This window comes from Brevibacillus antibioticus (assembly GCF_005217615.1).
Lineage (GTDB): Bacteria > Bacillota > Bacilli > Brevibacillales > Brevibacillaceae > Brevibacillus > Brevibacillus antibioticus.
Map to the genome: position 1 here is coordinate 3,909,191 of NZ_SZNK01000001.1, position 53,310 is coordinate 3,962,500.

Annotated in this window: 50 protein-coding genes and 1 riboswitch (2 of these 51 only partly in view); of the genes, 12 read left to right on the forward strand and 38 right to left on the reverse strand. The window is 47.5% G+C overall.

Annotated features, from left to right (window positions below; genetic code table 11):
• Both E8L90_RS18640 and E8L90_RS18645 read left to right on the forward strand, forming a co-directional pair.
• A protein-coding gene (locus tag E8L90_RS18640) for a site-2 protease family protein (protein ID WP_137030743.1) crosses the window boundary here: on the forward strand, positions 1-828 show its 3' portion. It extends 285 nt beyond the left edge of the window; the window shows 828 of its 1,113 coding nt (coding positions 286-1,113); its start codon lies beyond the left edge, outside the window; its stop codon occupies positions 826-828.
• A gap of 216 nt (positions 829-1,044) precedes the next feature.
• Positions 1,045-2,382, forward strand: coding sequence for a hemolysin family protein (locus E8L90_RS18645; protein ID WP_137033500.1), 1,338 nt, complete (start codon positions 1,045-1,047; stop codon positions 2,380-2,382).
• Positions 2,383-2,479: 97 nt separating this feature from the next.
• Here E8L90_RS18645 and E8L90_RS18650 read toward each other — a convergent pair whose 3' ends face one another.
• From E8L90_RS18650 to atoS, 6 genes are all read right to left on the reverse strand, one after another.
• Entirely contained in the window at positions 2,480-3,457 is a 978-nt protein-coding gene (locus E8L90_RS18650; RefSeq protein WP_137030744.1) for a cation diffusion facilitator family transporter, read from the reverse strand.
• A gap of 146 nt (positions 3,458-3,603) precedes the next feature.
• Positions 3,604-3,918 carry a DMT family transporter gene (locus tag E8L90_RS18655; protein ID WP_016738882.1) on the reverse strand — a complete coding sequence of 105 codons (315 nt, stop codon included), beginning with the start codon at positions 3,916-3,918 and terminating at the stop codon, positions 3,604-3,606.
• Positions 3,915-4,268, reverse strand: coding sequence for a DMT family transporter (locus tag E8L90_RS18660; RefSeq protein WP_137030745.1), 354 nt, complete (start codon positions 4,266-4,268; stop codon positions 3,915-3,917). The genes E8L90_RS18655 and E8L90_RS18660 overlap by 4 nt, the downstream gene beginning before the upstream one ends.
• A gap of 141 nt (positions 4,269-4,409) precedes the next feature.
• Positions 4,410-4,513, reverse strand: a riboswitch (guanidine-I (ykkC/yxkD leader).
• A gap of 78 nt (positions 4,514-4,591) precedes the next feature.
• Positions 4,592-5,917 (reverse strand): short-chain fatty acid transporter, encoded by a 1,326-nt coding sequence (locus E8L90_RS18665; protein WP_137030746.1) that lies wholly within the window; start codon positions 5,915-5,917, stop codon positions 4,592-4,594.
• A gap of 165 nt (positions 5,918-6,082) precedes the next feature.
• Positions 6,083-7,486, reverse strand: a complete 1,404-nt coding sequence (locus tag E8L90_RS18670) for a sigma-54-dependent transcriptional regulator (protein WP_137030747.1) — start codon at positions 7,484-7,486, stop codon at positions 6,083-6,085.
• Positions 7,486-9,309, reverse strand: a complete 1,824-nt coding sequence (atoS, locus tag E8L90_RS18675) for a two-component system sensor histidine kinase AtoS (RefSeq protein ID WP_137030748.1) — start codon at positions 9,307-9,309, stop codon at positions 7,486-7,488. Before atoS ends, E8L90_RS18670 begins: the two co-directional genes overlap by 1 nt.
• A 68-nt stretch (positions 9,310-9,377) precedes the next feature.
• On the opposite strand from atoS, the gene E8L90_RS18680 reads away from it, so the two are divergent.
• Positions 9,378-9,848 (forward strand): low molecular weight protein-tyrosine-phosphatase, encoded by a 471-nt coding sequence (locus tag E8L90_RS18680; RefSeq protein ID WP_137033502.1) that lies wholly within the window; start codon positions 9,378-9,380, stop codon positions 9,846-9,848.
• A gap of 26 nt (positions 9,849-9,874) precedes the next feature.
• On the opposite strand, the gene E8L90_RS18685 is transcribed toward E8L90_RS18680, so the two are convergent.
• On the reverse strand, positions 9,875-10,693 hold the full coding sequence (locus E8L90_RS18685) for an alpha/beta hydrolase family protein (RefSeq protein ID WP_137030749.1): 819 nt from the start codon (positions 10,691-10,693) through the stop codon (positions 9,875-9,877).
• 203 nt (positions 10,694-10,896) lie between these two features.
• Between E8L90_RS18685 and E8L90_RS18690 the strand changes: the two genes are divergently transcribed.
• Positions 10,897-11,286, forward strand: a complete 390-nt coding sequence (locus E8L90_RS18690) for a winged helix-turn-helix transcriptional regulator (RefSeq protein ID WP_137030750.1) — start codon at positions 10,897-10,899, stop codon at positions 11,284-11,286.
• 576 nt (positions 11,287-11,862) lie between these two features.
• Here E8L90_RS18690 and motB read toward each other — a convergent pair.
• The 7 genes from motB to E8L90_RS18730 form a co-directional block, all read right to left on the reverse strand.
• Positions 11,863-12,672, reverse strand: coding sequence for a flagellar motor protein MotB (gene motB / locus E8L90_RS18700; RefSeq protein ID WP_137030751.1), 810 nt, complete (start codon positions 12,670-12,672; stop codon positions 11,863-11,865).
• Complete coding sequence (gene motA, locus E8L90_RS18705) at positions 12,665-13,480, reverse strand: flagellar motor stator protein MotA (protein WP_137033504.1); 816 nt, start codon at positions 13,478-13,480, stop codon at positions 12,665-12,667. Before motA ends, motB begins: the two co-directional genes overlap by 8 nt.
• Before the next feature lie 91 nt (positions 13,481-13,571).
• Positions 13,572-14,303, reverse strand: coding sequence for a ZIP family metal transporter (locus tag E8L90_RS18710; protein WP_137030752.1), 732 nt, complete (start codon positions 14,301-14,303; stop codon positions 13,572-13,574).
• Positions 14,304-14,392: 89 nt separating this feature from the next.
• Positions 14,393-14,929 carry a peptide deformylase gene (gene def, locus E8L90_RS18715; protein ID WP_137030753.1) on the reverse strand — a complete coding sequence of 179 codons (537 nt, stop codon included), beginning with the start codon at positions 14,927-14,929 and terminating at the stop codon, positions 14,393-14,395.
• Positions 14,930-14,949: 20 nt separating this feature from the next.
• Positions 14,950-15,177 (reverse strand): helix-turn-helix domain-containing protein, encoded by a 228-nt coding sequence (locus E8L90_RS18720; protein ID WP_137030754.1) that lies wholly within the window; start codon positions 15,175-15,177, stop codon positions 14,950-14,952.
• 111 nt (positions 15,178-15,288) lie between these two features.
• Positions 15,289-15,891 carry a flavin reductase family protein gene (locus E8L90_RS18725; RefSeq protein ID WP_137030755.1) on the reverse strand — a complete coding sequence of 201 codons (603 nt, stop codon included), beginning with the start codon at positions 15,889-15,891 and terminating at the stop codon, positions 15,289-15,291.
• A 141-nt stretch (positions 15,892-16,032) separates the two neighbouring features.
• On the reverse strand, positions 16,033-17,760 hold the full coding sequence (locus E8L90_RS18730) for a methyl-accepting chemotaxis protein (protein WP_137030756.1): 1,728 nt from the start codon (positions 17,758-17,760) through the stop codon (positions 16,033-16,035).
• Positions 17,761-17,936: 176 nt separating this feature from the next.
• Between E8L90_RS18730 and solA the strand changes: the two genes are divergently transcribed.
• On the forward strand, positions 17,937-19,079 hold the full coding sequence (gene solA, locus E8L90_RS18735) for an N-methyl-L-tryptophan oxidase (protein WP_137030757.1): 1,143 nt from the start codon (positions 17,937-17,939) through the stop codon (positions 19,077-19,079).
• 51 nt (positions 19,080-19,130) lie between these two features.
• Here the strand turns inward: solA and E8L90_RS18740 are convergent, their stop codons facing one another.
• The 9 genes from E8L90_RS18740 to E8L90_RS18785 form a co-directional block, all read right to left on the reverse strand.
• Positions 19,131-19,961 carry a protein-glutamine gamma-glutamyltransferase gene (locus E8L90_RS18740; RefSeq protein ID WP_137030758.1) on the reverse strand — a complete coding sequence of 277 codons (831 nt, stop codon included), beginning with the start codon at positions 19,959-19,961 and terminating at the stop codon, positions 19,131-19,133.
• A 390-nt stretch (positions 19,962-20,351) separates the two neighbouring features.
• Entirely contained in the window at positions 20,352-21,263 is a 912-nt protein-coding gene (locus E8L90_RS18750; protein WP_167497611.1) for a DMT family transporter, read from the reverse strand.
• 128 nt (positions 21,264-21,391) lie between these two features.
• The gene (locus E8L90_RS18755; protein ID WP_137030760.1) at positions 21,392-22,090 is read right to left on the reverse strand and encodes an LrgB family protein; all 699 of its coding nucleotides are present in this window, start codon (positions 22,088-22,090) and stop codon (positions 21,392-21,394) included.
• On the reverse strand, positions 22,068-22,457 hold the full coding sequence (locus E8L90_RS18760) for a CidA/LrgA family protein (RefSeq protein ID WP_137030761.1): 390 nt from the start codon (positions 22,455-22,457) through the stop codon (positions 22,068-22,070). The genes E8L90_RS18755 and E8L90_RS18760 overlap by 23 nt, the downstream gene beginning before the upstream one ends.
• A 114-nt stretch (positions 22,458-22,571) precedes the next feature.
• Entirely contained in the window at positions 22,572-23,468 is an 897-nt protein-coding gene (locus E8L90_RS18765; protein ID WP_137030762.1) for a LysR family transcriptional regulator, read from the reverse strand.
• A 111-nt stretch (positions 23,469-23,579) separates the two neighbouring features.
• Positions 23,580-24,692: an Ig-like domain-containing protein gene (locus tag E8L90_RS18770; RefSeq protein ID WP_137030763.1), complete on the reverse strand. Its 1,113-nt coding sequence runs from the start codon at positions 24,690-24,692 to the stop codon at positions 23,580-23,582.
• Positions 24,693-24,862: 170 nt separating this feature from the next.
• Entirely contained in the window at positions 24,863-25,780 is a 918-nt protein-coding gene (metA, locus tag E8L90_RS18775) for a homoserine O-acetyltransferase MetA (RefSeq protein ID WP_137030764.1), read from the reverse strand.
• A gap of 163 nt (positions 25,781-25,943) precedes the next feature.
• Positions 25,944-27,203: a Glu/Leu/Phe/Val family dehydrogenase gene (locus E8L90_RS18780; RefSeq protein WP_137030765.1), complete on the reverse strand. Its 1,260-nt coding sequence runs from the start codon at positions 27,201-27,203 to the stop codon at positions 25,944-25,946.
• A gap of 198 nt (positions 27,204-27,401) precedes the next feature.
• The gene (locus E8L90_RS18785; protein WP_137030766.1) at positions 27,402-28,850 is read right to left on the reverse strand and encodes a nicotinate phosphoribosyltransferase; all 1,449 of its coding nucleotides are present in this window, start codon (positions 28,848-28,850) and stop codon (positions 27,402-27,404) included.
• A gap of 427 nt (positions 28,851-29,277) precedes the next feature.
• Between E8L90_RS18785 and E8L90_RS18790 the strand changes: the two genes are divergently transcribed.
• The 3 genes from E8L90_RS18790 to E8L90_RS18800 all read left to right on the forward strand — a co-directional run bounded on the left by E8L90_RS18790 (position 29,278) and on the right by E8L90_RS18800 (position 31,113).
• On the forward strand, positions 29,278-29,928 hold the full coding sequence (locus tag E8L90_RS18790) for an MOSC domain-containing protein (RefSeq protein ID WP_244297284.1): 651 nt from the start codon (positions 29,278-29,280) through the stop codon (positions 29,926-29,928).
• An 18-nt stretch (positions 29,929-29,946) separates the two neighbouring features.
• Entirely contained in the window at positions 29,947-30,633 is a 687-nt protein-coding gene (gene rluF / locus E8L90_RS18795; RefSeq protein ID WP_137030768.1) for a 23S rRNA pseudouridine(2604) synthase RluF, read from the forward strand.
• 279 nt (positions 30,634-30,912) lie between these two features.
• Positions 30,913-31,113 (forward strand): cold-shock protein, encoded by a 201-nt coding sequence (locus E8L90_RS18800; protein ID WP_137030769.1) that lies wholly within the window; start codon positions 30,913-30,915, stop codon positions 31,111-31,113.
• Positions 31,114-31,380: 267 nt separating this feature from the next.
• Here E8L90_RS18800 and E8L90_RS18805 read toward each other — a convergent pair whose 3' ends face one another.
• The 3 genes from E8L90_RS18805 to E8L90_RS18815 form a co-directional block, all read right to left on the reverse strand.
• Positions 31,381-32,490 carry an RNA-guided endonuclease TnpB family protein gene (locus E8L90_RS18805; RefSeq protein WP_137030770.1) on the reverse strand — a complete coding sequence of 370 codons (1,110 nt, stop codon included), beginning with the start codon at positions 32,488-32,490 and terminating at the stop codon, positions 31,381-31,383.
• 11 nt (positions 32,491-32,501) lie between these two features.
• A complete protein-coding gene (gene tnpA / locus E8L90_RS18810; RefSeq protein ID WP_137030771.1) occupies positions 32,502-32,900 on the reverse strand; it encodes an IS200/IS605 family transposase in 399 nt (132 codons plus the stop codon).
• Between the two features lie 168 nt (positions 32,901-33,068).
• Positions 33,069-34,505, reverse strand: coding sequence for an aminotransferase-like domain-containing protein (locus E8L90_RS18815; protein WP_137030772.1), 1,437 nt, complete (start codon positions 34,503-34,505; stop codon positions 33,069-33,071).
• A 110-nt stretch (positions 34,506-34,615) separates the two neighbouring features.
• Here E8L90_RS18815 and E8L90_RS18820 point away from each other — a divergent pair, with 110 nt between their 5' ends.
• Positions 34,616-35,539: a DMT family transporter gene (locus E8L90_RS18820; RefSeq protein WP_137030773.1), complete on the forward strand. Its 924-nt coding sequence runs from the start codon at positions 34,616-34,618 to the stop codon at positions 35,537-35,539.
• A 63-nt stretch (positions 35,540-35,602) separates the two neighbouring features.
• Here E8L90_RS18820 and E8L90_RS18825 read toward each other — a convergent pair whose 3' ends face one another.
• The 5 genes from E8L90_RS18825 to E8L90_RS18845 all read right to left on the reverse strand — a co-directional run bounded on the left by E8L90_RS18825 (position 35,603) and on the right by E8L90_RS18845 (position 41,585).
• On the reverse strand, positions 35,603-36,595 hold the full coding sequence (locus E8L90_RS18825; RefSeq protein ID WP_137030774.1) for a hypothetical protein: 993 nt from the start codon (positions 36,593-36,595) through the stop codon (positions 35,603-35,605).
• Entirely contained in the window at positions 36,576-37,148 is a 573-nt protein-coding gene (locus E8L90_RS18830; RefSeq protein WP_137030775.1) for an RNA polymerase sigma factor, read from the reverse strand. The genes E8L90_RS18825 and E8L90_RS18830 overlap by 20 nt, the downstream gene beginning before the upstream one ends.
• A 223-nt stretch (positions 37,149-37,371) precedes the next feature.
• Positions 37,372-37,698 (reverse strand): DUF1904 family protein, encoded by a 327-nt coding sequence (locus tag E8L90_RS18835; protein WP_137030776.1) that lies wholly within the window; start codon positions 37,696-37,698, stop codon positions 37,372-37,374.
• Between the two features lie 73 nt (positions 37,699-37,771).
• A complete protein-coding gene (locus tag E8L90_RS18840; protein WP_137030777.1) occupies positions 37,772-39,829 on the reverse strand; it encodes an ABC transporter ATP-binding protein in 2,058 nt (685 codons plus the stop codon).
• A 4-nt stretch (positions 39,830-39,833) separates the two neighbouring features.
• Entirely contained in the window at positions 39,834-41,585 is a 1,752-nt protein-coding gene (locus tag E8L90_RS18845; RefSeq protein WP_137030778.1) for an ABC transporter ATP-binding protein, read from the reverse strand.
• Positions 41,586-42,043: 458 nt separating this feature from the next.
• Here E8L90_RS18845 and E8L90_RS18850 point away from each other — a divergent pair, with 458 nt between their 5' ends.
• Positions 42,044-43,402 carry a TrkH family potassium uptake protein gene (locus tag E8L90_RS18850; RefSeq protein WP_137030779.1) on the forward strand — a complete coding sequence of 453 codons (1,359 nt, stop codon included), beginning with the start codon at positions 42,044-42,046 and terminating at the stop codon, positions 43,400-43,402.
• A 21-nt stretch (positions 43,403-43,423) separates the two neighbouring features.
• Here E8L90_RS18850 and E8L90_RS18855 read toward each other — a convergent pair whose 3' ends face one another.
• From E8L90_RS18855 to E8L90_RS18865, 3 genes are all read right to left on the reverse strand, one after another.
• On the reverse strand, positions 43,424-43,840 hold the full coding sequence (locus E8L90_RS18855) for a hypothetical protein (protein WP_244297287.1): 417 nt from the start codon (positions 43,838-43,840) through the stop codon (positions 43,424-43,426).
• 129 nt (positions 43,841-43,969) lie between these two features.
• Positions 43,970-45,382, reverse strand: coding sequence for a YfcC family protein (locus E8L90_RS18860; RefSeq protein WP_137030780.1), 1,413 nt, complete (start codon positions 45,380-45,382; stop codon positions 43,970-43,972).
• Positions 45,383-45,412: 30 nt separating this feature from the next.
• Complete coding sequence (locus tag E8L90_RS18865; protein ID WP_137030781.1) at positions 45,413-46,546, reverse strand: M20 peptidase aminoacylase family protein; 1,134 nt, start codon at positions 46,544-46,546, stop codon at positions 45,413-45,415.
• Positions 46,547-46,763: 217 nt separating this feature from the next.
• On the opposite strand from E8L90_RS18865, the gene E8L90_RS18870 reads away from it, so the two are divergent.
• Positions 46,764-48,860, forward strand: a complete 2,097-nt coding sequence (locus E8L90_RS18870; RefSeq protein ID WP_137030782.1) for a sigma-54 interaction domain-containing protein — start codon at positions 46,764-46,766, stop codon at positions 48,858-48,860.
• Positions 48,861-48,992: 132 nt separating this feature from the next.
• Here E8L90_RS18870 and E8L90_RS18875 read toward each other — a convergent pair whose 3' ends face one another.
• The 4 genes from E8L90_RS18875 to E8L90_RS18890 form a co-directional block, all read right to left on the reverse strand.
• A complete protein-coding gene (locus tag E8L90_RS18875; protein ID WP_137033507.1) occupies positions 48,993-50,081 on the reverse strand; it encodes an elongation factor G in 1,089 nt (362 codons plus the stop codon).
• 148 nt (positions 50,082-50,229) lie between these two features.
• Positions 50,230-50,739, reverse strand: a complete 510-nt coding sequence (locus E8L90_RS18880; RefSeq protein WP_244297290.1) for a GNAT family N-acetyltransferase — start codon at positions 50,737-50,739, stop codon at positions 50,230-50,232.
• Between the two features lie 117 nt (positions 50,740-50,856).
• Positions 50,857-51,726, reverse strand: coding sequence for an AraC family transcriptional regulator (locus E8L90_RS18885; RefSeq protein WP_137030784.1), 870 nt, complete (start codon positions 51,724-51,726; stop codon positions 50,857-50,859).
• 83 nt (positions 51,727-51,809) lie between these two features.
• Positions 51,810-52,793 carry a LacI family DNA-binding transcriptional regulator gene (locus E8L90_RS18890; protein ID WP_137030785.1) on the reverse strand — a complete coding sequence of 328 codons (984 nt, stop codon included), beginning with the start codon at positions 52,791-52,793 and terminating at the stop codon, positions 51,810-51,812.
• 121 nt (positions 52,794-52,914) lie between these two features.
• Here E8L90_RS18890 and E8L90_RS18895 point away from each other — a divergent pair, with 121 nt between their 5' ends.
• Positions 52,915-53,310: the 5' portion of a YczE/YyaS/YitT family protein gene (locus E8L90_RS18895; RefSeq protein ID WP_137030786.1), read on the forward strand. It continues 237 nt past the right edge of the window; only the first 396 of its 633 coding nucleotides appear in the window; its start codon is at positions 52,915-52,917; its stop codon lies beyond the right edge, outside the window.

Genomic DNA, 53,310 nt, shown 5'->3' on the forward strand with positions numbered 1-53,310 from the left:
GACTTACCGCGTGATGCAAAAACGGAGGCGTACCTAGCCTACGGCGGACCCTTGGCGGGGATGATTGCTTTCTTGCCTGCCCTTCCGTTGTATTGGTATACGCAGGACCCTTTCTGGGGGTTGGTTATCTATTTGGGAGCTATGCTCAATTTATTTAATCTACTGCCCATCTCTCCGCTGGATGGTGGCCGCATCGTTTCGGTATTGTCGACGAAAATTTGGTTTATCGGGTTAGCCGGGCTGGGTGTTATGCTGTTCGCCAACCCAGGGCCGATTACTGTGATCATTTTCATCATCGGCTTGATTACGTGGTACAACCGCCTACGTGGCAGCTATCAACAAAAGCTCCTGCAATACGAACGCGAAAGGATTGCAGACTTCCAGCAAAGTATAGCTAAATGGCCCGCGCTGGAATCGACATGGGATATTCGCATGCAAATGAATGCCGAGGTAAATGCGATCAACCAGGAAGATTTGAAGAAATTTTACGTTCCATTTGTGCAGGACAAACAACGCCTACAGCGTGACTTCAAGCGACTCGATAAAGTGTATGTGAATAGAAAATGGGAACTGTTCAGACAGTGGGAACGAGAGCCTGTTTTGTATTACGATTCGGACCCGAACCGACCAATCCCATCCGATGCGCTTCGTGATGGAGAACGTGTGGCGCAAGAGAGGTTAGCCGAACTGGATGAGCAAATGCACCAGCTCACTACGTACTACGATGCACCGAGCTCTACGAAGTGGAAAGTGTTAGTTGCCTATCTCGGTCTCGCTGCTGTACTGTCAGCGTTTTTCGTCTACGCCCAACAAATACTGCACCGGTAACCGCTTGCACTCTGCGTTGCTTGACAAAAATGGATACCTATCTGCGGCCTTCTCCGAGCGCAAAAACGTGCGCTACGGTTATCTGAGGGTCGCTCTTGCCGACCAAAAGGGCAGAAACGCCCTCTATGGTGGTATATCGCTTTTGTACGTTCCACCCAATCAGAGTAAAATAGAAAATAGTACTTTCATAAAATTCCAGAGAGGATGACTTTTTACTTGGACACCGTCCCGATAGTGCTCAACCTACTGCTTGTTATATTTCTTGTTTTTCTCAACGGCTTTTTCGTAGCCGCAGAGTTCTCGCTCGTGAAGGTGCGACAAACGCGCCTGACACAGATGGTGAATGAAGGTAACAGACGTGCAGTCTATGCCCAAAAAGTAACGCATAAGCTAGACGCTTACCTATCTGCCTGCCAGGTCGGGATTACTCTCGCCTCGCTGGGACTGGGTTGGGTCGGGGAACCGGCCATTGCCCATATGATTGTGGAGCCTTTGCTTGGATCTTCAGGATTGCCTACTTATGCGATCTCCGCGATTTCTTTTGGTGTAGCCTTTGCGATTATTACGTTCCTCCACATTGTCTTGGGTGAGTTGGCTCCGAAATCTTTGGCCATTCAAAAAGCAGAAATGACCTCGTTGTGGGTTGCCGCGCCATTGATGTTTTTCTATAAATTGCTTTACCCGGCTATCTGGTTCTTGAACGGAACCGCCAACGCTCTCATGAGACGACTCGGACTCGAAGCCATCTCGGAACATGAAGCGGCACATACCGAAGAAGAAATTCGCCTGCTGGTCAACCAAAGTCACCAAAGTGGCCATATCGACCAAACCGAATTGGCTCTTGTGGAACAAGTTTTTGATTTCTCCGAAACCGTTGCTCGGGAAACGATGATCCCGCGCATTGATATGGTTTGCTTATATACGACAAATACCTTTGAAGAAAACCTGGAGATTATCCGCTCGCAGCGCCACACGCGTTTTCCGGTTGCAGCTGAGGATAAGGACAACATCATTGGTTTTGTCCATGCGACAGACTTCTACCTTTCTGCCTTGCAAGACGGAAGCGTAGAGCTGGATTCAGTGGTCCGCCCTGTCCTGACTGTACCGGAAACCATGGAAATCAGCACAGTATTGCGCCTGATGCAGAAAAACCGTTCGCAGCTCGCGATTGTCATCGACGAATACGGCGGAACAGCCGGTCTCGTGACGATGGAGGATATTCTGGAAGAAATCGTTGGGGATATCCAAGACGAGTTTGACGAGGAAAGACCAGAGATCGAGAAGCAAGACGATGGCCTCTCCGTATCCGGTATGCTCGTGTTGGCTGACCTGAATGACCATATTCCGTTCGAACTCGAATCCGAAGATGTAGACACGATCGGTGGTTGGTTGTACAGCCAGCTGGAAGAAGACATCGCTGTTGGTGCGACAGTCGAATGGGAGAACCACCTGTTCACCGTTAAGCAGATGGACCATCACCGTGTCACACGCGTTCTGATTACGCGTTTGGAAAAAGGTGAATCAGAGCAACAAGAACTGTTGACCGTCTCCTAATCATCACACGCTTAACACAAACCAAAGCCCCACACCTGCTTACTTGGCTCGTGTGGGGCTTTTTCTATTTCGCAAGAGAGTTTGCACCCTCATTCGTCTACGTGGTTCCCTGGCCCGTGAGTTGCTTCCAGTTGTCCACGCCGTTGTCCTCCAAAATCCCCATCGTCACATCGCTAATATCTGGATCAGTGAGCAAGCTGTCGCGAATGCGGTATTTAATATCATCCGCCACAGCAAGGCTCAGTCCCGGCCGCAGTTCTACATAGCTCTCCACATGGTAAAAACGCCCTTCCTGCACAATCCGCATCTGGTTGATGTCCGTCACATCCGGATCAGCAAAAATGACTTTGGCTACCCGATCCTCGATTTCTTTAGGAGCTGCAATACCAATTAAACCGACCATGTTGTCGTACCCTACCTTGAATGCCACACCCACCATGAGAATCCCGATCAGCATGGTAGCAATCCCGTCCAACAAAGCAAAGGAAGTAAACGTAGTGACGATTACGGCAATCAGTGCCAATAACGCACCAAGCGTAGCTACGATGTCTTCGTAAAAGACAAGTCTTGTCGGGGGAGCCGCACGTCCTACATTCCGAAAAGCTGCAGGGATGACAGCGAAGCCTTTCGCTTCCACCCGAGCTTCATCAACGATTTCGAACATTACTTTTACGAGCACGTATCCATCCACAATGACCGCCAGAGACAAAATAATGAAATTCAACCAAAAATGGCTGGATTCTGTTGGCTTGGAAATGAGATGGAAGCCTTTGATAATGGTTTCGTAGGCCATGACAGTTACGACGATCACTGCGACCATACAGAAAATGTTAATGACTCGACCAAAGCCTGTAGGGAACCTCGATGTCGGTTTTTTCTCTGCGAGTACGCTGCCAAAGAAAACGAAGAACTGGTTGACCGCATCGGCTACCGAATGCATCGCCGACGCAAACATGGCTCCACTCCCACTATAGACAGCCGCAAAGCCTTTTGCGATGGCAAGCCCTGTGTTCCCCAAGGCCGCTGTCGCCGAGGACATGTTTCCCTTTTTTAGCGTTGCCCAGAAAGAGCCCATGATGTTGCCATTCCCTCCTTGAACGAGACGATTTTCTTTACTATTCCCTATTCATAAGGAGTGTTCCTTATGAGAAATGGAACATATACACAAAGAAAAGACAGACATCCGAAGTCGAATATCTGCCTTTCCTTGATACCGCTACCTTAAGCTACTAATTTCAATCCTGCTACGGCTATAATCACCATGGCGATGCACAAGATTCGCAGCTTGTCTTTTGCTTCCCCATAGAACAACATCCCGACCAGAGCGCTTCCTACCGTACCAATCCCTGTCCAAACCGCATAGGCTGTCCCCATAGGGATTTCTTTCATGGCGAAGGACAAGAGGAAGAAGCTGAGAGAAAAGCCACCGATCAGTACCGCAAAGGAACGGAACGAGGGCTTCTGGTTGACCTGTGTAATCCCCATCACGCCTACGACCTCAAACAACCCTGCAAAAATTAAGGATAACCATGTCATGCCACTTCCCCCTCCCTCTTCGGCTTCTCTTCATGATCCGGTGTGACCAGCTTCAACCCAAGGATTCCGCCCAGAAGAAGTGCGATCAAGCCTACTTTCGCCCAGCTGAACGGTTCCCCAAACAGGACCATTTCGCTAATAACGGTACCAGCCGTACCCAAACCGACGAAGACCGCATAAACCGTACTCGTCGGCAGCTTTTTCCCTGAATAGACCAAAACACCAAAGCTGATAATAATCGCTAGGATGGTCAACGCCCATGACCAAAAGCTGTCGGCGTGCTTCAAGCCCGCTACCCACATGACTTCAAATACTGCTGCTACGACAACCATCAACCAATATTTCCCCATTTCTGTCTCCCTCCTCTTTCTTTTTACGCTCATCGCAACGGACGTATCCGTTTTTATCGTTCCCCAAAATACATACTCATCCAAGATGGCTCAATCTTTCCGAATGCAAAAAAAGCCTCGGGTGAATACCATCACAGATATTCCTCCCGGGCTTTTATCCCTCCGTGTACACGACCGTGGTCGTGGGTTTTCTCTCGGTCCTGACCGGCCAAATGACTGACCGCGGAACCCTAGAAAACTCCGTTCATATGCAGTTCTTTTCTTGGGGTAACTGCCATCATCATATCAAAAAACGCCGTGTTTGACAATGAACGGGCGCATCGCTAAAAAAGCAAGAAGCCTAAGCTGATAATGGCGCCTGTCACGATCAACATCATCAAGCAGTAGCCCATAATATCCCGCGCACCCAATCCAGCAAGAGCCAGTACAGGTAATGCCCAGAATGGCTGAATCAAGTTCGTCCACGCATCCCCCCAAGCAATGGCCATCGCTACTTTTGCATGGGGAACGCCCAGCTCAGTGGCGACAGGCAGCATGATTGGTCCCTGTACTGCCCATTGCCCTCCACCAGAAGGAATAAATACGTTCAATAAGCCTGCACTCAAAAACGTGAACAGCGGGAAGGTAGTAGGCGTCGAGATACTGATAAACCATTGAGAGATACTCGCTGCCAGTCCTGAAGCTGTCATCATCCCGATAATACCTGCATAAAACGGGAACTGTACAACGATCCCTGTCGTGGTTTTCACCGCTTCATGCATGGCATCCAAAAACTTGCGCGGTGTCCCATGAAGGAGTATACCCAGAAACAAGAAGCCCATGATGACGACATCCAAATTCAACTTAAAGCCTTTATCAGCAAAATAGTAAATCAAATAAATAATTCCGAGTGCGGAAACAAGAACCGAGATCAAACGGCTGTTTTCCATTTTGGAAGCAGGAGTATTGTCGACTTCATAATCAGTAGCAGCAGCCATTTCTTGTTGCGATTTCCCTTCTCCCTTGAATACAATCGTATCTTTTTCGGTAGGCATCATGAATCTGTTCACAATCGGGAGGATAATCATGATCGCGGCCACAATGGTCAGATTCATGGCTGAAAACATCGTTTCCGAGGTAGGAATGACACCGATGATGTTTTCTAGGCTATGCTTTTCAGTAGCGATCGTCAATGGAACAGAGCCAGCAAGTCCTCCGTGCCAGACGACAAATCCACCATATGCACTGGCAACTAGCAATCGGTAGTCTACCTTTTCCACTTGATTGGCAAGAACGCGTGCCAATAGCGCACTGATCACAAGCCCAAATCCCCAATTGATCCAGTTCGCCACACAGGAAACCAATGTGACGAGTACAATCGCTTGACCTGGCGTCTTTGCCAGTGATCCCAAGGCATTCAAGCCACGCTTACAAATATTCGTACTGGCTAGCGTATGACCCGTAATCAAGATCAAGACCATTTGCATCGTAAAGCTGAGTAAACTCCAGAAGCCGCCTCCCCAATAGTTGACCATTTCCAGCGGCGTTTTGCCATTGACGATGATCCCGGCAACAAACACGAGAAAGGTCAAAATGACTGCAAATAAAAAGGCGTCTGGCAAATAGCGTTGCACCATGCGGACTGAAGCGTTCGTTAAGGCTTGAAACACATTTTCATCCCCTTTTCAAAAAGCATTCGTGTACTTGTGCTTTCGATATAGCAAGAGGGATGCCAATCTGTATTTCAAAGGAAATGAATGCGTTTTCAAAATAATTGCTCCGTCATGCTGACTACTTTTTGCACAGGATGATACTTGTTTGCGCACATCGGGCGATTAGTCTTTTACATCCATTGTCGAATCCAATCCGTACATTTGCAGCTTGTAGAGCAGTGCCCGCCGCGATATGCCCAGTCTTTTCGCTGTCTGTAGCTTGTTACCGCGTTCTTTTCGCAAAGCATGGACAATGGCTTCCTGCTCGACCTGGGCAATGATTTCCCGCATTGTTCGCCCTTCATAGCTCATTTTGCCATGGCCTTTGGTTAGTTCACTTACCGCGTTTTCCTGAATGGGGGATAAGACATGCTCTTGGTCAATAACTACTCCTCTGGTCAAAATAACAGCTCGTTCGATCGTATTCTCTAGCTGACGCACATTGCCTGGCCAGTGATAGGCGATCAGCGCTTCAGTGGCAGCAACGGACAAGCAGAGGTCATGTTTCCCTGCCTCTTTTCCATATTTGGCGAGAAAGTGACGGATTAACAGAGGAATGTCCTCTTTTCGCTCTCGAAGCGGCGGCATGCGAATTGGAACGACATTGAGCCGGTAGTAAAGGTCTTCACGAAAAAGCTCCTGGCGAATTCTTTCCTGCAAGTCACGGTTAGTGGCTGCAATCACGCGTACGTCAACTGTGACAGCCTCGATGCCCCCTACCCGAATAAATACGCGATCCTGCAAAACCCGCAGCAGTTTTACCTGTAAAGAAAGGCTCAGCTCTCCCACTTCGTCCAGGAACAACGTACCCCCATTTGCCAGTTCAAATAGTCCTTGCTTGCGATGAATGGCACCTGTAAATGCTCCTCGTTCATATCCAAATAACTCACTCTCCAGCAAATTTTCAGGAATCGCGCCGCAATTGACAGGAATGAGCGGCTTATCTGCCCGCGGGCTGTTGGCATGTATCGCTCTGGCAATAAGCTCTTTGCCTGTCCCGCTCTCCCCTTCAATCAAAACAGTAGCTTTAGACATCGCTACTTTTCCCACCAGCTTGTACACGTTTTGCATAGCCGGGCTCAGACCAATCAAGCTGGTTCCGCTTGGATTGGCTTGGTCTTCCTGTATGACTTGCCCGACTTCACCTTGCTCAAATAGCTCTCCCTGTGTAAGTGCATGAGCAACGACTTGTTTGACCTGCCCCAAGTCGAATGGCTTTTGCACATAATCAAATGCTCCTAGCTTCATTGCCTCCATGACATCACTGGCGGAACCATAGGCAGTCATCATCACGACTCTCGGGAGCCTTCCCTTTCTCTCGTTCAGGCGGCGCAACGTATCCATACCATTTATATGAGGCATACGCAGATCCAAAAGCATGACTTGCGGGCAAAAGCGCTCGACCTGCTCCAAGGCTTCCGTCCCACTGCCAGCCTCCATCAGCTCGTATCCCATTTTGCGCAGCGTAGTCGACAATGCCTTTCTCACATTAGCCTCGTCGTCAACGATCAGCACTCTGCTCGTCATCACAATCCTCCTTTTGCCCGAATCGGCAGCACGACAGTGAAACAGACACCTTCGGGGGTATTTTGCGCGAAAATATGTCCGCCATACGCTTGCACGATCCGTTGGGAAAGCGCCAGTCCAAGTCCCGTACCTGTTTGCTTGGTTGTGAAAAACGGCTCGAATACAGCCAGCAGGTTTTCTTCCGCAATAGGCGGACCTTCATTTGTTACCTGGACATGTACATCATTATCTATGTTTTTGATTTCAATTTGGATACGACCTTCCATTGGTTTTGCTTGCAACGCATTTTGCAATATATTCAAAAACACTTGCTTTAACAACTCCGGTGAAGACATCACGACCGGAATAGCCTCCTCACATACGAGCTGTACAATTACCCCGCAATAGCCCTCGACATGTTCCATCAGCTTGAGTGTGTGATGGATTACCTCTTGCACGCGAACAGGTACATTCAACTCTTCATTGGGACGAGCAAATAACAAGAGCTCGTCAGCAAAACGGTTCAGACGCTCGACTTCCTCCACAATAATCTCTGTGTATTCCCGAGAGTCATGGTCTTTTGGCCATTCCTCCTCGATGATCTGGGCGAACGCTTTGATAGCTGTCAATGGATTGCGTACCTCATGTGCAATACTCGTCGCCCACTCACCTATGACTGCGAGTCGTTCTGCCTGAGCCAGTCTAGACTCCATCCTCCGCCATTGCGTACGATCCTCCAGAACGACGATAGCCCCCAGTACTTCATCCGCCGTCTTTTTCCAAATAGAAGAGCTGACCTTAAGCCAGAGCACGCCTCTGTCCGGATGCTGATGGCGCCACATAGCATCACGGATGGCTCGACCGTTTTGCAGCGTATCCAACAGAATATGTAGGAAAGGCTCGCTCTCTGTGAAGACCTCCGTGTAATGCATCCCCTTTGCTCTACTAGACTTGAAGCCAATCATATGTATCGCTGTCTCATTCCAAGCAATCAGATGCCCACTTTGATTCAACGCGAGGACCCCACTATCCATGCTATTCATGATCGTCTCCGTGTGGGTACGGCTAGCCTGCAAATCACTTGCAAGATTGTTAATCGCACCTGTAATTTCTCCAGGCTCACCGTCCATGCTTTTCAAACGAAAGGAAAGGTCTTGGCTAAGCCGCTTCAGCCCTGACTTGATCTCTGACAAAATCACTTCAAAGCGATGAACGAGCAAACCGCTGGCCGCTGCTGCGATCATACAGCCAATGCCCAAAATCGCATAAATGCTTTGTCGCATATCCGCGAGTTGTATATCAATCGTAGACATGAGTTCATTCGCCCATGCATAGCCGATCACTTGATCATTGCGAATGAGTGGAACCATGGCGTTCATGATGTTGCCACGGACTTGTTCGCCGATCACTACATCAATCTGCCGCGTCTGCATGACACTGCGACCCGGATGGGTTTCGCTAATCGATTGTCCTATGTACAAGCTCATTTCATTGCTGGGTCCATACGTCACGATGGAATCGAGAGCTTCGGAATAATAGCCGACGCCAATTCCCGGATGCGCCAGAGCAATACGATCTGTAAGCGGTTGCATCTTCTCGTTTAATTCTTGGAGCTTGTACTCTTTTTCCGCCTTTTTTAATCCCGCTTCCATGACGGTAGTGTCAAAATCCTTCGACAGCGCAAAATCCAGTTGCTGCGTAATGGCGATTAGCTTCTGTTTCTTTTCCGCCAATAAAGCCTGCTCTGCCGATTTTATCAATACTATTCCGGTAATGATAATTGGTAAAACAGTGACGACAACGACAGCTACAACAAAACGTATGCGGTACAGATATGTTTTCATTGCAAATGTCCTCCTTATGGTATTCTAACATACAGAAGCATCACACACAGGAAGAGAGGAACGTGCATATGACAACAGTGTTGTTCGTTTGTCTGGGCAATATTTGTCGCTCACCCATGGCCGAAGCCGTATTTCGCCATCTCGTAGAGGCGGAGGGATTGGCAGGGGAAATCTCCATCGATTCAGCGGGGATTGGTGGCTGGCACGCGGGGGAACCTCCACACAAAGGTACACAAAAGGTATTGACCGAGAATGGGATCGCGCATGATACATTGCGTGCTCGCCAAATTATCACACAGGACTTCTCCGAGTACGAATACATCGTCTGCATGGATGAAGAAAATTTGTCCGCACTCAAGCAGATGGCGCCGTCAGCAAAAAAGGTGTATCGCCTGCTCGACTTTGCTGATTCTGCCCAGGAACAAAATGTGGAGGACCCTTATTATACGGGGCGATTCACGTATGTGTATGACCTCGTGAATGCGGGTTGTCGCGGGCTCTTGAACGAAATCAAAAACAATATCGCAAAAAAGGGATAGCCCGTCATCTGGGCTATCCCTTTTCCTTATACAGCGACCGTCTCCTTCTCCTGCAATCTTGCCAGCCAGCTCTTCGTACTCGCAATCAAGCGTTTGTAGCTGTCTGCCGAGGAAAAGGTATGGTCTCCTCCGACTACTACTTCTGTTTCGCAGCTCCCGCGTCTCCGCAGATGTAGCTCTCGCTCATAATGAAACATCGCATCCACCGCAATGACGTCATCCCGATTGCCATGCAGGATTAACACATCTCCCTCAAACTGCTTTGCTTGACGGAGCGGCAGAGCGGTACCCAGCGACTGAAAAAAGCGCTTCTCCAATCCATAGCCCAAATGATCCGTTTTGCCATAGGAAAGTGCTTCCTTGTATTCCTTTTCCCCCACGATCCGAATGATATCGTCGAAGGGACGTGCTACTGGTGCCCATAGGATGAGCGAGTGTATTCGTTTATCCTGGCTCGCTGTCAGTACGCTGACCGCCCCACCCAAACTATGCCCTAACAGGCACACACGCTCCTGATCTACCTGTTCCAGCGTGAAAACATGGCCGAGAACATCACGAGTTTGCGCAAGCAGGACATCCAAACCACCTGCCCCATAATCGCCGTCGCTTTCCCCGCAGCCTCCGTAATCGAAGCGCAGTACGCCAAAACCGTGTGCGGCTAATTCTCTGGCAGCTTTTACAAACAAGCGGTTCACTCCAATCCGACTGCCGATAAAGCCATGGCAAATGACAACCAACGGGTATTTCACTCTGGTCTTGCCTGTTGTGCATGTAGGTTCATGCAGGGTAGCCGTCAACGAAATCGTGTCGCTAGGTATTTGCAAAATCCGTTCCAAAGAACTCACCTCTTTTATTGTTAGTATTCCGAGCTGTTTACTTAGTTATTATGTTTATTATCTGCATTTTCATGAACGCTGTCAAGATGAACCAGAAAACTCAATGAAAAATCATCCCGCACCGTTTATGATGGAAGGGAACGAGGCGCAACATAAGAATGCTTGCTTTGCTGGAGCTGTTGCACCGAAGATAGAATTGTGAGGAGAAAACTATGTCCGACTTGCGGAAAGAAACCTTGGAAAAAATAAAAAACGGTGATTTCAACTGTTCCAAGGAGCTGACCTTGTCTATGTTCAGCGGAAAATGGAAAGTCGTGATCCTGTGGCATTTAGGGGTAGAAGGCCCGCATCGCTTCAGCGAGCTGCAACGGCTATTCCCAAAAATCACACATAAAATGCTAACGAATCAGTTAAAAGAGCTAATCGAAGACGGGATTGTTCACCGGGAAGTATTCCCTGAGGTTCCCCCACGCGTGGAGTATTCCATGACGGAGTTGGGGATGACTTTATTGCCCATTGTAGAAATGATGTATGAGTGGGGCGAAATGCGAATGGGGCAGTTGAAGCTGGAATTGGGGGAGGCGTCTGAGTCGTCTGTCTAGCTGTTGTGGTGGGGAGGAAACAGGAGAAAACGCTCAGCTTCTTGGAACACCTGCGGGGAAGCTGGGGTGCCCGGCTCCGTGAAAAAAAGAGAAACCGCGTCCAAAGTCGACTGTTCAGGATGTGTCTCAGAGGTGGACGCTAAAGGCAGTTTCTCTTTTTTTCACTGCGCCTCGGTAGGTGTGTCCAAAGATCTTCGCTTATTTCTCCTGTTTCCTCTGCGAACTGTTCGGGATTCCACCTTCTTTTAATAAAAAGAAATAGACCTCTTGAATGCTGCTTTCAAGAAGTAAACACTAGCTGCTTGGGAAGAAGCACATTTCCAGTCCTAGCTCCTCTGGAGCCCTACCAAGCTCCGAAATAAATGGCGGGGGTTTTCAGCTTCAACCTCTGAGATTACCTCTTCGAAACTCTACTTTTGAAGCGCTCCCGACATTTATTTCGGAGCGGACAGCTCAATCACGCAGTAGGGCGTAGGCCGAAGCGTAGACTGGAAATGGGCTTCTTCCCCTCCACTACAGCTACTATAAACAAAAACAAAAAAGGATAGCCTCCCGAGGAAGCTATCCTTTTAGTTATTACGGATTCACACTATTTTTCGGAGGAGAAGCCAGATCACGGAGGATCGCTACCTCTACCCGTCTGTTTTTCGCTCTGCCATCTGCCGTCGTATTCGGCGCTACCGGATGATATTCTCCCAAGCCTGTCGCGCTGAATTTCGTCGGGTCTAGATTCTTGTTTTCCAGAAGCACCTTCAAGAAGTTAACTGAACGTTTGGCACTGAGATCCCAGTTGGATGGGAACTCTGCACGGCGAATCGGCACATTGTCCGTATGACCAGTTACGGTCACTTTTTTCGGGTGCGGCACCAGCATTCCTGCCATTTCAGAGGCAAGCTTTCTCGCTTCCGGTTTCAGATCAGCTTTACCGGAGTCAAACAACGCATTGTCCAAAATGGTGATCAGCAGTCCTTCTTCGGTCAGCTTGGTTTGGAGCTTGTCCTGCAGCTTGTTTTGCTGAATGTATCCGTCCAGCTTTGTCTGTAGCTTTTTCAAGTCCTCTGTCTCTTTGCGGACCGCTTCTTCCAGACGCTTTTCTTCTTCTGTCTTCTGTTTTTCTGCTTCCTGTGCGCCTTTGTGCAAGGTTTGCTGTTGAAGCTGCGGGTCTAGGGGTACCGGGCTTGGGTAGTTCATGACTCCCGTACCGCCGTTGATTGCAACGCTGAAGGACCGAACCATTTGGTCGAACTTCTTCGCATCCATCTCGCTAGAGGCGAACAACACGATAAACAAAGCAAGCAGAAGGGTAAGCAAGTCCGCGTATGGAATTAGCCAAGACTCGTCCATATGCTCTTCATGATGAGCATGTCTCTTTGGTCGCTTAGCCATTTACCGCAGCTCCTTCCTCCCTCTTCTCTTCCTTCATTTCTTCTTTCATTTCCGCACGCTCTTTGTACGGAATGTAAACCAGCAGCTTTTGCTCAATCGCAGTCGGGGATACACCCGCTTGAATGGAAAGCAATCCTTCGACCATGATTTTTTTGATTTCGATTTCTGCCTTTGATTTCCGTTTGAGCTTGGTCGCGAACGGATGCCATAAAACGTAACCCGTGAAAATACCGAGCAACGTAGCTACGAACGCAGCCGCAATCGATATACCCAATGCATCGATGTCACTCAAGTTACCCAAGGCTGCAATCAGACCGACAACCGCACCCAGTACCCCGAGAGTCGGAGCGTAGCTTCCCGCTTGGCTAAAGACGAGTGCCCCTGCCTGATGGCGCTCTTCAATGGCGTGAATTTCTTCATTCAGAACATCGCGAACAAAATCCGGTTCTCCACCATCAATGATCATCTTCATGCCGTTACGCAGAAATGGATCTTGAATCTCATCAGAAGTGTTTTCCAGTGCAAGCAATCCTTCGCGACGAGCGATGGAAGCCCAGTTCATAAACTGACCGATCAATTCTCTTTTTTCAGGGAGCTTTTTTTCTTTAAAAATTATCTTGAAAAGAGCAGGAATACGCTTGATTTCCGACATGGGAAATGCGTTGAAAAGGGCAGCAATAGTACCTACGATGATGATCATAATTGCTGCTGGATTCAGTAATGACATGGGACTTGCATGCTTCAAGATCATCCCGACCACTACTGCGACAATACCTAAAACTATACCTATCAAGGTAGACTTTTCCATCGTGACACTCCCTACTTCCATAATCGAAATCTATCTATATATGGTTTCGGAATTTTTGCTCTCACTTGTGAGGCTTTTTGAAAAAAACCGCTCATCCGAACGACTGAACTAGTCCAATCATAACCAAAAGTCCTAGGATGAACGAAAAAGTCGCGGAACGAGCATGACCATCTCCATGACTTTCGGGGATGAGCTCCTTGTAAACGATAAACAGCATCGCGCCTGCGGCAAAAGAAAGGCCGTATGGTACGAGCCCATGTACAAAAGAGGTCAGGTAATAGCCACAAATCCCAGAGATGATTTCGACTGCTCCGGTCATCGTAGCCAAAATAAACGCCTTGAGACGACTGACCCTTTGATTAATTAGAAAAAGCGCCACTAGGAAGCCTTCTGGTGCATTTTGCAGACCGATTGCAAAAGAAATCAGGCCACCCAAGCCGGACTGTTCACTCGAATAGCTCACGCCAACGGACAAGCCCTCTGGAATATTGTGCAAGGTAATCGCGGACAAAATCAGCAGCGATTGCGAATCCATCGAAATGTTGATTCTCGTATGCTCCAGATCGATATGCGGGACGATGCTTTCCAACACCGTAAGCAGCAATGTTCCGGTAAGCACTCCCAAACAAACGATTATAAATGGCGCGCTCTGAAGTGCCTGTGGGATCAGACTGAATGTCGAGGCAGCCACCATAATTCCAGCCGTAAACGCCAACAATATATCCCGCCATCGATGTGACACCGACTTGAAGAAAAGGATAGGCAAGGCGCCTACACCAGTAGCCATGGCAGAAAGAAAGCTACCTATCAGTAGTTGTTCCATGTGTGTTCCTCCACGTAATAATGCCGCTCTTCAGATGATACCATTTAGGCTCACGTAAAAAGATATCCGGAACAAACGGCCTTCTACTATCATATTTCCCGAATGGAGATGGTACGCCTTTTGGTTAGGCGAATCACATCCAACAAATCAACTTTTTGCCTTGTGGTTTCATGATACAGCCATTTTTCCTGAACATGATCCACAAATAAAATTCCGTCTAAATGATCGATTTCATGCTGCATACAAACAGCAAGGAATCCGTCTGCTGCAAGGATCATTTCCTCGCCTTGTCTGTTCAACGTCTTTACCTTTACATGCTCGGCTCTCTTTACATTGCCATAGTAACCCGGAAAAGATAAGCAAGCCTCCATTCCGCTTTGTTCGCCACTCCTTTCTATGATTTCTGGATTAATGAGCTCCATTAATCCATCTCCGCAATCCATGACAACCACTCTGCGAAGAATGCCTACTTGAGGTGCGGCAAGACCAGCACGGCCATCTGCGGCATATAAGGTCTCAGCCATCTCATCCAGTAGCTTGAACGTTTTCGCATTCAGCTCATCCACTGGCTTGGCTACTTTGCGCAAAATCGGGTCTCCAAAAGGCAAAATCTGTTTCACTGCCATATTTTTATGCTCCCTTCACTCTATTTAGGCGGTGTATATGCCCACAAGTCATTTGGTGTACACTCCAGAGCTGTACAGAGTGCATCAAGTGTCTCGGCTTTCATTTGCTTGGGCTGACTGGTTAGTAAAGCACTGATGGAGGCTGGAGACAGACTGTAATTTGCTTTCTCTTTCAACAGCCTTGCTAAAGCGGCTCCCGTCCAAACTTCTCTTTCTGCCATTACTTTTCGCAACATCCAGACAAGCATCTTTTCACCCCTCAAAATTCGGTATTAACTAATTTTATTCGGCAACACCTAATATACCATATTTTGTATACAGAAATACAAAAACGCCAAAAACTTGGCGTTTTTGACGTTCTACGTTTCCGATCGATATGTTTTTCCCAACTGATCACCGAGACTAAAATAATGACGGAAGTTGTAGATCAGCGGATTCCATGCTTGGGGGTTCACGTGATGAGCACTTTGTACAATTTGTTTGTCTGCATGGACGCAACGCACTTCTGTCTCCACGATCGCAAACATGTCGGCATATTCCGGAAAACGGATTGTGCGGACGACTGCTTCGAGTTGAAGCTGGCATTCTCCCACTCGTTTTGGACGAACGATATCAGAGTCAACAGGAGTCAAATTGGCTGCCTGAAACTTATTCGCTTCATAGCGGAAGCCAAGCTCCTGTTTGTAGGTGGGTACGGGATTGCGTCCTGTTAGCGGAGCCAACGCTTCCACTTGCTGCCACATCGAGGCATCCGGCAAATTGATGACACACTCCTGCCGCTGACGCAAATTTTCCAATCCATGCGAGCCAAACCCGAGTCCCAGAATGACAAAATTCCCCAACGCCCACGACGATGAAATGGGACTGATGTTTGTTGTGCCATCTTCATTTTCAGTCGTCAACAGGACGACGGGGGTTCCGTAATACAAAATCTTCGGTTGGATGGTTGTATGGCTTGTCATGAACATAGCCCCCTTTGACTAGAATCCATCTTGCTACGACTTATTCTAGTCGAGGATTATTTCCATCGCGCTCGAAGTGTGAATGTATGCTTACCTCTGCAACAATCTCGTGATAGCCTCGTTCGTTTGCACGGTATATGTCTATACCTTAAATCGGCGAATCATATGCTGCAGCTCTTCTGCCATATTGGAAAGAGCTGTTGCTGACGAAGCGATTTCCTCCATAGAAGCGAGCTGCTGCTGTGTAGCAGCGGAAACGTTTTGCGTGCCCTCAGCAGTCAAGTCGGAAACTTCGCTGACCAGCTCCATCGCTTGTACGACCTGTTCGGTATGGGCAGACACTTCCTGGGCAGATGCAGACACATCGTGAATCTGGTCGGCTACTGTGCCAATCGAGTTCTGAATTTCCCCGAAGGTTTCGCCCGCACGGTGAACGACGCGAATTCCTTCTTTTACTTCTTGGGTACCTGTTTCCATCGATTCGACCGCGACTTTTGTATCTGTCTGAATCGTACTGATCAACTGCGCAATTTTTTGAGCGGACTGAGCTGATTGCTCTGCCAGCTTCCGTACTTCATCTGCTACAACCGCGAATCCACGGCCGTGCTCTCCTGCGCGTGCTGCTTCAATCGCTGCATTGAGGGCGAGCAGATTGGTCTGATCCGCAATACCTGTAATGACCTCGATGATCTCTCCGATTGCTTGAGAATGATTGCCCAGACCGTCTATCACAGATGAGAGCTCACGCATCGAAGCGTGGATCGCATTCATTTGTTGAACCGCGGCCTGAATCGACTGGTTGCCTTCTCCTGCCATGTTGGCTACTTCGCTCACCATATTGGATGTTTGCTGTGCGTTATTTGCGATTTGACGAATTCCTCGTGACATATCATCAATGGATTTCGACCCATTCTCTACACTCGCTACCTGGCGATCAACGCCTGCTGCCACTTCTTGAACAGTAACAGCAATCTGTTCAGTGGCCCTGCTTGTCTGATCTGCACTTGCCGTCAATTGCTCAGCCGATGCGGCTACCTGCTCGGAGGTTCCACCTACCTGACGAATGACAGTGGTTAAACTGCTGGTCATCTCATTGAACGAATTCACCAGATCCAAAATCTCGTCACGACTTTTGACAACCAATGGCTCCACACGTAAATCACCATCAGCGACTTTCTTCATCTCTTCCATCAAACGCAAGATCGGTCGACGGATGCTTGACGTCAGTACGACCGCTAGCGCCACACACGCAATGATAGAGATAATCATGATAATATTCAGGTCCCGCTTGACTGACTCATACAGTTGCGCACTTTCCGTGCCAGCGCGTTGTGCTCCTTCACTGTTATTCGTCATCATGGCATCCAAATATTTCTTGCGTTCTACAAACAATTCACTGCCTTTTTTCTTGATGCGCTCCAGCTCGGCCATGTCTGCATCGGTAGCCGGTCTTCTGATATCGACCTTTTTGGCGATTACCACGTATTGCGGACTGAAATCCTCGTATTTTTGCAGCGCCTGCTTCAATCCTTCAAAATTGTTACGGTCCTCTTCACTGGAAATCGTTTTTTCATAGCTGGCCAATAAGCCGTCCATATAGGCAAATTGGTCATCGACTTGCTTTGCGTACTTATTCTTGGCATCCATGTTCTCTGTCGTAAGCATGGTTTGCGTAACTCCGTAAATGGCTTCTAGTGTCATGTTGATCTTCAAAATATCTTCCAGACCTGGGCGCCACTTCGTATTCATTTCCACCATCTTCTGATTCATCTGTTCCATCTTGATAATGGTCGTGATCCCCATAAACAGCATGATGACCAGGATCAGCGCGTACGCACTACCCAATTTTTTTCCGATCGTCCATTTCATTTCGTAAACACCACTTTTCTTGACATATGATAATAACGTAATCTCCTTTTCCCTCCCAACTGATGGAATAAACCTTATTGCACACAAAAAAATGGATCTTTCCACAAAAAATTAAAATCCACCATTCAGAAAACTCCTGTAAGATAGATGAAAATAAGCGGAATGGAGGACGGTTGATGCAAAACTACGACGTCATTATTGTTGGAGCAGGGTCGATGGGAATGGCAGCTGGCTACTATCTAGCGAAACAGGGCATGCGTACACTCATGATCGATGCCTTTGATCCCCCACACACGATGGGTAGCCATCATGGGGATACCCGTATCATTCGCCATGCGTACGGAGAAGGAAAGCAGTACGTCCCGCTTGCGTTGCGAGCGCAACAGTTGTGGTCAGAACTGGAACAAGCATGTGGTATACCGATCTTCGCCAAAACGGGTGTTTTGAACGCTGGACCCTTGAATTGTCCTTTCCTGAATGAAATTCGGGTGAGCGCCGAGCAGTACTCCCTGCCCTTGGAAGTACTCAATGCCGATGAGGTCATGCAACGCTGGCCAGGAATCAATCTGCCTACTGATTACTACGGTTGCCTGGAGCCTACTTCAGGTGTGCTTTATTCCGAAAACGGTATTCGTGCCTATCGAGAGCTCGCCCTTTCCTCAGGAGCTACACTGTTGACGAACACGCCAGTCACGCAGTTGGAGCCAGCAGGAAATGGGTTCATCGTACATACGGAATCTACCAGCTACCACGGCGATAAAGTCCTTCTATCCGCCGGTGCTTGGAATGGTTCTCTCCTTGACTCATTGGGCTTGTCCATCCCGCTCACGCCTACACGCAAAACGGTCGCCTGGTTTGGTGCAGATGAGAACCAGTACAGTGCGGATGGCTTTCCCGCTTTCATCGTTCGCCTTCATGACTCCATGTTCTACGGATTTCCCAGCTTTGATGGCAGTGGTGTAAAAATCGGACGCCATGACGGAGGACACGCCATCGATCCCGATAAATTGGAACGTACCTTTGGCACCTATTTGTCAGACGAAGGCGATGTACGCTCCTTTTTGGAAACGTATATGCCTGGGGCAGCCGGACCATTGCGACAAGGTAAGGTATGCATTTACACCATGACACCGGATGAGCATTTCGTCATTGACCGTCATCCTGAACATCCACAGCTCGTATTTGCAGCAGGCTTTTCCGGGCACGGTTTTAAATTCGCAAGTGCGATCGGGGAAGCGACGAGCCAACTGCTGGTAGAAGGATCATCTTCCCTTGACCTGTCTGTGTTTTCCTGGAAGCGATTCTCCTGTCCCTCATAAGTGAAAAAAGCCTCTCACCACGTTAATATTGGCAGGAGGCTTTCTTTCGTTTTACCACTCCCAAGACAAAGAACCGATCTGCGCTGTAATTCGACTGCTCGCTTGTATGGGATGGCCGGAAACTCGCATGGTAGAGCGACCGTTGTCGTAGGGAAACAGGTAGGCGAAACCGGGCCGAGTCGCCTGATTAACCAAATAGGCAGACCTCATTGCTCCCTCTCTTCGTTGTTCATTCAAAAATGCTACCATCTCACTCGCTCGTTTGATCCCCGCACCATGCCCGTAGTACAAGCCATTACCGAGCACTACTGCATTTTCTCCTTGCCACTGCGGTGTCGCCCGATCGTAATCAGGATTGGCAAAATAAATCACATCACCAGGCAAGAAGGTATTTGTCCTTATTGTTTGCAAGTCCAGATCCTGATCGTACCGCCAGTCATATAGCAAGATGTCCGAAAACATTCTCTCAAAATCCGGTAAACGAATGGACTGTAGGACTGCATGATAAATAATAATGACCATCGCCGTAGCGCACTCCGTGGCGTATCTTTGGCCCTCACGAAAAATATTGATAATCCCGCTGGATGGTAGCACTCCGGGTCGCAAGCGGAATCCGCCCTGGTCTGTTCGAATCCAGTAAGCTGGATTGGCACGAGATTCTTCAAAAGTAGAAAAGGCTAGGCCGCTTTCGTTCAGTGCCAAGGCAGACCTCACCAGATGATCGCGCGTTTTTAGTTCAAATTGCAGGAGCTCAGGAGTCGGATATTCAAATACTTCATCACTACGTGCCATAATCGCTACTATTTCACGCTGTACCGGATTTAATCCCCATTCCGCTGCCAACGCGGCGGGATTAGCTGGTCTCCCCGCTATGACGATCATATACAACCTCCCCTTCACACACTGTCCTTCTTATTTGTATGCGAAAGCCTATGTCCACGTGATCGACTAAAAAACCATCAGATAAGCACGGAACATAGTGGTGGAGAAGAAAAAGCACAGTTCTCTTCGACTCTGACACGCCAGCAGGGGGGATTCACTGGACGTCTCCACTACAAAAAGGGGACCGTCGAGCCAAAGCCACCCTACGGGCGGAAGATTCTCAGGGGAGAAGTGTTCGACAAGCGTGGTCCCCTTTTTGTAGTTCCGACTGGGTAGGCGTTGTCAAGGTCTGCGAGCCCTGTGCTTTTTCTTCTCACTAGCCTTGTGCGTTGATCGGTACCATCCTAATAAAAATCCCACGTCTGTTTGATCAGACGTGGGATTTCCTTTTTAGCCTTGTGCTTGCTTGACTGTATGTGGTGCCGGGGTCGAGACATGCTTTAAACGCGAGAACATATAGCAGCCGACAATGACGATCACACTGCCGAGCAATTGGATGATGGTCATGCGCTCCCCGAGCAAAAGAAACGCGAGAATGGCCGTAAAAATAGGATTGAAATTGAGGAACATACCGGCTGAGGTTGCGCCCACCTGTTGCACACCGATATTCCACAACACCATACTGACGACAGTCGCCATTACACCAACGTAGAACAAAGACAGCCAGAACGTCCAGTCTGTGTTGCTGATCGTAAATGTGGTGACATTAAAGGGCAGCATCAATGCGACACCGAAAATCCCCGAGTACAGTGTGGACATCATCGGCGAGACAGTCTTCATCGCCCAGCGCCCGCATACGGAGTAAATCCCCCACATAGCGACAGCGGCGAGCATCCACAAATCGCCCGTGTTGAAGTGCAACTGGGACAAGTGTGTGAAGTCTCCTTTGGTCATCACCACAAGCACACCTGCAAACGAGACCAGCATCGCGAGAATCTGCAACGGTCGAATTTTATCGCCCATCAACAATAAGGAAAAAATCGCGATCGAAACCGGATTCAGCGTGGACAATAGCCCGACATTGGTCGCGTCTGTCCGCTCAAGTGCCCAGAACATGAATAAATTAAAAAGTGCTACGCCAGTCACTCCCATCACTATCAAAGGAAGAAGTGCCTCTCGCGTTGGAAATATCCGCTTTTCGCGTATCCAAACAACCGGCAACAAGCAAACAACAGCAATGAGCCAGCGCAAATTGGTCAACGTCAAGGAAGACGCGTGCCCGACGAGAAATTTGCCGACAACAAAATTTCCTCCCCAAAGGAAGCTGGTACAGAGTAATAGGACGATATATAGCGGTCTCATGTTGCCTCCTGCCAAGATGAAAGAGTTAAATGAAGCTTTTATTTGTCCTCTATCATACACCTTTCGCCAGCATTTGGGCGGTCATGTTGCACTTTCCATTTCTATCCTCTTAAAATCCAAACCTTCCTTCACACAGCCAGCCACGACATGATCACCGGCAGCAAGGTAAACGCCCATACCACCGTAATCATCGCTCCGGCGATCACAGCCAAAGTCGCACTGCTTCCTTCTGTTTCCCCACGCTCAAACGCTTTTACCATCCCCAACGCATGTGCGCCCATTCCGTACATCAAGCCGATGGAAACGGGATGACGGAGCCTCATACTCTTGATGATTTTAGGAGCCAAAAAAACGCCTGCGAAGCTGGTCAGCATGCCGAATACTGCCGTCATCGTCGGCATTCCGCCAATCGCTTCGGTTACGCTCATCGCAATCGGCAGGGTAATCGAGCGAGGAATAACGCTAATCGCCGCTTCTTTTCCCAATCCGACTAACATCGTCGTGGAGACACCTGCAATGATGGCAATGAGGGAACCCGTAGCTAGACTCGTCAAAATCATCCGGCGATGCGCCATTAACACCGACCAATTTCGGTACAGCGGAATCGCAAACGCCACTGTGACTACACTCATCATCTCACTAATGAGCGAGGTCGCTTCGCTGTACACCTGATAAGGAATACCTGCGAAAAGCAAAAACAGAATCAAGCCAATCGGCGCCAATATGGCCGGAGAAAACAGCAGAGACGGTCTTTTCTTGTTGAACCGTTTGGCTGCATAGAAGAAAACGAGTGTCAGGAGCACACTAGATGTTTTCCACAGGATCATGCTGTTTCACCTCTCCACGATTGAACATGCGCTCAGCAACAACGCCTGTCGAAACCATCACAAGCGCACAACCGCTCACGACGACCACAAGCACCAGCAATCCTTTTATACCTAATAACCATGGATATTGCATCATCCCAACCAGCGATGGTACGAAAAACAGGATCATTTGCGAGAATAACAGGGTCGCTCCTGCTTCCACCCACTGTAGACGAATCAAGCCGGTATATAGACAAATAAACAAAAGTGCGAGTCCGATCAAACTGCCCGGAACAGGAAGGTGAAAAAACGAGCTTACCCATTTCCCGAGCCAGGTGAAGCCGAACAAAAGCAAAACTTGTGCGATGATGGAGAACCATCTTTTCATCGAGACCACCCCAGTTGCTCTACAAAGGTTGTTCAAAAAGTCACTGTTTGAACGAGTTACCTTCATTCTAAGCCGTCTCGATTCCATTCGTACAATACATAAAAATCATCATTTCTATTCCATTTGGTTATAGCTGTACATTTTCTCTACAAACGATATGAAAGCCTTTGTCGCATGCGATAAATACCCTTCTTTTCGATAAATCAAGGCATACTGCCAGTCAATCACCGGGTAGGAAATGTTGACGGTGTGCAATTGTCCGTTATTCAAACGTCTCACGATCGAGCGTGGAATGAGTGAGATCCCCAGTTGGGTAGCCACCATCTCTCCGACAAAATCCCATAAAGAGCTCATGTAAGCGACTTTCGGTTCAAAGCCGGACAGCTTGCACGCTTGGCGTACCACATCATGCATCGCGTACTCTTCGGTAAACAAAATGAAAGCCTCGTCCTTGAGCTGTTCCAAGCTCACCTCATCGACTCCCGCGAGCCAATGCTCCTGATGAACGATCGCGACGAGGTCCTCTGCGAGCAAGGGAACTGCCACAAATTTCTCCTGATCCGTTGGAAGAACGGTTAATGCCACATCGATGCTGCCTTGTTCCATTTGGATTTCAAGCAGCTTGGCGCTGTATTCCTTCATCTCGATATCAATGCCTGGATACTGCTTTTTAAACAAGGCAATTACATTCGGCAAGAGAAAGGAACCCACCGTTGGCATCATGCCCAGCTTAACCCGCCCCCGCTCGACATTTCGCAATTCTGCAATCGAGGACGACATGCCTTCCATCAGTTGCAACACTTTGGTCGCATAGCTGTAGACCATTTCCCCTGCGTCTGTCAGGTCCATTTTCCGCTCCGTCCGATCCAGCAGAACTACCTCTAGCTCTTCTTCCAATGCCTTGATCATTTTGCTAATAGAAGGCTGAGAGACGTGGAGGGATTGCGCGGCCTTCGTAAAGTTTTTATGTTTGACTACTTCCACAAAGTAATGCAGCTGTCGAATATCCATGATGCCCTCCGTTTTCGTCCAATCAAAAGCGTTAGCTACAGATTACCACAGGCGGGAGTATGCGAAAAAGCCAGGTACGCAGTCGCGCCCTGGCTTTTCCTCCAGCGTGAGTTACTTCACGGTTACCTGTATTTTTATGACTTTTCCATTATACGTCGCCGCAATCGTTGCACGCCCTGCTTTCACAGCCGTGACCTTACCATTCGCTACAGTCACAACGGAGCTGTTCGTGGAGATCCAGTCTGAATTGGTTGTGACATCACCTTTAGTTTTGTCCGTATAGACAGCAGATACTTTCAAGTCTTTTGATTCACCGACTTTAAGATCGACCTTTTTCATGTCAAATTCCAGCTTGGAGATGACAGCAGACTCTACAGGGATCGCGATCGTCTTTCCACCGTAAGTTGCTTTGATTCTCGTTTTGCCAGAGCCTACAGTTTTCACCACTCCATTTTCAACTGTAGCGACTTTTTCATTGTCGGATGTCCACTTGGCTTTGCTTGTTACATCTACTTTTTCTTTGGTAGACAAGGTAGCCAACAGCGTAACCGACTGGGTAGTGTCTAGACGCAGATACAGCTTTTTCTTATCGCTGTCCAGCTTGGAGACGACATCCACCTCTACTGGAATGGATACGCTTTTTCCAGCGTACTTCACTTTGAGCTTCGCTGTGCCCGAGCCTACTGCCGTAACCAAACCATTCGTTACTGTGACGATTTCCTTATTATCGCTTTCCCACTCTGCCTGAGCCGTTACAACAGCAGTAGATTTGTCAGAGAAGGTTGCTGTTGCGTTTACCTGTTTCGTGCTTCCCGCGCTGAGAGCCAGTTTCTTCTGGTCAGCAGTGAGCTTGGAAATCACATCGATCTCAATAGGGACAGTCACACTTTTGCCCCCGAAGCTTGCTTTCACTCTTGTTTTTCCGGAATTAACAGCGGTTACCAAGCCTTTTTCAACGCTGGCGATGTCACTGTCAGAGGAAGTCCACTCCGCTTGCTGTGTGACGTCCTCCGTTGTTTTATCCGTGTATTGCACGCGGACAGTCAACTGCTGCGTCCCCGCTTTTTTCAAGTTTACTGTCTTTTTATCAACCACAAGCTTGGAAATCTTCTTCTGCGTACTTGTCGTCGCAGAATTTGCCAATGCCGGTACATGGCCGACACTGGAAAAGATCAGCCCGACGGTAACAGCCGTAGCGAGCATTCCTTTTTGCCAGTTTCTCATGCTCATATCCCTCTCCTCTCTATTTTCCACCATTTTCTATATCGGCTAAACAACTGTACTTCTTGAATACAAAACGGCAAGGAAATCCATGATTCTTCACCAAATGGCTCCCAGATCAACTGGTCCAAACAAAACCATCCGAATCACCTCGGATGGCTGCTACGATGCTGTCACTTGTCGTTGTTCAAATCATACGGTGTCTCTTGGTAAACGTAATAGTTTAACCAGTTGGAAAACATCAGATTCGCATGCGCGCGCCAGGTGACGATAGGCTCACGACTTGGATCGTCCTTTGGATAGTAATTACGCGGAACAGTAATGTCCAAGCCTTTGTTCACATCCCGCTGATACTCATCTTGCAAGGTGGTCGGATCATATTCGGAATGTCCTGTCACGAAAATTTGTCTGCCATCCCTCGTCGCTACGATGTAAACCCCTGCTTCCTCAGACTCGGACAAAATCTCCAGTTCAGGTACTTGCTCGATGTCTTCCCTGCGATTTTCGGTATGCCTGGAATGCGGAATGTGGAAGTAGTTGTCAAATCCGCGGAACAGCTTCACCTTTTGCTTATTAAGTGTATGAGGGAAGATTCCGAACATTTTTTCTGGCAAAGGATGCTTCGGAACGCCGAAGTGATGATAAAGACCCGCTTGTGCCCCCCAACAAATATGCAGGGTCGAAGTAACGTTCTCCATTTTCCAATCGAGGATTTTTGTCAGCTCCTGCCAATACGTCACGTCTGTGAACTCGAGCTGTTCGACTGGCGCTCCGGTGATGATCATGCCATCAAATCGCTGGTCACAGATCTCCTCAAACGTTTTATAAAACATCGATAAATGTTCTTCCGACGTATTTTTGGACGTATGACTGGACATGTGCAAAAGCACGATTTCCACCTGTAACGGCGTATTTCCCAGGAGACGGAGCAACTGTGTTTCCGTTGTTTCCTTCACTGGCATGAGGTTGAGAATGACGATCCTGAGCGGTCGTATGTCCTGTGTGAAGGCACGGCTATCCTTCATCACAAAAATATTTTCTTGGGCGAGTATTTCTGTTGCAGGCAATTCGTCGGGCAATTTGATTGGCATAAAGATCCCCCTTTCCATCCTTTGAACACAGCTAGAAAAACATTAATCCGACAAATTCGACAAAAATACTAGCCTTCCTGCCAATCCCACAAGGGAAAGATAAGAAAACTTGGCTACGCCAAAAAAAATCCCCTTGCAAGCAAGTTGCAAGAGGTCTCTTCCCTTAAATCCAGCCGCGCGCTTCCATCGCCTCCGTAATTCGCAAAAGCGAGATCATATAGGCTCCCGTGCGCAAGTCCACCTTGTATTGATCAGAGAGCTCCTTTACTGCGCGATAGGCGTTAATCATGGTCATTTGCAGCTTTTCATTTACCTCAACCTCGGACCAGTAGTAATTCATCAGGTTTTGCACCCATTCAAAATAAGAAACCGTTACGCCACCTGCATTAGCGAGAATATCTGGAATCACGGTAATCCCTTTTTCACGCAAAATGGCGTCAGCATCGGGTGTAGTAGGTCCGTTTGCTGCTTCTGCAATCCACTTGGCTTCAATACTGTGGGCATTCGCTGCTGTGATGACATTTTCCAATGCGGCCGGGATCAGAATATCCACTTCCAGCTCCAACAGCTGTTCATTGGAGATGACCGTACCACCTACATACTCCAAAATGGTGGCGTTGTCTTTTAACTGGCCTACCTTTTCGATATCCAAGCCAGCAGCATCATAAATACCTCCGCGTGAGTCACTGACTGCCACGACTTTGAAGCCCAGCCCTGTCAAAACTTGGGCAGCAATTCTTCCTGCGTTGCCAAAGCCTTGAATCGCGACGGTTGTTTGTTCCGGCTTGCGTCCAGAATCTTTTAATGCCTCTAGTATGGTAAAGACACATCCACGGGCAGTCGCTTCGTTTCTTCCTTTGGAACCACCGACACTCAGCGGTTTTCCAGTGATAACTCCTGGAGAATAGGTGCCTTTTAATCGACTGTACGTATCCATCATCCAGCCCATGATTTGTGGGGTTGTATAAACGTCAGGAGCAGGTATGTCTGTCTCCGGCCCGACAATATCAGCGATGGCTTCCATGAAGCCGCGGCTTACTCGTTCCAGCTCGCTTTTGCTGAATTCGTGGGGATCACATATGACGCCGCCTTTTCCGCCGCCATAAGGAAGACCGACTACGCCACATTTGAATGACATCCACATGGAGAGCGCCTTGACTTCATCCATCGTCACATCCGGATGAAAGCGAATCCCTCCCTTCGTCGGTCCTACCGCATCATTATGCTGAGATCGGTAGCCTTCAAAGACACGTACGCTGCCATCATCCATCTTGACAGGAAAGCTGACGGCCAATACTCGTTTGGGTCGCTTTAAAATTTCTACAGCATCGCTCCGCAATCCCAATAATGCCGCCGCAGCGTCAATTTGTTTCTGCACAATTTCGTATGGATTCAGGTTTTCTTTCTCTACAGTATTTAGCATCTCTCTTCCTCCCCAATACTTTTCACTCGTTTTTTCTACATCACCTTGGCACAGAACTAAAGGATGAATGGAGTAATTATATACGATGTAAGTAAATTCAGACAATTTATTTTCCTTGTTTTCACATTATTGTGTTATTTTTGGGAAATAATAAAAAAACGCCCGATGCATCCTCACGACACATCAGACGTTTTTCTCTTATTTTTTCAAATACGCCTTCATCAGCTTTGTTTTCGTCTCCCACATCTCTTCGCTGATGTGCAGACGGTAGTGCTCCGGATTCAGCATGCGCAAGTATTCAGGCCAGAACAGCTTGAGTTGCTCACGGTGATAGCTACGAATCTCTTGGAGGGTCGGTAGTTCATAGACCAGTTCTCCATCCACAAATACCGGAATGAGCAGCGACTCTGCCTGATAGTTCTCCAAATGCTTGCTCAAATACGTATGGCTCGGATGGAACAAATGGAGAGGTGCTCCCTCATCGACTGTTGTTTCATGCGGGAAGCACATGTAGTCAGCAATCGCCTTCCCTGTTTCCGGATCTATCAATCGGTACATATCCTTGATGCCTGGCGTTGTGACTTTTTCCGGATTCCCGGAGATTTTGATGGTCGGCAGATATTCTCCGTCCGCTCCTTCACGCGCCACCAGCTTGTATACGCCTCCGAGTGTCGGCTGATCCGCTGCCGTGATGAGCTGCGTTCCTACTCCCCAGCTATTTACGCGTGCTCCTTGTACCTTCAGGTTCATAATCGTGTGCTCATCGAGATCGTTGGAAGCGACAATTTGCACCTCGGTCATGCCTGCCTTATCAAGCATTTCGCGCGTCTTGCAAGACAAGTACGTCAAGTCGCCACTGTCCAAGCGCACCGCCGTCAGCTTTTTGCCTTGCTTCTCCAGGCGTTTTCCGACCTTAATTGCATTAGGCACGCCACTTTTGAGCGTATCGTACGTGTCAACCAGCAAGGTTACCTGTCCTGGCAGAGCTGCTGCGAAGCGCTCAAATGCTTCCTCTTCGCTCTCAAAGCTCTGTACCCATGAGTGGGCGTGCGTCCCTTTTGTCGGAATGCCAAACATTTTCCCTGCCAGCATATTCGAGGTTGCGTCGAAGCCAGCCAAATACGCTGCCCGCGTCCCCCACAGCGCAGCATCTGCTTCCTGCGCCCTTCTTGTTCCGAACTCCATAAGAACGTCATTGCCCGCCACGTTTTTAATCCGCGAAGCTTTGGTCGCAATTAGCGTCTGGTAGTTCATGTAGTTCAACAGGGCCGTCTCAACTAGCTGTGCCTCCATGACACGCCCCTCTACGCGAATCAGCGGCTCGTTCGGGAAAACCACGGTTCCTTCCTTCACGGAGTAGAGCGAGCCCTTGAAACGAAGCTGGCGCAGCTCTTCCAAAAACTTCGGATCGTAGTTCTCCTCCTGCTCACTCAAATACGTGAGATCGCTTTCTTCAAAACGCAAATTTTTTATATAAGAAACAATTCGTTCCAATCCGGCAGATACGGCGTATCCGTTTCCAAAAGGCAGTTTGCGGAAAAATGCTTCGAAAACGACCTTCTGATTGTGTGTTCCGTTCACCCAATGGGCGTACATCATGTTTATTTGATATTTATCTGTGTGTAGTGCCACACCAAATGATTGCATGTCACTGAGGCCTCCTGTGTATTCCTTTCTATCATCATACCAGAAGCGTCAGCTGGTGCCCATCCGCTGTGGAGGATATTAGGGAATGTGGTATAGTATGGGGGTGGACCCCCCACTACTTAGGCTAACCCCTTGAAGTGGGGGTTCTTGGGTAGTCCCTACGGTTATAGAAGAACTTGTACATTGGCTCTGCTCTCTAACCTATTGCTTGGTTTTCGCGATTCAGTTAGAGAGGGCGAAGGTGCTTGAACATTTTACGCAGAAGAGCCTTTCCTCCTGCAACCCTTTATGTTCAGTCTTCAAAGAGCAACCTGTACAAGTTGATTATAGTCGATCAAACAAGAAGTCGGTCAAGTAAGAAGAAATGGCTACTTCTTGACTAATACAATAATAAAAAGAGGCAATCGTACAGGCTGGGAGTGTGATTATGTTGGACAGAAGAATAATTTCTATTAGTAAAGGTTTGCCTAAAAGTAATATGTACAACGGTAAGGAATATCTCTCCGGCATTTGGAAGGAAGAAGCAGACGAGCTCGTTGTCCGTTCCGAGAAAATTGATGACGACGATATCGCGAATCCAGAGTACCACGGCGGCCCAGACCGTGTCGTCTGTGCGTATCCTTTTGAACATTATGCCCATTGGGAGCAGGTATTCAGCCAGCCTTTGACCAATGCGGCATTCGGAGAAAACCTCACACTCGCTGGCATGACCGAAGAGCAGGTCTGCATCGGGGATGTGTATCAATTCGGGGATACCATCCTGCAAGTAACCCAAGGCAGATTTCCTTGCGCAACGATCAACAAGCGAAATAACAATAACCAACTGCTCAAAGCGGTGGTGGAAATGGGCTATACGGGCTATTTTTTCCGCGTCTTGGAGGAAGGGACAATCAAGCCAGACTCAAAGATTACCCTCATCACTGCGCATCCAAAACAAGTAACGGTAGCGTCGATTCACCACTTATACTTCCACGACAAGTCGCCATCCCAAGAGACGATACAGCGTATGCTTGAGGTGGAGGAGTTGGCCTTGCCTTGGCGGAATAAACTACTTGAAAAACTGGAAAAGCAGCAGTAATAGCGAAAGGAACGTCTCATGCGAATTAATAAGTTCATCAGTGAAACCGGCATATGCTCACGAAGAGAAGCCGATAAATTAATCGAGGCCAAGCGTGTGACGATCAATGGCCAAATCGCGGAACTGGGAAGTACGGTTGCGTCAGGAGATGATGTGCGCATCGATGGACAGCCGCTCGGTTCCAAAAAGAAAGATGTCTACATCGCCTTGAACAAGCCTGTCGGAATTACGTGTACCACTGAACTGCAAGTCAAAGGCAACATCATCGATTTCGTCAATCACCCGGAACGGATTTTCCCTATCGGGCGCCTGGATAAGGATTCACAAGGCCTCATCCTGTTAACCAATGACGGAGATATCGTAAACAAAATTTTGCGTGCTGAGAACAATCATGACAAAGAGTACATTGTCACCGTAGACAAGCCCATCACGGCGAATTTCTTGCACGGAATGGCAAACGGCGTACGTATTCTCGGAACGACTACAAAGCCTTGCAAAGTAACCAAAGTCAGCGACCGCGTCTTCAATATCGTGCTGACGCAAGGATTGAATCGGCAAATCAGACGGATGTGTCTGGCTTTTGGTTATCAGGTGCGAAAGCTTGAGCGGGTACGCATCATGAACATTGGGCTTGGGAATTTGAAATTGGGGCAATGGCGCAATCTGACGGCCAAGGAATTGACTGATCTGAATAAAAGCTTGTGAAAGAGGGATCGGTTGGAGTCTGTATAGTGGCTGTACAGGAATCGGCACAAGCGAGCTATCCGAACAAAAGATCGGCGCCATGCTTTTAGAACAGCTCATCTATATTTTCTCTCGTCAACATACGTAAATCATTTGCTATCTTTTCAATATCCTGTTATGCTAGTAGAGAATTATTTTTGTTCGAAGCAAGGGATAGCGTAGATAACAAATTTTCGTCTTTGATGATCCTGCGAGCAAGGATAGTAATATATGTGTGTTACACACTAGGAGGCAACAACAATGGAACAAGGTACAGTAAAATGGTTTAACGCAGAAAAAGGTTTTGGTTTTATTGAGCGCGAAGGTAAAGAAGACGTATTTGTTCACTTCTCTGCTATCCAAGGCGACGGTTTCAAATCCCTTGACGAAGGTCAAAGAGTTACTTTTGACGTAGAACAAGGCCAACGCGGACCACAAGCTACTAACGTTCAAAAAGTTTAATATAGCCATAACACAAAAAAACAGACTCCTGTAAGGGCGTCTGTTTTTTTGTTGTCTCAAACATAAATAAAAAACCCTACTCACATAAATGAGTAGGGAATGCTACACAGAACAGTAAATGGTAGACTCAGTATAACACAGTACCTGTCGCTTTGTGAACTACCCACCACTTAGCTATCGCTTGAAGTGGGGGCTTCTAGGGTAATCGCACCTAGTGGTACGAAATTGACCTAGCTATCGAGCCTGAACCATGCTCTATTTATGTGATTACGCTAACAGTCGTAATCCTTCATTCTTGATATTGATTGAAGCATTCCAGTCTCTATCTGCCACAAAACCGCAATCGCAATGGAATGTACGCTCAGAAAGAGATAGAGACTCCTTTATTTGACCGCAACAGGAGCATGTTTTAGATGAGGGAAACCACTTATCTATTTTGATAAGCCTCTTCCCTTGTTCTTCCAACTTGTATTGGAGAAATGCCGTAAACATGCCCCAAGCATTATCAGCTACACTTTTTCCAAAGTTGAGTGCTTGGGACATACCTTTCATGTTGAGGTCTTCGATCACAATACAATCATACGTTTTAGCAAGGTTGTATGACTTTTTATGAAGAAAGTCTTTTCGTTGATTTGTTATTTTCTCATGGAGTTTCGCAACCTTTATTCGTTGCTTATGCCAGCGAGAAGAGCCTTTTTTTCGTCTTGCTAAAACACGTTGGGCTTTTGCTAACCGTACGAATTCCTGTCGATAAAATCGTGGGTAATTGGCTTTCTCACCTTCACTATCGACATATAATTCGGTCATGGCAAAATCGAGCCCAACAAAGGTGTTGAGTTTTTTGGGTATGACATTCGCTTCATATTCGGTCAAGATTGACACGTAGTATTTTCCTGTAGGCGTCATCGAAATCGTGCATGACTTGATCGTATGTTCATCAGGAATCATCCTGTGTTGCTTTATTTTTACGAGTTTGAGCTTTGGTAATTTGATATAGCCATCCAGCAACATGATGTTGCCGTTGACTACGTTAGTCGTATAGGATTTCCTAGCTTTCTTACTCTTGAATGTAGGGAAATCTGCCTTCCCACCAAAGAAGTTTTTGTAGGCGGTCTGCAAATGAAGTTGCGCATTCGCTAACGCTAATGAATCTACTTCTTTGAGCCATGTGAATTCCCCTTTATACTTAGCAGGAGTAGGGAATTTTTGCTTCTTCAAGGCTTCTTTATCGTTTTTGAATTGCTCATATGTTTCCTTCCTTTCCGCTAACATTTTGTTGTAGACAAAACGAACACAACCGAATGTTTTACGAATGAGATAGGCTTGTTCTTCTGTTGGATACAAGCGGAACTTATATGCTTTGTTGTGAATAGCCATATCATTTCACCTCACTTCATCCCTTGACTTTCGATGTACTTCTTTATCCCTTCAATAGGAGATCCGCCCGTTGTAAGTAAGCAGAAACTTCTTGACCAGAACATTTCTTTCCACAGTTTTTTTCTTACTTGTGGGAAATCTTTCTTTATCAGTCGAGAACTCGCACTCTTATAGGCGTTGATGAACTTTGTCATTTCAGTGTTTGGGTGAGCTTTGAACCGTACATGGACATGGTTACTATCATGATTCCATTCTAAGAGAGTGATGTTGTAACCGTCGGAAATTCTCACAAACATATCTTTTGCGTAATCAGAGATTTCGTCATCCAATACGTTTCTTCTGTACTTCACGACAAGCACCAAATGATAATACAATGAGAATACTGAGTGGTTGTTATTGTCCAATTCCATTGATATATCAATCCTTATACTTATTATGACTGAATATATCAAACCCAAAATAGAGAGCAAACCTTTTTGGCTTCGCCAACCGAAATTCATCTCCCACCTACTCACTTGTGCTGTCGCACCTTCACATTCCTTGAGGTGGGAGACTTCTTTCGGAACTAGTTAAAATTTTTATATTTCCAAATACGGATTATTCAACTGGCGAACCATACGGACGAGCCTTCGCACCCCATCCCGCAGCTGTTGTTCATTCAAATAAGAATAACTGATACGTATCCAAGAGCTTAACTCTCGCTGTGGGTCACAGATTGCGCCGGGCACAAACGTAATTGATTGCTCTATGCATTTGCCCAGAAGACTATCCATCGGGACGGAATCAGGCAGCTTCACCCATAAATTAAAGCCTCCTGGTGGGCTGGACCACTCCCAGTCGGTCACAGACAGCTCTTCCTCCATGATTTCCCGGCGAATGGCCAATGCAATCCGCAGCTTCGCCAAATGCTGCTGCATCCGTTCGGAGAAGAAATAATGCAAGAAAATCTTTTGATTCAATAGGGGCGCTCCACTGTCGGAAAGTGATTTCGCCTGAATCAAATACTTCATAATAGATGGACGGCATGCCACAGTTGCAATACTAAGTCCTGGCGCGATGTACTTGCTAAAGCTGCGCAGATAGATGACATACCCCGCCGTGTCGTAAGAAAAAAACGGCAGTGGAGGCTCATCACGGAAGTAAATATCGCGGCACGGATCATCCTCTACGATCAGACACTGATACTTCGCAGCCAGCTCCACCAGTCTCTTCCGTTGTTCAGCAGAAACCGTATAGCCAGTCGGATTGTGAAAGGTCGGATTGAGATAAAACAGGCGCGGTTTTTCTTTTTGCATCAACAGTTCAACCTGCTCCAAATCATACCCATGTGGCGAAATCTCGATGGGAATCATTTTGGCGCCCTGTCTCCTGAATACATCGATGGCAGGACTGTACGTGGGTCTCTCAATCAACACGACATCACGCGGCTTTACAAGGACTCTGGCAACCAAATCAATCGCTTCCTGAGAGCCTGATGTAATCATCAGCTCATCGGGTGACAGGTGAAAATGATAACGGCTGATATAATAGCTGCACAGTGCTTCCCGCAGCTCCTGATCTCCCTGTGTAGTTGAATAGGTACCCAGCACTTTTGGATACAGATCAAACACTTTCTTCACATACTCGGAAAAGTAATGGTTTGGCAATAAATTCGGTTCAATCAATGCTTTGGAAAATTGATAGGTCGCCTGCACCTGATGAATTTCAGAAAGATGACTCTTGTGCACGTAGGCAGAAACGATTGGATCATTCATCGACTCCACTGGCAACAGGCTGTTCGGTTGTACATAGTACCCCGACTTATCCTTCACATACACGTGACGGTTTTGCTTTAATAATTGAAATGCTTTAAAAACCGTCAGGCGATGCACATTCAATTCCGACGCCAACGTTCGAACAGAAGGAAGCTTCTCATGTGCCTTCCACTCCTCCCTTATGATTCGGTCCAGCAGATAGTCATACACTTGCTCGAACAGCTTATCAGAATGACTGTTTGAAAGAACCTCTCTTTTCAAGCAGCTCCCCCCTTTCCCCATGATAATGGATGGGATCTCCGTATCTGTTCTATTCTATTCCATCTGTTCTGTTCCCTTCCCTTTATGATAAGGAAAAGGGAGGAATCATAATGGTACTGCTTAATTATGTGGTCATGTGCTTGATATTCGGAACGACGTTTCTGGCAATTAAAGTCGGGATCGACGCGGGGGCCGCGCCGTTTTTCTCAGGAGGACTTCGGTTCTTTCTGGCAGGTGCCATTTTGTTTTCATTCATGCTCTGGAAAAAACAAGCGCGTCTCTCGCTGCTGCTCCATAAAGAGATGTTTCTTACTGGTATCGGTTTGACGTTCGGGACATTTGCCCCCTTGTATTGGGCGGAGCAGCATGTAAGTTCAGGAATTGCAGCGATATTATCTGCAACAGCCCCTCTCATGGTGATGCTGCTTCAGACAAGTATTACTCGACAAAAGCTCCCCGGTATTGCGTGGGCGGGTTGCTTGGTTGCCTTTGTCGGTGTCTTTTTGCTGATTTTACCCGGTGTGACCATCTCATTCAGTCTTCTTTGGCTTACAGGGTGCTTGGCAGTCATATTCGGGCAACTCTTTTATTCTGCTGGTGCAGTTTACTCCCGTAGCGTCATCCAACGGTTTCAAGACACTTCACCCATTGCTTTGAATGCAGCACAGATGATGTATGGAGGGGCCATGCTGCTTGTATTATCTCTGTTCACCGAGCATGTGCATATCGAATCGATGCTCACGGCGAATGCGATCCTCTCGCTCCTGTACTTGATCGTCGTTGGTTCCATGATGGGGCATACCATTTTCTATTGGCTCGTTGCCAAAACCAACCCTGTGTTTCCCTCCACGTGGCTCTATATCTCTCCGTTGATTGCGTTAAGCTTGGGTGTCATCCTGTACAATGAGCCGCTTTATCTCCTGTCTTTAGCAGGGGGGATTACGATTATTGTCGGGATTATCCTGATTAATATGGATGGGTTGAAGCAGTTAGTGGGTAAAAAGGCAAACAAGCTGAGTGACATCAGTCATTAACAATAAAAGAGAGTCCCACAAGAAAGCCTAGCGCTTTGTGGGACTCCTTCTATTCGCTTATCGTTATTTAGTTTCGTTGATCTGCTTCGCGATTTTAATCAGTTCGTTTTTGGATGCCACTTTTTCAGTAGCACGAACAGAGTACTCCAGTTTTGTTCCATTTTTCACCCAGACGATCCAATAGGAATTTTCGCCTTTTCCAGACGTGTGCGTCATGAGAACCGCTTCATTGTTGCCAATCATGACTTTTTCAATTGCCTCTGCGTTCGATCCTGCTCCGCCTTCTTCGGCGATGCGTACCTCTGCCCTGACTCTGCCTTTGTCAGACTGATAGGCAACACTGGTATAGTCATACTTGTTGCTTACCGGAATTTCTGTAAAAGCGTACTCCTTGTTGTCTTTGCTGGCTTTTGCCTTTAATGCTTCTACATCCACTTTGTACTCGTAGTTTTCCTCGTAGTTTACTTCGCCTTCCTCGAAGCGGAAGCCTCCTGCAAGCTCAGTTGGGAGCGTGAACATCTTCCCTACAATTGGCTCCATATCCTTCCACGTTTTATAAATAATCGGGCTAGATACGACCCTAATATCTGGATGTTGATTGCGTATAAATGTGATATTTTTTTGTTCCTCTTCCTCTTCTTTTGTTGGCTTCCAGTAAATGGCGGCAGATGTTCCAGGCTTCAGGCCATTCATGATTTCTGTTATGACCTCGCTTTTATACTCGCTCCTTTTTTCCCTCTCTGCCATTTTCGCCTGTTCCTCTGGAGGCAATTGCTGAATCAATTTTTGTTGTTCTTGATCCGTATGATTAGATAGCTCATATACTACTTCGCCCTTCTCATTTTTCAATTGGATCATTTCCACTCCCGCCCATACGGAAGACGCTCCGACGAGCATACCTACAGTGACCAGCAAACCGATTTTCTTTTTCACGACTTTCTCCTCCTTATTTTCCTTGGCACGAATTGCTGCCATGACTTTATGTTTGACATCGACTTTCGGGACCGGCTTCGCTCTCAGCATGTCATGCATCCCATTAAACGGAATCTTGTCCATTAGCGGCCACCCCTTCCATCGTTGGCAAATAACGTTTGCACTTTTTCAAAACGCGTTCGAATTGCTTGCGCAGAGCCGCAGGCTTTTTGTCCATCAGCTCTGCGATTTCCTCGTACTCTCTTTCCTCTAGCACACGCAGGAAAATAAGTGTGCGTTCTTCGGCCGACAGTCGTTTCCAGACGCGTTCGATCGGCTCCCCAAAATAATTGCTGTCGATGCTCTCCTCGACATAATTACGTCCATCCTGATCCCGGTTGTACAAAAAGGGCAACACGCGGCTTAATTTCCGTCGCTTTAGCACATTCGCACAATGGTTGTAAGCGATCCGGTACAGCCATGCAGAAAAAGACAGCGAATACGTATACTGTCCAAGATGCTCATAGGCACGAAAAAGGACTTCCTGGACAGCGTCTTCCGCATCCTGCCGGTGACCGAGCATGTGGTAGCAATATGTAAAGATCGGTTGTTGATAGTAATCGATAATGATTTCGTATTGCTCAAGAGAACCTGCTTTTATCTCAATCAGCAGGCGCTCTATCTCTGTTTTTTCCACTGTTTGCCCTCCTCTCACTATGAATAACAACTGGTATCTTTGGTTTGTGACACCTATTTTTGAAACTTTTGGTTACGTTAAAAAGGGTGCTCCACCCGTTCCGTACGAAAAATCTCGTACCACTGGAAGGAACACCCTTATTCCATGCTTGCATGTTTGTTCGTACTCTTGTCGAATGGCTAGATTCTTTCCCGGGAAATCGACACCACCTGTCGGCTTCTCTTTAGAAATGCTCTCCATTAGCATAGTAGCTTTCTTTTTGATAAGCGACAAATGCCATCTCCACTTCTGGGATACCGAGCGACAACACATGCTTGGTTACGATCTGGGCAAACTGGTCACGAACTTCTTGCCCCCGCTCGAACCATGCTACTTCAATAAAAGGAAACGACTCTACGATCTTCCCGCCAAAAACTCCTGTCGTCTGCAAGCATTCGATCGTGAAATTGTCCGTACTGCATTGGCATAGTGCAGCAAGCTCCACTGCAAGCGGTTCGCTGATGGTTGCCATTTGTTCAGCTTGAATGCCTCGAACGATAAGATGTGGCATGATGATCCCTCCTGAAAAGTCCATACTTCTATGCTCTATCTTACCGTTCAAGAGGCAAAATGAGTAGAGAAAACTAGGTCAGAGCCGCGGCGCTTCCGTGCTTACCTACTGCCTCATGTACCCGTGCTTCTTTGTTCCCTTGCTGCAATTGATACATCTGATAGTACCTGCCTTGCTTCTCCATCAAGTCTTCATGCACTCCTCGCTCTACAATTCTGCCTCTATCCAATACGAGAATTTGATCTGCGTTTTTGATCGTAGACAAGCGATGAGCAATGATGAAGGTCGTTCTTCCTTTTTTCAACACCTCAAGTGCATTTTGAATAATGCCCTCTGTTTCCGTGTCGATGCTGGCAGTCGCTTCATCCAGAATGAGGATAGCCGGGTCAAACGCGAGAGCACGCGCAAACGAGATCAACTGGCGCTGTCCGAGCGAAAGCGTGCTGCCCTTCTCGATTACAGGTTCATCGAATCCTTGCGGGAGACTGCGGAACAGTTGGTCTGCCCCTACATCACACAAGGCCTTCTCCACTTTTTCTGGCGAAATCGACGGATCATCCAGACTCACATTGGAACGGATCGTCCCTGTAAACAAAAACGGGTCCTGCAAAACAATCGCCATATGCTGGCGAAGCTGCTGTTTGGAAAACGCCTGCACATTGCGCCCATCAATTATAATCGCTCCTCTGTTTACATCATAGAAACGGAGTAACAGATTGATAATGGAGCTTTTTCCCGAACCTGTGTGACCAACCAGCGCCACTGTCTCTCCAGGCCATGCTTCGAACGAAATGTTTTTCAGCACGTATTGGTCGTCTTTGTAGGCAAAAGAAACATCCTCAAAGCGGACATTCCCCTGATAGCAAGGAACCTTTGCAGGATCAACGTCAATGCCCTCTTCATCCAGCAGTTCAAACACGCGTGACGCCGCAACGAGAGATTGCTCCAGGTTCGCCAATTGGTTGACGATCTGTGTCATCGGCTGGAACAGTCGATTGAGATAATCGACGAAAGCGTAGAGGACGCCAAGTGAGAGCAGTGTACCTACCCCGAGGGACGCACCGCCGAAATACCAGATGAACAATACAAACGCAATATTGCGGATGAACTGGACCAGGTTAAACGAAGCGGTCGCATTGAGCCGCAGCATTTTATTTTGATAAGTGAACAGCTCTTCGTTCAGTTCGCCAAATTCCCGCATCGTTTCCTTTTCCCTGCGAAATGCCTGGATGATCGGCATCCCTTGGATCGACTCGTTGATCATCCCGTTGATGTCACTGATGCGTGCCCGAATGACATGGTTAAATGCAGAAGCGTACTTGCGGTACAAGTAAATCCACACGACCATGATTGGCAAAATGACTAGACACACGAGCGCGAGTCGTACATCAAGCAAGAACAACGCTGCGAAAATACCGATTAAATAAATCCCGCTCGTAATAAAGTTGCCGAGAACATTCGTAAACAGCTCACGGATTGCCTCCGTATCGTTTGTGACACGAGCAACCACCTTCCCAGCAGGGAGATGATCGAAATAGTGAATCGGCAATCGTTGGATATGCGCGAACACGTCAATACGCAGTCTCTCGATGACCTGATTCGCTGATTTTTGCCATAAAAATTTTTGCCCATAGTGGAAAAGTGAGGCAACTACCAATAATCCGAAATAGAGAGCTGCCAGTGTGAGCAAGCCGCTTGTCTCTGGCCGGAAAAATTCAAATATCTCCTGATTGCTTAAGAAAGTAGCCTGGTACTCCGCTCGATCCGCACCTTTGACAATGACGAGCTTCCCATCCTGAATCGAACGTTGCCCATCGTACGAAATCGCCTGATTCAAGAAATAATAGTCGCGTCCTACTTGTAAAACACGAACTTCTCCACCTGTACTCTCCCCTACTGCCAAGTGGTCCTGCCTGGTGTAATACTTCCCTTTGTATAACACGGAATTCTCACGCTGTGCCGTCTCATACCAAGGGAATTCAATGCCCATGATGTGCGTATCGATCATTTTTTTCGCCAAAAACGGTCCCGTCAGTTCTGCCCCAACCGAGATGGACAGCATTAATACCGCCAAGAGGATCGTCTTTTTAAAAATCGCTGCATAGTGGACTAGCCTTTTCCCCGTCGTCATTCATTCACCCGCTTTCTGTCAGTGTCTCTTCAATCTGTTGTTTCTCGAATTGTTCTTTATACCAACCGCCCAGCTCCAATAGCTGTGCATGTGTACCTTCCTCGACGATTCGTCCTTCGTCTATGACGAGAATCCAATCTGCATGCTGGACCGCCGATAAGCGGTGTGTGGTGATCAGTGTTGTTTTGCCTGCACGCTCCCGGCGAATATTCGTGATCATCTCCGCTTCGGTTTTGCCATCCACCGCTGACATGGCATCGTCGAGAATCAAAATTTCCGGATTGACCAAAAGAGCCCGAGCAATTGAAACCCGCTGTTTTTGCCCACCAGAAAGGGCTACGCCTTTTTCACCAACGAGCGTTTGCAAGCCTTCAGGCAATAGCTGCACATCCCGAGCAAATGCGGCCTGCTTCAACACTTCCTGTAGCTGTTCTTCTGTTGCCTCGTTGTTCCCGAACAGGATGTTTTCACGGACTGTCTTCGAGAACAGAATCTGCTCCTGTGGTACATAGCCGATCCAGCTCTTGATGTTATCCAGGCTGATCTGTTCTAGCGCCTCTCCCGAAACACTGATGGCCCCCCGCCCTACCGGAAATTCGCGAAGCAGTTGTCGAACCAACGTGGTTTTCCCGCTTCCCGTACGCCCGACGATTCCTAGCGTCTGACCCCGACCAAGAGTAAAGGAGACATCCACTAGTTGGTCAACCTGCGCAGATGGATAGCGGAATGTCACGGAATCGAACCGAATGACTTCTGGAACTGCGACATGAACCGGTCTGTCGTGATCTGTCACATCGGCCTCGTAAGCCAATGTTTCATTGACCCGATCCAGCGAGGCACTTCCTCTTTGCATCACATTAATCAATTCGCCAATCGCAAACATCGGCCAAATGAGCATCCCGAGATAGACGTTGAACGAGACCAGCTCTCCCAAGGTCAATTCTCTTTGGAACACGAGGTAGCCACCGTAGATCAAGCCGATCATATAACTGATCCCAACCAGTATTTTGACGGTCGGCTCAATCAACGAATCGATTCTCGCCACATCGATATTTTTTTGATACACGTCATGTGTTTTTTGGCGGAAGCGCTCCTGATCTGCCATCTCCTGTACGTAAGCGCGAATCACGCGCACCCCGGAGACAGATTCCAGCACGCGGTCGTTTAGCTCACCGAACGAGGTTTGTGCGGTAGAAAAGCGCTCGTGAATTTTTTTCCCATACTGCTTAATGATATAGGCCATGAACGGCAATGGAAGGATCGCCGCTAATGTCAGCTTCCAACTGATCAAGAAACCCATCGTCAGTACAATTGCCCCTGTAAAGGATAGCGAATCCACCATCGTCAAAATTCCGAAGCCTGTCGTCATCGAGACAGCCTTGAGGTCATTTGTCGCTCGTGCCATCAGATCACCGGTACGATTGCGCTGATAAAACGTTGGCGTCATCCGTAATAAATGTGTCATGAGCTTCGACCGTAACGTCCGCTCCGCCAGAAACGCTCCCCCAAACAGCTTGCGAATCCAGATAAAATTGACCCAATAAATCGCGACAGACAATACGCCGAAAAACAGCAAGATGGATACCAGCCGCTCGCTAGTCAGCGTCCCCAGGTGAATCTCATCAATAGCCACCCCGATAATTTTTGGAGGGATAATCTCCAGTAAGCCGCCCAGAATCAATAGCAGAATAGCGACCGTATAACGTTTCCAATGCTCCTTGAAAAACCAATCAAGCTTTGCCAAAACCGAGAACATCCGTGTTTCTCCCCTCTCTTTAGCTGGATGGGTGACTTTTTTAGAGGACAAAAAAGACACATCGCCCGTAAGCAACATGCCTTTTCATCAACAAAAATAGAAAAGGCGCAAGTTACGAAATAGGTAACCTACGCCATGTTAACGAGATCAAAAAAACGATACTACGCTCGTATCAATGGTGGGGTTACGTCATGTATGCCCTTGTATGGATGACCCATGCGTACAATTCTTTTCATGACTAGCCCACCTTTCCATTCATATTTTGAATTTCCAATAAATACATTCTGAACTTTACCACTATTGCGGATACATTGTCAACCGCGAAAATAATGTAGGCAGAACTCTGTCAGAATGGATTCGGCTCATGAACAATGAGCAAACGTATCTTTAGTATTTTTGCTTGCTAACTTTTTTTGGTATGATTATCCTCATGAAGCTTATTCAGGAGGCCATTTATTTTGTTATCATCCAATCAAAAGCGTCGATTGACATCTGTTCAAATCATCGTGTTCGCCTACGTTGGGCTCATCCTGATCTCAGCGTTTCTTCTGTCATTGCCGTTTTTTCACTTGCCGGGAGCCTCTCTTTCTTTTATTGACTCTTTGTTTACTGCGGCGAGTGCCATCAGCGTTACCGGGCTTACTGTCATTACGATTCATGAGGTTTTCAACCAGTGGGGGATTTTGTTTCTTACGTTGCTCTTCCAGGTTGGTGGGGTCGGAATCATGACACTCGGAACGTTCATCTGGATCCTCATGGGTCAAAAAATCGGTTTGGAACAGCGCATCTGGATCGCGACGGACCACAACCGCTCCACGCTGTCCGGTCTGGTCGACCTGATGCGCAATATTCTCGTGATTGCGCTCTTGATCGAGCTGGTGGGAACCATCCTGTTAGGCAGTCATTTTATTTACGCCGGCTACTACGACGACTGGTACACCGCGTTCTACCACGGTTACTTTGCCTCTGTCAGTGCTTTTACGAATGCCGGGTTTGACCTGCACGGTAACTCTATGCTCGACTTTACCCACGATTACGTGTTTCAGACTATCGTGATGATCTTGATTATTTGTGGAGCAATTGGGTTTCCCGTGCTCGTGGAGCTGAGAACGTACTTTTCCTATCGCCGTTCAAAAGTGCGTTTTACCTTTTCGCTCTTCACCAAGATTACGACACTGACGTTCTTTTCCTTGATCGCCATTGGTGCCCTGCTCATTTTCGTTTTTGAACGAAATCAGTTTTTGGCTGATAAGACCTGGCATGAAATGCTGTTCTATTCGTTGTTTCACTCCGTCTCTTCGCGAAGCGGCGGCTTGGCTACGATGGATATCAGCCTCTTGTCGACCACAACACTCATCATGCTCTCCGGGATGATGTTCATTGGCGCCTCGCCAAGCAGCGTGGGCGGGGGGATACGGACCACGACGTTCTTCGTCCTGATTGCCTCGGTTTTTGCCAACATGCGTGGTTACAAGGATGTAAAGGTGTTCGGAAGAGAGCTGGTTGATGAGGACATTCAGCGCTCCTTCACCGTCTTTTTCATCGCGATTATCATGGTGTTCACAGCGGTCATGCTGCTCGTCTGGTTGGAGAATTTACCTTTCCAGCACGTCTTGTTCGAGGTCTGCTCTGCTTTCGGTACGACCGGATTGTCTACCGGGATTACAGCTCAGATGGGCGTAGGCGGCAAGCTCATTCTGATTATTACGATGATGATCGGACGTATCGGGATTATCAATTTGCTCCTCTTCTTGAAACGCAATGACCGAATCGTACGCTACCATTATCCGAAAGAACGCATCATCATTGGTCAGTAGAGGAAAGGAAATCCCCCAAAGCTATGTAGCCGTTGGGGGATTTTTTTCTAGAATCAAAAAGCTTGCAGAGGACAGGTTTGGGTATTTTTGTTCAATCTTTCGCGTGATGGAGAAATCGTTGTACTTTTTCAAGTAACGTAAGATATCACGATCCTTGATCATGTCGACGACCTGAGGTTCTGTCCCATCTGTTACCTTCGTGTAGAGAATGACATGCTTTTTGGCGCAAGAGAAGATGTCGTCCAATGTTTTCTCGAAGTCTTCCTCATCAGTAATGTGATACAGCACATCCAGGCATACGACCAGATCACTTTTCAAGTACCCTTGATTGTAAAAAGATTTCGGATGGTATAAAAGAAAGCTTTTCGCCGGATCCTTCTCAAACATACTGGCACACATCTGTACGGAAGTCGGTGCGGATTGATTTTCCGTACTCATGGTGAGCTTCCCCACTTTCTGCCTGCGAAAATGATGTGTCGTTGCACAGTTTATGCGCGCATACGATTTTCATGAAAAAAAGCTCCGCCAAGTCATGTTGGCGAAGCTTCCTTGTCATCGAATGTCGGATTAATACGGGCCCCAGTTCATCAGGACCCCGATAACGATAAACACGATGGAGAGAGCTGTCCAAACCGCCGTGAGCGGAAGCATGAACTTCAGCCACTTGCCGTAGGAAATCCCACTCATCGCCAAAATACTCATCAGAACACCTGAAGTCGGGTTAATACAGTTGACCACACCTTCTCCAAGCATCAGCGCCTCTACTGCGATCTGGCGCGTAATGCCCATCAGGTCAGCCAATGGTGCCAACAACGGCATCAGCATAACAGCTTCACCTGAACCGGATGAAATCAAGAAGTGCAGCCCGGCGCTTCCGAGGAACATCCCTATCGCCCCTGCCATCGGAGAGAGCGGCTCCAGAATGGTAGCAAGCCCGTACACGATGGTATCGAGGAACTTTCCATCTTCCAAAATGACCGTGATCGCACGTGCCATACCGACAATCAAAGCCCCATAAATCAATCCCTGACAACCTTTTAAGAACGTTTTGGCGATATCGTTGCCGCTCATCTTGTTGAGCAAGCCTACGCCGATCGCAATAAAAATAAAGATTCCGGACATTTCGTTTACGTCCCATTTGAACAAGATCGTGCAGACGATAAAACCAATCAGAACGATCCCCGTAAACGCCAAGATCAATTTGTGACGGGTAGTAAAATCAACATTTTTCGTGTCTACTTCCATCGTGGTTGAACCACTATCAGAAGGAAAGAGCTCGTCCCCCAAGATACTCTTGTTTTGACGAACCTTCCGCGCGTAACGCCCGATGTACAGGATGGTTACGATCACAAAAGTCACATAAATGATGGTGCGGTAGCCGATACCTGAAAACAGTGGCAGCTCCGCAATTTGTTGGGACAAGCCCAGCGTTCCTGGAAAAGCAATTGTCGTATTGAATCCGGCATACACACCCAGATAAATCAGAGCCACCCCAAAAATCGCATCCATTTTCATCGCTCTCGCAATCATGATACCGAGCGGAACGAAAGCAATGACGGAGTTGACGATGACACCCAACGTACCCAATACGGAAAAGACGGAAGTAATCAAAATAACCAGTAGCCACTCTTTATTTCCTAGCTTTCGGACCATGGTCAGAATAGCTGCGTTAAGTGCACCTGTCTTATCCAAAACAGCTAAAGCACCGCCCGTGAACAAAACGAGGAAGATGATCGGTGCGCCTTTAACCATCCCTGTCTGGATCGCGGTAAAAAACTCGACAAAGCCTGTAGGATTCGGCTCCACCGCATGATAGCTGCCCGGTACAACCGTCGTCACATTGCCGTTTTTTACACGGTCAAATTCTCCTGTCGGGACCACATAGGTAGCCAAAGCACATAGAAGTAAGATACAAAACAAAAGGACGTAGGCGTCTAGCCGAAATAAGCTTTTCTTTTTTAGTTGCTTGCTCTCTGTCATAAGGTAACCCCCTGCGTGTGTAGCGGTTCTCTAAGAATGTTGGGCTGCTTCATAAATCGCAGCTGTCATGATTTTTGCCCCGTAGATCAAGGCATCTGTCTGAAAAGTCATCTGTGGATGATGCAGAACAGGTGTGAGTCCACATCCCAAACCAATCATCGTGGTAGCCAGCTCAGGGCGATGAATCGCGTAAAAATGGAAGTCCTCTCCGCCCGGTGTCACACATATATCGGCAATTTTGTCTTCACCAAGCACTTGCCCAATTGCCTTTTTCGCTACTTCGATCATATTCCCATTGGCGACCGCAGCCGGTGTGACTCCCGACCATTCCCACTCCACATCCATGTCCATCAAAGCCCCTGTCTGACTCATGGCATGCTCGGTCTTTCTCCGCAATTCTGCCATGCCTTCATTGGACTGGGCACGTACATCGAGGCTAAAGGTCGCTCGATCAGGGATAACGTTTACCGTTTCTCCCCCTGCTTGTAATTGAGTCATCTTCACGGAAAAAGAGCATCCGTCTTGCAAGCGAATGTTTTGCAACGCCTGCACCAAAAACGAAGCGGCTTCGATGACATTTTTACCGAGCGCCGGACGTGCTCCGTGTGCTTGCAGACCTGTAATCGTCCCTTTGACGGAGCTAGACGATCCATGCAAAATCGCCGGAGCAGCACTCCCATACGGCACTTCCATTTCCGGGCGCAGATGGACGCCGATCAGCCGTGTCACGCCTTCCAGGGCACCATCCTTCATCATCTGCAAGGCTCCGCCCATCTTCTCTTCAGCAGGCTGGAAAAGAAAGCGCATCGTTTTTGGCGGCACCACTCCGCTTGCTTGAATGGCCAGAGCGCTGTAGAGAGCCAGTGTCGAGTGAGCATCGTGTCCGCATGAATGATTCGGTCTTACTACGCCGTCTACTTCCTGCACAAGTGCATCCATATCCGCGCGCAAAGCCACGATTTCAGCACTCTCTCCAGGAATCTCCGCATAGAAGCCGTGGTGCCCCTCGAAGCGTGTGACGGCAATACCAGCCGCCTCCAAGCGTTCCCGCAAATATCTCGCCGTTTTCTCCTCGTGCCAGCTCGGCTCCGCCAATTGATGCAAATCTTTGTATGTTCGCACTATTTCGTCGCGATGCTCGTCCACGTATAAGAACGGATTCATCCGATACATCCTCCTCCTTGATGTCTTCTCTAGTATCTCTCTTAGCTCTACCGGAAGTATAGCAAGAATTGTGCCAAAACTATATTATTATAAAAATTAAGCATTTCTGAACAATATTGGATTTATAGGTTATAATATAGGTTGTATTTTATGGATATCTCCTCCAATATTTCCACCCAAATCTAAAAGCTATTCGCAGATAAAAAGGAGTCGCATCATGATAAAACAGAAACCATGCATCTTGTTGATGACCCGGTTGGAGACGATCAGCCTGCTGTTTGCAAACACGCTCACGTCTTTTTTCGGCAACCGCTTGAATATCATTCGAAACCACTTGCTAGAACGGCTTCACCCGAATGTATACGATGAAGTTGATCTCATCCTCGTTTCGGACACGAGTCTCTTGCACGATCAGCCTGCTCCTCCGTCAGACATCCCCGTGCTGCTAGCAAGGCGCACGATTGACATTAACAAATTGGATCAACTCATGGATTTGCCGCCAGGAACGCGCTGTCTATTTGTTTCCAACTCCATCGAAATGGTAGAAGGCGCGATTGAGCTCTTGTTTCATCTCGGATTCTCTCATCTGACTTTTATACCTTACGTACCCAATACCGAGACTCCGCTTCCTGAAAAAGATCAAATCGATGTCGCTGTCTGTCATGGGCTCAGGGAGCTGATTCCTGCTCATTTTGAAAACGTCATTGAGTTGGGACACCGCCCTTTGGATTTGACGACGATCTTTGATATCTCGCGCTTGCTTGATCTGTCTCCGGATAAGGCAAACTTATACACAGCCGATTTCATCAGCGATTTCGTCCATATTGGGCGCAAGCTGACCAACTCAGTACACAATGAACGGAAGCTGAATGAAAAGCTGAGCTCTATTTTAAATGCCGTTCATGAAGGCATTATTGGCACAGATGCCACAGGGAATATCACTGTGCTGAACAAAGAAGCCGAGAAAATTTTGCATATGACCGAAGCCACTTGCATCGGGAGAAATGTAGCGGAGGTCATTCCCGAATTTCTTATTCTGGAAGTAGTCGAGTCACACACGGAAGTAACGAAGCAGGTATTGGAATACCGCGATTTGTACCTCTTGGTTACCAAGATTCCCACGTTCTTGGATGATCAGTTTCTTGGCGCGGTCATTACCTTTCAGGACGTGACGAAGGTACAGCAGATCGAACAGGAAATACGGACGAAGAGCGCCAATCTCGGACTGATGACCAAATATTCGTTTGACAATATCATCGGCAAAAGCTCGTCCATTCAGGCTAACAAACGCGTGGCGACCAAGCTGGCCGAAAGCGACTTTACGATTCTCATTACAGGGGAAAACGGAACCGGGAAGGAAGTTTTTGCCCAAGCCATCCATCAACACTCGACGCGCCGTGATGGTCCGTTCGTCCCCGTCAATTTTGCAGGGCTGACCGATAGCTTGGTAGAGAGCGAATTGTTCGGGTACGAGGAAGGTTCTTTTACAGGAGCACGAAAAGGCGGAAAGATGGGGCTATTCGAGCTGGCTCACAACGGAACCATTTTTCTAGACGAGATTGGGGATGCCCCACTCAGTATCCAAGCGTCACTGCTTCGCGTTCTCCAAGAAAAGCAGGTCATGCGCGTAGGCGGCCATCGCGTCATTCCAGTCAATGTTCGCGTCATCGCGGCTACGAATTGCAACTTGATGGAAATGGTCAAAAAAGGGACGTTTCGCGAGGATTTGTACTACAGACTGAACGTCTTGCCGTTGCACATCCAGCCCCTGCGCGATCGTCCAGATGATATTTTGGTGCTGATCGATTATTTCTTGCAGAAAAAAAAGCAGCGTCTGTCCTTCTCACGAGAAGTGACGAAACAGCTACTCTGCTACGATTGGCCAGGCAATATTCGCGAGTTGGAAAATTTCATTCACTATGCAGTCGTCATCGCAGAGGGGAATCAGGTGGAGCTGGCTCATTTGCCGGAGCGTTTTTTTGCGGGGCATGTCTCTACTCCACCCCTTCTCTCTCACCGGGATGATGCGTTGGAAGATACAATCCGGTATTTGTCCAGGCAAGGCTCCTTGGTAGATTACACAGCGATCCTGCAAGTACTGTCCGATTGCTACGCGCGGCAGGAGCGTATTGGGCGCAGTGCCCTGCTCGCGAGAATGGAGGGTCCCTCCATGACTGAAGCCCAAATCAGACACAAGCTGACCGCGCTGGATCGCGCTGGATGCGTCTCCATCGGCGTTAAGAAGCAAGGGACGCAGATTACTGCATTTGGGCAGCAGGTGTTGGAGGCTTTGCTAATTACAACGAAGGGGTAATCACTGTTGTCTTCCAACGATTGTGGAGTCCGAAGCCCTGCCACATGTTTTCCAGTCGCCTGTATCCTCTCTTCGTTCGGGCGGTCTCCTACCAAACATGTGGCAGTACTTCTTTACAGCAATTTTTTCTACTCACTCTTTCCTTTCGTCTTCTTCATTTAAAGCATCTTTCCATTTTGTAATATCATATTGAACTGCAAACCGATCAACTACATGCGCAGTATCTTCAAGGGGAACATAACGATCTATTCGAATATGGATATCCGAAACATCTTCGCTATTCTGATAAAATTCTTCTAGGTAATCAATGACAGCAGAAATCTTTGCTGTGAAAGTAACCCTACACTCATCTCTCTCCTCGCTCACCTGCAGATTTTCTACCTCTCGAAACAAAGAATTTCTTTCAAAATATCGGTTTCTACAGGTGAGTCTAATCTCCATGACTGGTTCACAAAGTTGCCATTCAGCTGTTTTCATGGCACTTTTTAACGAGGCATGTGCCCCAGTCAAATAGTAATACTCGCGATGAAAAGTCATGGTGCAAGAAGCATTGATTACTTCTATCTTGGAATCTACCACCGGATACCCCAATAGTACTCCTTTCGTTAACACCTCCCTAGAAAAATAATCTAACGATCTCGTAAATAATTGATACCCGAGTTTTTTTCCTTCTTCATCCCCTTCACGATCACTATGTGTAAAATGAATCAGCTCTTCATTCACTTGCTTATTTTCATAGTCATATCCCATTCCCACTTCAAGCATGTCTAACTGAATTTCAACTCTGGAAAATAAGTCATTTAAGCTTGTCATGCAGGAGTGATTGCCCTTCAAATGACGAGTCCCCTCTACCAATCGTTCTTTATAGAGGATACAAGTGTCGTTGATATTCAGCTCTATTTCTTCTCCGGCCATATAATCAATAATTCTTTTCAGATGCGGGTAATCATTGCCGATAAAAATGATGTTTTTATATTCAACAGGATCATACCAATTACCATCGTCCTTAAAATAAACAGCGATACAAACATCTTGATCGTATGCTTTTAATTTTTCTATGCGTTCCAACACCTTATTTCGCAGCTGACTTGTTTGAGGGAAAAGCATCGTTACCCCTATGTATTTTGATTTTACGTCAGGGACCAGCTTCTTTCGCTCATCCAAATAATCCACATACTTCATCATGGTATCAAATCTGTCTGTTCTCTTGCTTTCACTCATAAGTACTTCGTCCTCTCTTACATATCTATTCCCTATATTCTTCCACATCATTATCTTTCGTTCAATATTCCGAAGTTCTTCCAAATAAAAAAGCGGATGACCGTAGCCATATCCGCTTCCATTTTCCCTATTCTTATTTATAAAACAACTAGATTTGTGTATGAACCTTCTCTTCCCAGCTCGAACTTGCCGCCGTCGGTTGAACAACTGGCAAAATAGACAACTCCATCAAATTCCGATGCTTGCCTGGCCCGTAGTAATCCTGCTCAGCATGAGCTAGACGGAAGCCATAGGCAGACAAAGCGCGAATAGAGGATGCGTTCGTTTCACTCACCGTAACCTGCACGGTACGAAGTGTCGGAAACTGGCGCAGAGCTTGCAGTCTGGTTTCGATTAGCCGCTTGCCGATGCCTTGGCCTTGAAACTCCTTGCTCACATTACTAAACAGAAGCCAGCCAGTCGTCTGATACATATCAATTCCGGCGCAGCTAAAACCGATGAGCTGGCCGTTGTAGGTCGCCTTGAAAATCAGCTCAGGAAACAGCTCCATATACTTTTTCAGCTCATGCAAGTTCATTCGATCGGGTAATGTCATATCCGCCAACGTAATCATTTCCGCAAAATCATCTCTTACGACGCGCTCAATCCGCACTTCCACCCTACCCGCCTCCTGTACATTCGCTCTTACATTTACACTGTAGCAAACGGGTATAAAGCTGGAATGGATGGCGTGTGAAAGTACTGTAAAATTCATTGCGTCCGGCTGAATAAACGTCTATAAAAGTGGAATGTATATAGATATTTTCATCGCCTCAGGATAGCTCGAACCTCTCACGTCTGTCACTTCAAAATCCGGTCCCTTGCCTCTCTCATAATTCGATTGAGGCAACCATGTTCCGTAAATGTAGCGACGTGTGTTTTGTACAAGGTCGGCATCACCCGTCACTTTGAATTCCGCGTATTTTCCGCCAGGCAAGACAAGTGAAATAAAACCTTCAGGCAATTCATCAGGAACATGATGCACAACCTCCCCGATCACAAAAGAAAAGTTCCCATCATCTTCAAATTCGCAGGCAATTCCGTACGACATATCTTCCGCCGCTTTATTGGGAATCCGCAAATAGTCTTGATTACGGCCGAATTCATCATAAAAGCCTGGAATGTCTTTAAAATGCTGCTCATCCTGTAAACTCGTCCGGAACCTGCGCCCCATGATACAAATGTCATCTAATGTCGCGATGTTTGGTTTGTTCATCGTGATCTCTCCTTTGATCGTTTGGCGAAAGGCCAAGAAGTCCATCTTGGCTAGATACGGCAGCGAATGATTTTCTTTGCGATACCTTCCAGGCGTAATCCCGAACTGCTTCTCAAAAGCGCGTGTCAATGCTTCCTGCGACTGGTATTGATAAGCTACCGCAATTTCGAGTACATTGTCACTTGTCTGTTTTAGCGCAAGTGCGGCTTCCGACAGTCTGCGCTTACGAATGTACTCCTGCACGCTGAAGCCTGAAATTGCCTGAAACAGACGTTGAAAATGAAATGCAGAGAAATGCGCCTGAGAAGCAATTTCCGTGATGTTCATTTCTTCCTGAAGATGCTCTTCCACAAAATCAATCGCGTCCTGAATCCGCTTGTACGTGTCCATCTTTGACTTCCTTCACCTATTTTTTCTTAAGTATGCGGGAGATCACTGGTATTTTTTTGATCAACTGTGCTATCCTTCAAGCTTTACGTCGTCAGTCGCTCTACCAATTCGGGCGACAGCTCCTTCTCTTCCTTTTTCCCATCCAGCTGCTGTGTCCAAATCCGCTCATGCAGCATCTCAAATCCGTATTTTCCCATCAGCGTACTGGAGCTAGATACGGTGGTGATCTCTAGTAATTCTCCGATTGGCTGATCATCGCAACCGACTACGGCTAAGTCTTCCGGTACGCGAATCCCCAATCTGCTCGCCTCTTTGATGATTCCTGCCGCTATATGATTGCACGATACGATCATAGCTGTCGGCCGCTCTTCTGTTTGCAGCAATTTCCCCACGACATCCTTGCCGTCCTGGATCGTTAAACACTCTTCAAATGACCACTTAGGAGAGGGTGTCACGTCAATCGAACGCAGCTTTTCGTAATAGGCACGTTTGCGATGTTGACTGTTAAAGCTGTTTTTTCTGCCGATGCAATACCCGATCCGGCGATGCCCCTTCTTGATCAGATACTCCATCCCGATCAGAAACGTTTGATAGTGGTCGATATGAACACTCGAAACAGAGGTGGTATCATTTGCTTCACACGTGATGATAGGTCCGTAACCTGCATATTCGTTGAGCGTTTCGCAAGAGCTGGATCTGGAGCACATGATGAGCCCGTCGATTTTTTTATTTTTGAGCAAGTGTAAAACACTGCGTTCTTGCTCGGGGTTGTTATTCGTTTGGCACACCATCAGCTTGTAATGATGCTGGACTGCTTCTGCCGCAATCCCTTCGATAATGGAGCTGTAGTATTGGTTGTTGACGAGAGGCAATGTCACACCGATGACCATCGTTTTTCCGGTAGAGAGGTGGACCGCATTACTGTTTTGAACATAATTTTGTTCTTCAATAATCTTGAGAATCTCCGCGCGTTTTTTCTCGTTCACGTACGGATGGTTGTTAAGCACACGGGAAACGGTTGATACGGATACACCCGCCAATTTCGCGATTTCTCTTATGTTAGCCACTCAGATTACTCCTCGAAGTCGGATCAGTACTTATTACATACATCAAAACACATTCCGCTTGCTCTGAAAAGCGTTCCACATATTATGCTCTCCTTATGTAGAATGAAAGGAGTCGTGTTTTGTGATTCGCTTAAAATTTGAATATCTCTTGTTTATCGTAGGCTTATTGATTTTGGCGCTCGGGATCAATATGATGACGACCATTACTTCCTTTGGTCTTAGCCCGTATGATTCTCTGTTTATTGCCCTGTATCAAAACTTCGGAATATCGATTGGCTTCTGGATGCTTGCCATTAACCTGACCTTTGTCATCATCGTCCTTTTCATGGATCGCAGTTACATTACTGTCGGTGCCATTTTGGTCATGCTGCTGATCTCCCTCTTTGTTGATTTGATCGGGTCTATCGATGCGCTCATGGCTACTATCCGTTCATTGCCGCCGCTTCTGACCATGGCACTCGGAAACATTTGCATCGGCAGCGGTATCGGGTTGTATGTGTGTACGCAAGTGTGCACA

Bases quoted from the DNA above. Each gene is read 5' to 3' on its own strand.
- E8L90_RS18660 (WP_137030745.1), bottom strand. From the start codon at position 4,268: ATGGGGAAATATTGGTTGATGGTTGTCGTAGCAGCAGTATTTGAAGTC.
- E8L90_RS18805 (WP_137030770.1), bottom strand. From the start codon at position 32,490: ATGGCTATTCACAACAAAGCATATAAGTTCCGCTTGTATCCAACAGAA.
- E8L90_RS18800 (WP_137030769.1), top strand. From the start codon at position 30,913: ATGGAACAAGGTACAGTAAAATGGTTTAACGCAGAAAAAGGTTTTGGT.
- solA (WP_137030757.1), top strand. From the start codon at position 17,937: ATGCAAAACTACGACGTCATTATTGTTGGAGCAGGGTCGATGGGAATG.
- E8L90_RS18845 (WP_137030778.1), bottom strand. From the start codon at position 41,585: ATGTTCTCGGTTTTGGCAAAGCTTGATTGGTTTTTCAAGGAGCATTGG.
- E8L90_RS18885 (WP_137030784.1), bottom strand. From the start codon at position 51,726: ATGGACACGTACAAGCGGATTCAGGACGCGATTGATTTTGTGGAAGAG.
- tnpA (WP_137030771.1), bottom strand. From the start codon at position 32,900: ATGGAATTGGACAATAACAACCACTCAGTATTCTCATTGTATTATCAT.
- E8L90_RS18680 (WP_137033502.1), top strand. From the start codon at position 9,378: ATGACAACAGTGTTGTTCGTTTGTCTGGGCAATATTTGTCGCTCACCC.
- motA (WP_137033504.1), bottom strand. From the start codon at position 13,480: ATGGAAAAGTCTACCTTGATAGGTATAGTTTTAGGTATTGTCGCAGTA.
- E8L90_RS18755 (WP_137030760.1), bottom strand. From the start codon at position 22,090: ATGATCCTGTGGAAAACATCTAGTGTGCTCCTGACACTCGTTTTCTTC.
- atoS (WP_137030748.1), bottom strand. From the start codon at position 9,309: ATGAAAACATATCTGTACCGCATACGTTTTGTTGTAGCTGTCGTTGTC.
- E8L90_RS18740 (WP_137030758.1), bottom strand. From the start codon at position 19,961: ATGATCGTCATAGCGGGGAGACCAGCTAATCCCGCCGCGTTGGCAGCG.
- E8L90_RS18875 (WP_137033507.1), bottom strand. From the start codon at position 50,081: ATGAGTGAAAGCAAGAGAACAGACAGATTTGATACCATGATGAAGTAT.
- E8L90_RS18840 (WP_137030777.1), bottom strand. From the start codon at position 39,829: ATGACGACGGGGAAAAGGCTAGTCCACTATGCAGCGATTTTTAAAAAG.
- E8L90_RS18750 (WP_167497611.1), bottom strand. From the start codon at position 21,263: ATGAGACCGCTATATATCGTCCTATTACTCTGTACCAGCTTCCTTTGG.
- E8L90_RS18860 (WP_137030780.1), bottom strand. From the start codon at position 45,382: ATGACAGAGAGCAAGCAACTAAAAAAGAAAAGCTTATTTCGGCTAGAC.
- motB (WP_137030751.1), bottom strand. From the start codon at position 12,672: ATGGCTAAGCGACCAAAGAGACATGCTCATCATGAAGAGCATATGGAC.
- E8L90_RS18690 (WP_137030750.1), top strand. From the start codon at position 10,897: ATGTCCGACTTGCGGAAAGAAACCTTGGAAAAAATAAAAAACGGTGAT.
- E8L90_RS18760 (WP_137030761.1), bottom strand. From the start codon at position 22,457: ATGAAAAGATGGTTCTCCATCATCGCACAAGTTTTGCTTTTGTTCGGC.
- E8L90_RS18785 (WP_137030766.1), bottom strand. From the start codon at position 28,850: ATGCAATCATTTGGTGTGGCACTACACACAGATAAATATCAAATAAAC.
- E8L90_RS18825 (WP_137030774.1), bottom strand. From the start codon at position 36,595: ATGGACAAGATTCCGTTTAATGGGATGCATGACATGCTGAGAGCGAAG.
- rluF (WP_137030768.1), top strand. From the start codon at position 29,947: ATGCGAATTAATAAGTTCATCAGTGAAACCGGCATATGCTCACGAAGA.
- E8L90_RS18790 (WP_244297284.1), top strand. From the start codon at position 29,278: ATGTTGGACAGAAGAATAATTTCTATTAGTAAAGGTTTGCCTAAAAGT.
- E8L90_RS18780 (WP_137030765.1), bottom strand. From the start codon at position 27,203: ATGCTAAATACTGTAGAGAAAGAAAACCTGAATCCATACGAAATTGTG.
- E8L90_RS18725 (WP_137030755.1), bottom strand. From the start codon at position 15,891: ATGACAAGCCATACAACCATCCAACCGAAGATTTTGTATTACGGAACC.
- E8L90_RS18835 (WP_137030776.1), bottom strand. From the start codon at position 37,698: ATGCCACATCTTATCGTTCGAGGCATTCAAGCTGAACAAATGGCAACC.
- E8L90_RS18770 (WP_137030763.1), bottom strand. From the start codon at position 24,692: ATGAGAAACTGGCAAAAAGGAATGCTCGCTACGGCTGTTACCGTCGGG.
- E8L90_RS18865 (WP_137030781.1), bottom strand. From the start codon at position 46,546: ATGAATCCGTTCTTATACGTGGACGAGCATCGCGACGAAATAGTGCGA.
- E8L90_RS18710 (WP_137030752.1), bottom strand. From the start codon at position 14,303: ATGGAACAACTACTGATAGGTAGCTTTCTTTCTGCCATGGCTACTGGT.
- E8L90_RS18650 (WP_137030744.1), bottom strand. From the start codon at position 3,457: ATGGGCTCTTTCTGGGCAACGCTAAAAAAGGGAAACATGTCCTCGGCG.
- E8L90_RS18670 (WP_137030747.1), bottom strand. From the start codon at position 7,486: ATGACGAGCAGAGTGCTGATCGTTGACGACGAGGCTAATGTGAGAAAG.
- E8L90_RS18870 (WP_137030782.1), top strand. From the start codon at position 46,764: ATGATAAAACAGAAACCATGCATCTTGTTGATGACCCGGTTGGAGACG.
- E8L90_RS18655 (WP_016738882.1), bottom strand. From the start codon at position 3,918: ATGACATGGTTATCCTTAATTTTTGCAGGGTTGTTTGAGGTCGTAGGC.
- E8L90_RS18765 (WP_137030762.1), bottom strand. From the start codon at position 23,468: ATGGATATTCGACAGCTGCATTACTTTGTGGAAGTAGTCAAACATAAA.
- metA (WP_137030764.1), bottom strand. From the start codon at position 25,780: ATGCCAATCAAATTGCCCGACGAATTGCCTGCAACAGAAATACTCGCC.
- E8L90_RS18820 (WP_137030773.1), top strand. From the start codon at position 34,616: ATGGTACTGCTTAATTATGTGGTCATGTGCTTGATATTCGGAACGACG.
- def (WP_137030753.1), bottom strand. From the start codon at position 14,929: ATGGCAGTGAAACAGATTTTGCCTTTTGGAGACCCGATTTTGCGCAAA.
- E8L90_RS18855 (WP_244297287.1), bottom strand. From the start codon at position 43,840: ATGAGTACGGAAAATCAATCCGCACCGACTTCCGTACAGATGTGTGCC.
- E8L90_RS18720 (WP_137030754.1), bottom strand. From the start codon at position 15,177: ATGCTTGTCTGGATGTTGCGAAAAGTAATGGCAGAAAGAGAAGTTTGG.
- E8L90_RS18730 (WP_137030756.1), bottom strand. From the start codon at position 17,760: ATGAAATGGACGATCGGAAAAAAATTGGGTAGTGCGTACGCGCTGATC.